Below are 54,163 nucleotides of genomic sequence, written 5' to 3' on the forward strand. Positions count from 1 at the left end.
GGAGTGCTTTCAAATTTGGGATTTCGCTTTCGCGCGATAGCGCGATGAGAAATCCCAAATTGAATGGACGGCGGGCCAACGAGCCCGCCGCCAAATAAAACAGCCTGCGGCTGCGCCCCACGCGCAGTGGGAAAAAAGCGTATCACCGCGTGACGATTGGGTGACGGAGTGGCTTTGAACTGGTGTCGGGGAGGCGCGTGCGTAGAGTCCGCCGTCTATGCCGGATACAAGATCCGAGAGAATTCTCGTGGTGGACGACGAGCCCGACGTCACTGAGCTGTTGTGCTACACGTTGAATGCCAAGGGCTTTGTGGTAGAGGCGTTGAACGATCCGAACCGCTGCGTCGATTTTGCGCGGGAGTTTGAGCCCGACCTGATCGTGCTCGATGTGATGATGCCGGAGCTTAGCGGGATCCAGATTTGCCGGATGTTGCGCGCTTCGGCGTCGCTCAAGAAGGTGCCGGTGTTGTTTTTGACGGCCAAGGCGGAGGAGGCAGACCGCGTGCAAGGCTTGGAGGCGGGGGCGGATGATTACGTGAGTAAGCCCTTTAGCACAAAGGAGTTGGTGTTGCGCGTGCAGTCGATTTTGCGGCGTTCGCGCGAGGGGCGGCAGGCCGAGGCTAGGGTGTTGGAAGTGGGCGGGCTCGCGCTCGACCTGGGCCGGCACGAACTGCGCTTGCACGGCGAGTTGGTCGCGCTCACGGCGACGGAGTTTCGCTTGTTGCACCTGCTGATGTCGCGGCGCGGGCGGGTGCAGTCGCGCGAGCACCTCTTGCTCAATGTATGGAACTACGAGACCGAGATCGAGACGCGCACGGTCGATACCCATGTGCGTCGCTTGCGCGAAAAGCTCGGCTCGGAGGCGGACTGGGTCGAGACAGTGCGCGGCGTGGGCTACCGATTTAGCGAAAAGGGGCCGACAGCGGTTTTAAGCGATTCAAGCGTTACTCTCTGATGTCGTGGGTGTTACCAATACTCGCGGTGGCTCTGGGGGCGGCGTTTTACGCGCTTTGGGCGCGCCGCGAGGGCTTACTTGCCCTAGAGAGCTACCGGCGCGGGCAATTGTCCGAACTCTCGGCGACTCTCGGGAATTTGCAGGAAGCGGTGCTCGTGGTCGATGCGGAGAACCGCGTGCGTTTGGCGAACCACGCCTTGCGGCGGATTTTTGCGGATGCGGAGAGCTTAGTCGGTGCGCGGCTCGACGCGGAGCGGCACGGGCAAGCGCTATTGGACTATTTAGACGTAGTGCGACTGCGGCAGCGGACACCGAGGCGGCGGATCGAGTTTGAGGCAAAGCCTCGCTTTACTGGCGAGCCGGAGCGAGGCGCAGGGCCCTTGGTTGGCGGCGCGTCGCCCAACAACAGGGGAGAGCCTGTGGCGCAATCGGTCTGGGCGGAGGTCGCGGGCACGCTAATGCCACCGCTCGGCAACGACGCAATAGGGCAGGGGGCTTGGGTGCTCGTCGTGCTGCATGACATTACCCAGCAGCACAAGCTGGAGACCATGCGTAAGGATTTCGTCGCCAACGTGTCGCACGAGTTGCGGACGCCGCTTAGTGTGATCATGGGCTATGTCGAAACGCTGGTCGACGCGCACCGGACGATTCCCGAGGAGACGCGCGAGCAGTTTTTGCTCAAAATCCAGCGGCATACGCAGCGGCTCAATTCGCTCTTGGACGACCTGCTCTCGCTCTCGCGCTTGGAGTCGGAAGCGCCTAATGCGGGCGGGGCCGGAAGCGTGCGCGAGCGAGTGGACCTAGCGAAGCTGATTTCTGGCGTGGTCGAGGACTACCGGGGCCGGCCTGCGGTGCTTGAGGGGCGTTTTCGCTTGTGTTCCGAACTAATTGACTGTGGGCCGCCAGCAGCGACTGAGGGCACCGCGCCCAGTGCGTCAGTCTTGGCGGAGAGCGGTGCGGATGCCGGGCTCTACGTTTTGGGTGATGCTTTGCAGCTTACGCGGGCCTTGGAAAACCTGATTGATAACGCGCTGAAATACACGCCGAGCGGCTCGGAGATTTGCGTGAGTGCGCGTCGAGTCGCAGCCGCAGTAGGCGCGGATGAAGCCGAGCCGATGGACGCAAGGCGGCTTGCCTCGCGCGAGGTGGTCGAGGTCCGTGTGCGGGACGATGGGCCGGGGATTCCAGCGGAGGATCTGCCGCACATCTTTGAGCGGTTTTATCGAGTCGATAAGGGGCGCTCGCGTGCACAAGGCGGCACAGGGCTGGGGCTTAGCATCGTGAAACACATCGTCCAACTCCACGGCGGGCGGGTTTGGGCACGGGCACGCGATGAAGTGGCCGGGCAGGGCACGGCGATTTATTTTACGCTGCCAATGGCCTAGCGCTTTTCCTGCGCTCACGGTACTTTCCCACTGCGCGTGGGGCGGCAGCGTGTCGCTGCACCCATTTACAGAGCCGCTTGGTTGCCGTGCATTCGCACAGCAGCCAAGCGGCTCTGTGAAAAGGACCCAAACTTGTAGGCGGGAGTTTATTAGTGATTTTCCCCACCTCGCCCAAACGGGTTATCACTCTACTTTCCCTTTTACTCCTCCCCCTGTCGCAACGCGACAGGGGAGAGTGCTTTCAAATTTGGGATTTCGCTTTCGCGCGATAGCGCGATGAGAAATCCCAAATTGAACGGGTGCAGGCACAGCCTGCCGCCCCACGCGCAGTGGCGGTCAGTGACCGCTTCCATTTTGCGAGCCGCCGTCAAGTGTTGGCAGCCCGTCAGACCCTAGCGCATCGTCGTGCATGCTGCGCTTGCTGCGGCTTCGGTGTCCGCCTAGCGAAGGCGGTTTATGTCTATTGCCGAGGCCCAATCCATTATTGAAAACCGTGCTGCGGAGCTGCGTGTGCAATTGGCGGCTTTGCCTAGTGATTGGAAGCACGCGGCGACGCGGGATGGCAGGAGCGGTGTGACCTTGGAGATCGGCTGTGGGCACGGGCATTTTATCGCGGCGTATGCGGCGGCGCATTGCGAGGAGCCGTGTCTAGCGATTGACATCATTGCGGAGCGCCTAGCGCGCGCACAGAAGAAGCTCGACCGTGCGGCCCTTACCAACGTCGTCCTGTTACGCAGCGAGGCGCGGCTCTTGTTGGACAATTTACCGGACTGGCTGCGCTTCCGCCGTGTGTTTGTGCTTTTCCCCGACCCGTGGCCGAAGCGGCGGCATCACAAGAACCGGCTCTTGCAGCCCGATTTCCTCAAATCGCTTGCGCGGCACTGCACAGCGGACGCGCGGCTCTATTTCCGCACTGACCACGCCCCGTATTTTGCGGAAGTTGCGGAGTTGCTGCGCACGCATCCCGATTGGGAAATGGCGGGGGATGGTGAGCCCTGGGGCTTCGAGCAGGAAACGGTTTTCCAAAAACGCGCCGGCGGATACTACCAGTCCTGCATCGCGCGAGTGGGTGCGGGCGAGTGGGCGGCGCGTAAGAGTGATAAGTAAAACTCGCTATACGTATAAGCGGCGCGACTCTCGCGGGTGCGCTGTGCTTATTTTGCGAAATTATCTGCGCATCGGTAGTTGACGCACGGGAGAGCGGACCCCTAGCAATTGGCCCTTTCGCATTTTTCTAAGCCACTCACGCACCATGTCACTTGCCCCTAAACTCGCGCTTCCAGCTCTCTTTTTGAGTTCCGGCATGAGTGCGTTTGCTGCAGTCGATCCGGCGGCCTCACAGTTCCTCGGCGGCTGGGTGACGAATAGCATGCTGACGGGCTGGGCGGTGTCGCTCGTTCTCGCCCTCGTGATTGTGAAGTTGATTGGCAAGCCGTCGCTTCTCCCCACGAAGCGGCAGGCGGTGTTTGAGTCGCTGCTCGAAGCCTTGCGCGGGCTCTTCGAGCCGATTGTCGGCAAAAAGGCGTTTCCGGCGGCCTTCCCGCTTTTGGTCACGTTTTTCATTTTCATCCTCGTGCAAAACTACGCGGGGCTACTCCCCGGAGTCGGCACGGTGGGCTATGGGCATACGGATGCGGAGGGGCACTTTCATATTACGCGTGCTCTGGTCCGCCCGTTTACGGCGGACTTTAATAGCACTATCGCACTGGCGCTGATTTCGTTCGGTGCCTGGCTGATCATTATTTTCAAATACGCGGGCCCAAAGATGATTCTTTGGGATTTGTTTGGAAACAAGGCCGACAAGAAGGACACGCCGGGCTGGCTCTACCCGATCCTTTCGCTCGTGTTTTTGGTCGTGGGCTTAATCGAAGTCTTCTCGATTTGCATCCGGCCTTTCACGCTTTCGGTGCGGCTTTTCGGCAATGTCTTTGGCGGCGAAAACCTACTCCACGGCACGGGCTTTGTCTTTGTGTTCTACTTTATGGAGCTAATGGTCGGGCTCATCCAAGCCATCGTCTTTACGCTCCTCAGTGCCGTTTACATCGGCCTCATTACTAACCACGACGACGGCCACGATGCCGAGCACGGCGACGCGGCGCACCCAGCAGAAGCGGCCCACTGATCCCTTTCGCCGCTGGGAGTGTGCCCAAAACGATGCGCACACAGCGGCTAAACCAACCACTAACGAAACCTCCAATCCTCTATCCTCATATGCTCCCCGCTATCCTCGCTGAAATCACCGGTAACCTCACTAGCGCGCTCGGTCTGCTCGCCGCTGCTGTCGGCGTCGCGCTGATTGGCACGAAGGCCGCCGAGTCCGTCGGTCGCAACCCCGGTGCCTCGGGCAAGATCCTCGTCCAAGCCATCATCGGCATGGCCCTTGTCGAAGGTCTCGGTATTCTCGCGCTCTTCCTCGCGAAGTAAGCGTTTCGCTCCGCTTTAATAAAAAACCGGCCCGCTGCGGAGGGTTTCGCATTTCGACTCGCCAGCCAACCTCGCTGCACACGAGTCCTCTCGCCGAATCCTCCGTAGCGCGCGCCCTGCCTCCGCTCTCCCTCCTTTTCCGCCTCCCGCCTCTCCTCCCCATGCTGCCACTCCTGCTTGCTGTCTCCGATGCCGCTGCCCAAGCGACTGATGCCGCGCCCGGGATGATTGAGACCTTCGGCTTAGAGTCGAAGTTCGTCATCATGCAGGCGATCAGCTTTCTGATTCTCTTCGCCGTCATCTACAAGTTCGGCATCAAGCCCACGCTCTCCACGATGGAGCAGCGCAACGCGAAGATCGAGTCGGGGCTCAAATACGCCGAGGAGATGCGCGAAAAGCTCACCGCCTCTCAACGTGAGAGTGCCGAAATCGTCCAAAACGCGCAGGTCAAGGCGGGCGATATCATCAACGAAGCGCGCACGACCGCCAAAGACTTCCTCGAAAAGCAAACCCAAGAGGCGACCCAAAAGGCCAACGACCTGCTCACCAAGGCGCAGCAAGCCATCGAGCTAGAGCGGCTCAAAACAATCGCCCAAGCGCGCGAAGAGATTTCCCGCCTCGTGATCGCGACGACCGAGCGCGTGCTCGCCAAGCAGCTTAGCGATGCCGACCGCGCTGCCTACAACGAGAGCGCGACCCGCGAGCTCAACATTGTCTAACCCGCGCGCGTTTCCCCGCTCCCGCTCCTGCGCGTATCTCCGCCCTCTCTTTCTCTAACCACATGGCCGCCGCCCCCTCCAAAGCTTCGCAGCAACTCGCGCGCCAACTCTTCGGCCTAAGCCTCGCTAACGGGCTCGTGACGGCCGAGCGCGTCGAAGGCGTCCTCGCTTATCTTGAAAAGCACCCGCCCGCGCAGCCGCTCGCCGTCCTCGAAGCCTATCGCCGCCTCGTCGCTCGCGAGTTGGCCAAGGGCGAGCTCATCGTCGAGCACGCGGGGCCCATCGCCGAAGGCATCCTGCGCAGCCTCGAAGGTGCCTTTACCCAAAAATACAAACGCCAAGTCACCGCGCGCAGCGTGCACAACGCCAGCCTCATCGCCGGACTGCGGCTCCACATCGGCGACGACCTCTACGAAGCCAGCATCGCCCAGCAACTCTCCCAACTCACCGTTGCCGCCTAAGCCCGTAGCCCGGCGCCCGACAAACTAAGCGCTCCGCTTTTTCCCAAAAAACCCGTCCTTTTCCCTCTCTCGCCCACTCGCAACCCATGAGCACCGTCCTCGAACAAATCGAACAACAGATCGCCAAACTCTCCAATAAGGCGGTTAAGAAAAACACGGGCACCATTCGCAGTGTCGCCGACGGCGTCGCCAAAATCGACGGCCTCTCCGACGTGATGTATAACGAGATGGTGCAGTTCCCGGGCGGAGCGACGGGGCTTGCGCTCAACCTTGAGGCCGACGAGGTCGGCTGCGTCATCCTCGGCGACGTCTCTCAGCTCAAGGAAGGCGACGAAGTCTACACCACCGGCAAGCTCCTCTCCGTGCCCGTAGGCAAAGCGCTGCTCGGTCGCGCCGTCGATGCGCTCGGCAACCCCGTTGACGGCAAAGGCCCCATCGAGGCGAAGGAGACCTATCCCGTCGAGCGGATCGCGCCCGGCATTATCGCCCGCAAGTCCGTCGACCAGCCGCTCTTTACCGGCATTATGGCGATCGACTCGATGATTCCGATTGGGCGCGGCCAACGCGAGCTCATCATCGGCGACCGCGGCACCGGCAAGACCACCATCGCGATCGATACCATCATTAATCAGGCCAAGATTAACAAAGTCGGCCTCGCGTCGGGCGACCCGTCCTTCCGCCCTGTTTACTCTATCTACGTCGCGATCGGGCAGAAGAACTCGAACATCGTCCGCACTATCTCCGCCCTCGAAGCCGCCGGCGCGCTCGACTACACCATCGTCGTCACTGCGCCCGCTGCCGATAACCCCGCCAACCAATACCTCGCACCCTACTCGGGCGCGGCCATCGGCGAGTGGTTTATGGAAAACGGGATGGATGCGCTCATCGTCTACGACGACCTCTCCAAGCACGCCGTCGCCTACCGCCAGATCTCACTCATCCTCAAACGTCCCTCGGGTCGCGAAGCGTATCCCGGCGACGTGTTTTACCTACACAGTCGGCTCCTTGAGCGCTCGGCCCGCCTCGACGGCAAGGGCTCGCTCACCGCGCTTCCCATCATCGAAACGCTCGCGGGCGACGTCTCGGCCTACATCCCGACCAACGTTATCTCGATCACCGACGGGCAAATTTTCCTAGAAACCGACCTCTTTAACCAAGGTATCCGCCCGGCCGTCTCGGTCGGCCTCTCGGTTTCCCGTGTGGGCTCCGCCGCGCAAATCAAGGCCACGAAGCAAGTCGGCGGTAAACTCAAGGGCGAGCTTGCCCAGTTCCGCGAGTTGGCGGCCTTTGCGCAGTTTGGCTCCGACCTCGACGCGAAGACCAAGGCGCAGCTCGACCGCGGTGCGCGCATCGTCGAACTCTTCAAGCAGCCGCAATTCAACCCGCTGCCGATCGAGCTCCAAGTCGCGATCCTCTTCGCCATGCAGCAGGAACTCTTCAACGACGTGGCGGTAGGCGACATCGTCGCCGCCAGTGCCTCGCTCAAGGACTACCTCATCGCCCGCAAAGAGGCGCTGCTGACCGAGATTCGCGAAGCCGCCAAACTCGACGACGCCCTCACCGCCAAGCTCAAAACCGCCACCGAAGAGTGGAAGCAGAGCTATGTGACTGCCGCTAAGTAAGGGCTTTCCCACTACGCGCTCTCGCCTCTTCCCGCCGCTCACTCGCCACCGCTTTTTTTCCGCCACGCTCTGACACATGGCCTCCACTCGCGACATCCGCCGCCGCATCAAGTCGGTCAAAAACACCCGCCAAATCACGCGGGCGATGGAGCTTGTCGCGGCCTCAAAGATGAAGCGCGCGCAGCAGGCGACGCTCGCCGGTCGGCCCTACGCGCTGCTCATGGCCGACATGCTCGGTGCGCTCGCCAGCCGCGTCGACGGCACACAGCACCCCTTCCTCGAAAAGCGCGAAATCAAAACGCGCGGCATCCTGCTGCTCACGACCAACATCGGCCTTTGCGGTGCGCTCAACGCCAACCTCTTCAAACTCGTTGGCGAGGTAAAGAGCGCCGCCAAATTTGTCGCCATCGGGCGCAAGGGTGCGCAATACCTCGCCCGCACTAAGCGCGACCTCATCGCCGAATTTGTGGTCGATGACCGCGGCAGCTTTAACGAGGTCAAGGTCGCTATCGAGTTCATGACCGAGCGATTCCTCGCGGGCGAGATCGACACGATCGAAGTCATCTACCCGCGCTTCAAAAACACGCTTGTCCAAACTCCGCTGCTGCGCCCCGTGCTGCCACTGAGCAACGTGCGCGACTTCGCCGCCACGCTCGAAGTCGAGGCGGGCGTCCACAGCGACTCACCCACCGACACGCGCGAAATGCTCTTCGAGCCCTCTGCGCCGGAAGTCCTCGACGCGCTCCTGCCCTTCTACGTCAACCGCTTCATTCACCAACTCGTCCTCTCCGCTCGGGCCTCCGAGTTTAGTGCACGGATGGTCGCCATGAAGACCGCCAAGGACAACGCTTCGAAGCTCCTCGACGACCTCACCCTCGAATACAACAAGGCGCGTCAAGCCGCCATCACGCAGGAGATTCTGGAAATCGCCGCGGCCCAATACGTCGCCGCGTAGGCTGCGCCGCACGACGAAAACTGCTGCGCACTGCTACTCCCTTTTTTTAACCTACACCACACCGCTCCTTCCTCCGTCCCTCGCCCCCTTTTTAAAGCCGCCATGAGCAATACCGGAAAAATCGCCCAAGTCATTGGCCCCGTCGTTGACGTCCAGTTTTCGGAAAACGAAATCCCGCCCATTTACCAAGCCCTCAGCGTCGAGTTTGAGGCCGCGGGTAAACCCGAGCGGCTCACGCTCGAAGTCCAGCAGCACCTCGGTGGCGGCCTCGCGCGCGCCATTGCGATGTCCTCCTCCGAAGGACTCAAACGCGGGATGGAAGTCGAGGACACCGGTGCGCCTATCTCTGTGCCCGTCGGCGAAGGCGTTCTCGGGCGTATCTTCGACGTGACCGGCACGCCGGTAGACGGACGCGGCCCAGTCGCTTACCAAAAGAAGTACCCGATCCACCGCGCCGCGCCCTCGCTCGCTGACCAAGACACCAACGCCGAAATCCTCGAAACCGGCATCAAGGTCATCGACCTGATCGCCCCCTTTACCAAGGGCGGTAAAGTCGGCGCCTTCGGTGGCGCAGGCGTCGGCAAGACCGTCGTCATCATGGAGCTGATCAACAACATCGCCAAGGCGCACGGCGGTTACTCCGTTTTCGCGGGCGTCGGCGAGCGCTCGCGCGAAGGTAACGACCTTTACCACGAAATGTCCGAGGCGGGAGTCATCGACCAAAAGAACCTCGCCAACTCAAAGGTCGCCCTCGTTTACGGCCAAATGAACGAGCCGCCGGGGGCGCGTATGCGCGTCGCCCTCTCCGCGCTGGCGATGACCGAGTATTTCCGCGACGAGAAAAACCAAGACGTGCTCCTCTTCGTCGATAACATCTTCCGCTTCTCCCAAGCCGGCTCGGAAGTGTCCGCGCTGCTCGGTCGCTCGCCTTCGGCGGTGGGCTACCAGCCCACGCTCTCGAACGAGATGGGCCAGCTCCAAGAGCGCATCACCTCCACGAAGAAAGGCTCCATCACCTCCTTCCAAGCCGTCTACGTGCCGGCGGACGACCTCACCGACCCGGCTCCGGCCAACACCTTCGCGCACCTCGACTCCACGATCGTGCTCGAGCGCGCCATTGCCGAAAAAGGCATCTACCCGGCGGTCGATCCGCTCGCTTCGGTGTCCAAAGCCCTCGAGCCGGGAATCGTCGGCGAAGAGCACTACCATGTCGCCCGCGAGTGCCAACGCGTGCTCCAACGCTACAAAGACCTGCAAGACATCATCGCCATCCTCGGGCTCGACGAGCTCTCGCCAGAGGACAAACAAACCGTCTTTCGCGCGCGCAAAATCGAGCGCTTCTTCTCGCAACCCTTCCACGTGGCCGAAGTCTTCACCGGCTCGCCCGGGAAATACGTCTCGGTCAAAGACACCGTGCGCGGGTTTAAGATGATCCTCGACGGCGAGCTCGATGACGTCGCCGAGGGCGATTTCTACATGAAAGGCTCGATCGACGAAGTCCTCGCCGCCTCGAAGAAATAAGGAAAGGCGCTCAGCGCGTGCGCGAGTCTGCTAGCTGACTTTCCCGCCCGCGCTCGCCGCCCCGTCATACCGCTTCACACACACCGACTGCCCTTTTTAGAAAAACGATGTCACTCACGCTCGAAATCGTCACTCCCGAGGCACGGGTCTACTCCGATACGGTGGACTCCGTCGTGATCCCGACGGTCGAAGGCGAGATCGGCATCCTCCCCGGGCACCTCCCGCTCTTGACCCAAGTCGCGCACGGCGAACTCGTCGTCGCGCAGCCGGGTGGCGGGCAAGAACGCCTCGCGATAGGCGGCGGGTTTGCACAAATTTCGGGCGACAAGGTTTCGGTGCTCGCTGAGCACGCGTGCTCGGAGGACTCGATCGACGAACGCGCGGTAGAGGAGGCGATGAAACGCGCCCAGCAACAAATCGAAGAAAGCCAGCACCTAGACCCGCAACAATACGAGCAACTCCAAAAGCTGGTGAACTACGCCGGCGCACAGCTTTCGCTCAAACGCCGCAGTCGCTAAGGTCTGTTCCCCGTTTGAACCGCGCGCCGCGCTAATACTTTTCCACTACGCGTGGGGCGGCAGGCTGTGCCTGCACCCATTCACAGAGTCGCTTAGTTGCCGTACATTCGCACAGCAACAAAGCGGCTCTGTGAAAAGGCCCCCAAACTTGGAGGCGGGAGTTTACTGGCGATTTTCCCCGCCTCGCCCAAAGGGGTTATCACTCCCCTCCCTGTCGCAACGCGACAGGGGAGAGTGCTTTCAAATTTGGGATTTCGCTTTCGCGCGATAGCGCGATGAGAAATCCCAAATTAAATGGAAGCGGTCACTGACCGCCGCCCCACGCGTAGTGGGAAAAAAGCGTTAGCTGGTGGCGGGGGTGAGTTCAAACATCCGGTCGATGCAGCGGGCGGCGCGGCGGCGTAGGTCTTCGTCGAGTGTCACGATTTGCTCGGGACGCGGCGCGCGCAGGAGATCGCGGATTTTTTCCAGCGAGTTGAGCTTCATGTAGGGGCAAAGCCGGCAGCCGCCGATGAAGTTCTTTTCGGGGCTTTCGACTTCGAGGCGGCCCACGAGCCCGCACTCGGTGAGCATGAGGAAGTAGGGCGCCGCGGTGCTGGTGACGTAGCGCATCATTTCGCCGGTGCTGCCGACGAAGTCGGAGGCGCGGGCAACGGCTTCCGTGCACTCGGGGTGCGAGACGACCTTGAGGCCGGGGAATTGGGCGCGCGCTTGCTCGATCTGGGCGACATCGAACTCTTCGTGCACCATGCAGGTGCCGTCCGAGGAGATGATTTCCTTTTTCACGCCGCGGCGCACGAGTTCGTTACGGATGTTGTCGGCCATGAGCCGGTCGGGCACGAAGAGGATCCGTTCTTGAGGGAGCGCGGCGACGATTGAGTAGACGTTGCCACTGGTGACGCAGACGTCGCACTCGGCTTTTACTTCGGCGGTGCTGTTGATGTAGCAGACGGTCGCGGCGTCGGGGTAGAGGGCTTTGAGCCGGCGCACGTCTTCGCCGGTGATTGAGTCGGCGAGCGAGCAGCCGGAGCCGCGGTCGGGGACGAGGACGGTGGCTTGCGGAGAGAGGATTTTGGCGGTCTCGGCCATGAAGACGACTCCGGCGAAGAGGATGACGTCGGCCTGCGCCTCTTTGGCTTTGAGGCTGAGAAAGTAGGAGTCGCCCTTGTAGTCACCTACGCCATACACGATTTCGGGCTCGACGTAGGAGTGAGTGAGGATGATGGCGTTTCGCTCGCGTTTGAGCGCGTTGATTTCGAGCGTGAGGGGCGCGATTTCGAGGCAGGTCTCGTAGTTCCAGCGGCGGCCTTTCGGGTCGCACTCGACGTGCATGAGTGCGCGTAAGAGCCGCTCGGCTTCTGCTTCGATGTCGCTGCTCTTTTGATTTTTGCTGCGCGTCGTCGCCTTGCTGTCAACAAGGGCAGAGGGGGAGAGGTCAGGGAGTGGCGAGGAAATCATGACAGGGCCGCCCAAGAGAGGCGGAATCAGGGCTGGTGCAAGTTGCGGCGCGTAAATTACGCGGCGGCGACAGTTGCGGTGCGTGTGCTCGTGACTGTGTTGCCCGCACCGATTTGGAGGACGGTGACGCGGTGGGCGGCGATTTCCTCAGGAGCGAGCGCGGCGTAGGCGGCGATGATGACGAGGTCGCCCACGTTTACGAGCTGGGCGGCCGCACCGTTTATCTGCACTTGGCCGGGCTCGCCGTAGATGACGTAGGTGGTGAAGCGCACGCCGTTGGTGATGTCGTAGACGCTGATTTCTTCGAACTCCAGGAGCCCGGCGGCGCGGCATAGGGCGCGGTCAATCGAGACCGAGCCTTCGTAATCGGGGTCGGCTGCCGTGATCGTGGCACGGTGGAGTTTGGCGCGTAAAAAAGTTCTAAGCATGTTGTGCGGCGGCGTAGGCTTGCAGGCCGTGTAAGGTGAGCGCGGGTTCGGTAACCGTAAAGCAGCTTTGTGCGGCAAAGTGTGGGGCTTGGCCTCCGGTGCCGATGACAGTGACAGACTGCCGTGTTTGGGCGGGCCCGCGCCGGGGCGCATCGAGGGCGAGGGCCGCAGCGTGCGCGCCAAAGGCGTCGTGCGCGCCGCGTGCGGCCAGTTCGCGTATAGCTCCGGCGTGGCCGTAGAGTGCGCCGGCGCGAATGGCGCTAACAGTGTCTTTTGCGACTAGTGGCGGCAGGCTCCCCTGGGCTCTTGGCAATTTAACGCTCGGCAGCTTGGCGGTCGCGTGTGCGAGTGCGGCGGGCCAGAGCGCGAGGCCGGGAAGAATCGCGCCGCCGAGCAATTCACTCTCGCGCGTGAGGAAGCTGAGCGTGGTGGCGGTGCCGCAGTCGATGATGACGAGGTTTTGGCTTGGGTAGAGTTTGCGTGCGCCGAGTGCTGCGGCGATGCGGTCGGTGCCGAGTTGGGCGGGGCGGCGGTAGCCGATTTTGAGTCCGTGATTCGCGGCGGCGCTGAGGAGGAGCGGGCGAAGTCCCACTGCGGTTTCGAGTGCGGTGAAGAGTGGGGCGGTGCGCTCGGGGACGACGGACGATAGGGCCACTGTGCTAAAGCTTTTGCCTACCCGGCGGATGAGTTGCTGGGCCGAAGCGTCGCTCGGTAGCCGGAGGTGTTTTACCAAGCGGTCGGACTCGAATACGCCGACCGCGAGCGTCGAGTTGCCCAAATCGAGCGTGAGGATGCGTCCAGTCATTTTGCGGGCTGCGTTAAGAAAGCGTGAATCGCTGCGGCGAGCGCGGCGGGGCCGGCCAGGCGCGGTGGGGCTTGGTCGTTGGCGGCGCGCGTGTAGAGTCGGAAGGGGTGGGGCGTGCCGCGCGCGGTGGCGGTCTCGATTTCGCTAAGATCGTTGTGCGCGATGGCGTCGACTCGCGCCGCGCGAAACTGGGCGGTGACGGCGGCGAGCCGCTCGGCGTCACTTGCGCCGACCGTGAGTTTAAACCCAATGACGCGGAGCGGTCGCGGCGACATCGCGTGAAGCTGGGGGAGGAGCTTGGGCACGCGGACGAGCCGGAGTGTGAGTGCGGCGGCCTCCGAATCGATTTTCCCCAAGAGCGGTTCTGCGGGCCGGAAATCGGCGACTGCGGCAGCCATGAGGACGGCGTCGATGTCGCCCGTGCCGAGTCGCTCGCGTAGTGCGGCCTCGAGGCTTGCCGTCGTGGTGAACGCTTGGCTTGCGAGTGAAGGGCTTGGCGCAATCGAGTGTGCGCTGCGGAGCAGCTCGACCGAGTGGCCGAGTGCAGTCAGCGCAGCGGCGAGCGCGGCCCCGGTTGCGCCGGTGCTGGTGTTGGTAATCGCGCGAACGCGGTCGATTGGCTCGCGCGTGCCGCCTGCTGTAACGAGAATCCTCACAGTCGCAGACTGTTTTACTTGGCGGCGCCCTCGTCGGGGCGGCGTCCTCCTTGGGGGTTTAGGGAAGCGATTTCCAATTTAGCCAACACCTCGCTTGCGATTTGCTCGGGCTCCATGAGGCGGCCGATGCCGGTGTCGCCACAGGCGTGGAGGCCGTCGACCGGTTCGAGGATGTGTGCGCCCCAGCTTTTGAGTTTTTCAATCGCGGCAGTGGTGGCGGGGTGCGTCCACATGTGGGGATTCATGGCGGGAGCGATCCACCAAGGTTTTTCGCGCTGCCAAGCCAGGAAGAGCGTGCCGAGGCAATCGTCGGCGAGTCCAGCGGCGAGCCGGTTAAGCGTGTTGGCGGTGGCCGGGCAGAGGAGCGCGAGGTCGGCTTCGCGAGCGAGTGCGATGTGGTCGAGTGCGCGTCCGTTTTCCCAGAGCTCGGAATAGACGGGGCGCGCGCTCAGGCCTTCGAGCGTGGCGCGTCCGATGAAGCGGAGCGCGGCAGGCGTGGCGACGCACTGGACGCTGACGCCCGCTTGCACGAGCCGCGAAATGACGGTGCAGGCTTTGTACGCGGCGATGGAGCCGCTGAGGCCAAAGAGCACGCGACCAGAGGCCGTTTTATTTGGCGCGCCGCTCGCGGGCGGCACGTCATTTTCTGGAGTTGGGGCCTTCATGAGAGCGGCACGTTATCGATTAGGCGGGTGTTGCCGAGCCGGATGGCACTCAGGCGCCTCTGATGTGCTTTGAGGTCTTCGACGTAATCGACCGCAAAGCCGAGCGCGGTGAGCTGCGCGGTGGCGCTTGCCGCGTCGGGCGCGGTGCAGAGGGTTTTATAAAATTGTGGGGCCAGCGCGCGCTCGGCGGGGCTTAGGTGGCGGTTGCGCGAGCTGAGGGCCAGCCCGTCGGGCCCGCGGACGCTGGGGCAGCCGATGATTTCGGTTTCGAGGAAAAAGGCAGTGGCCATGCCTTTAATGAGTTGGAGCTGTTGCCAGTCTTTCTCGCCGAAGTAGGCGCGTGTCGCTCCGGCGATTTGTAGGAGCTTCATCACTACAGTGAGGACGCCGGTGAAGTGGCCGGGGCGGTGTGTGCCGCAGAGCGTGCGGCTAAAGTGGTCTTCCTGAACCGTGTAGTGCGTGCCGGTATCGGGCGGGTAGAGTTCTTCGACCGGCGGGATGAGGGCGGCATCGACGCCTTGCTCGGCCATGAGTGCGAGGTCGGCGTCGAGCGTGCGCGGGTAGCGGGCTAGGTCACTCGGGTCGTCGAATTGAGTCGGGTTTACGAAGAGTGTCGCGAGCACGAGGTCGCAGTCGCGCCGCGCGGCAGCAAAGAGCGAGGCGTGGCCCGCATGGAGTGCGCCCATTGTGGGGACGACGCCGAGTGTCGCGTTTGGAGTTTTGGCTAAAAACTCCGCGCGAGACGCGCGCCACTCGGCGACGGTGTGGAGGATTTTCGGCTCCTTGGGCATCGCGTTAACTGTTCGGTTAAAAAGACTCTTCCGCGTTGGGGAATTGGCCGGAGTGGACGGCTTCGGCGTAGGCGCTGAGCGCGCGGCGGCTCTCTGCGCTCGCGTCGCCGAAATGGCGGACGAAGCGGGGCTTGAAGCTGGGGTTGAGCGCGTGCAAGTCGTGCCAGACGAGGATTTGGCCGTCGCAGTGCGGGCCCGCGCCGATGCCGATCGTGGGGATGGTAAGCTTGGCGGTGATTTTTTTCGCGGCCTCGCTCGGGATACACTCTAGGACGAGTGCGAAGGCACCGGCTTTTTCGAGGGCTTGTGCGTCATCCAAGAGCTCGAGGACTTCGCTCGGGTTTTTGGCTTGGACGTGATAGCCGTCGGTCGCGCGGACGCTTTGGGGCTGGAGACCGAGGTGGCCCATGACGGGGATTCCCGCTTCGACGAGTTCGCGAATGACCGCGACAGTGCTGCCTGCCCCTTCGATTTTTACGGCATGGGCCCCGCTGCGTAGCAGCTCGGCGGCGGTGTCGAGCGCGTAGGCCGTGCCTTTGCGCGCGGAGAGGAAAGGCATGTCGGCCACAATGAGGCAGCCGGGCCCGCCGCGCGCTACGGCGGCAGTGTGCAGAGCCATGATCGCGGGCGTCGCCGCGAGCGTGTCGCTGTGACCGTGGACGGCCATCATGACGCTATCGCCGACGAGGAGGGCATCAATGCCGGTGCCCGAGATCAGGCGCGCGCTGGGCGCATCGTAGGCAGTGACCATCGAGATTTTGTGTCCCGAGTTTTTGGCGGCAGCAAAGTTGCGTAGGGCTTCCATAAGAAGGCGCGAGAGCGAAGCCACTGCCGCGCGCGCCTTCAAACGCATTTATCCATCAAACGCGCGCCGCGCCGCCGCGCTGATACGCTTTTTCCCCACTACGCGTGGGGCGGCAGCGTGTCGCTGCACCCATTTAGATTTTGGTTTCGTTTCTGCGCGTCGCGCAGAGGCGAAACCAAAATCTAAAAAGGACCCCAAGATTGGAGGCGGGAGTTTACTGGTGATTTTCCCCTCCTCGCCCAAACGGGTTATCACTCTACTTTCCTTTTTACTACTCTCCCTGTCGCAACGCGACAGGGGATAGTGCTTTCAAATTTGGGAATTGGTTTCGTCGCGAAGCGACGAGGCCAATTCCCAAATTAAATGGAAGCGGTCACTGACCGCCGCCCCACGCGTAGTGGAAGCTCAGAGAGAGCGGCTAGGCTTTGAGTTGGGGTCGGGCGGGGTCGGGCCAGTCGATGTGGAAGAAGCGTCCGCGTTTCTCGTCGGTGCGTTCGTAGGTATGTGCGCCGAAGTAGTCGCGTTGAGCTTGGAGGAGGTTGGCGGGGAGGCGTGCGGAGCGGTAGCCGTCGTAGTAGGCGAGGGCGGAGGCGAAGGTGGGCACGGGGATTCCGTTTTCGGCGGCGAGGCTCACGACTTTGCGCCAGTTGGTTTGGGCGGCTTGGATGGTTTTGTTAAAATAGGGATCGAGGAGCAGGTTCGCGAGGCGGGGGTTCGCGGCGTAGGCTTCGGTGATTTTTTGGAGGAAGGCGGCACGGATGATGCAGCCGCCGCGCCAGATTTGGGCGATTTTGCCGAAGTTGAGTTTCCAGCCAAACTCATCTTGGGCTTGGCGCATGAGTTGGAAGCCTTGTGCGTAGGAGCAGATTTTCGAGCAGTAGAGGGCGTCGCGAATCGCTTCGATGAGGGCTTTCTTTTTGGCGGGCGAGGGGCTGAGTTTTTCGAGCTTCGGGCCTTTGAGGATCTTGGAGGCGGCGACGCGTTCTTCCTTAATGGCGGAGAGGCAGCGGGAGAAGACGGACTCGGCGATGGTGGGCGCGGCGACGCCCATATCGAGCGCGTTGACGCTGGTCCACTTGCCGGTGCCTTTTTGGCCGGCGGTGTCGAGGACGATGTCGACGAGGGGTTTTTTGGTGACGGGGTCTTTTTGTTTTAAAATGTCGGCGGTGATTTCGATGAGGAAGCTGTCGAGGACGCCTTCGTTCCAATCGGAGAAGATCGCGCCCATCTCGGCAGGTTTTAGGCCGAGGAGGCCCTTCATGAGGTCGTAGGCTTCGCAGATCATCTGCATGTCGCCGTATTCGATGCCGTTGTGCACCATCTTCACGTAGTGGCCTGCGCCGTTCTCGCCGATGTAGGTGGTGCAGGGGACGCCGCCTTTTACAGGTTTGCCGGGGGCCGCGCCGAGGAGGGGTTTGCCGGTGGTTTTGTCGACTTTGGCGGCGATGGCTTTCCAGATGGGCTCTAGGTGTTTGAAGGCGTCGCGGTCGCCGCCGGGCATGAGTGAGGGGCCGAAGCGTGCGCCTTCCTCGCCGCCGGAGACGCCGGAGCCGATGAAGAGAAAGCCTTTTTCTTTAAGGGCTTTTTCGCGGCGGATGGTGTCGGTCCAAAGGGCGTTACCGCCGTCGATGATGATGTCGCCCGGCTCGAAGACTTCGCAGAGGCCGTCGATGACGGCGTCGGTGGGGCGTCCGGCTTGGACGAGGATGATGGCCTTGCGCGGACGGGCGAGTGAGGCCGCGAATGCTTTGAGCGTAGTGGTGGCGACGAGCCCGCCGGGGGTGTCGGGATTTTCCGCGACGAATTTCTCGGTTTTCTCCGTCGTGCGGTTGTAGACCGAGATTTGGAAGCCGTGGTCGGCGATATTGAGGGCGAGGTTTTGACCCATCACGGCGAGCCCGATGAGTCCGATGTCGGAGCGTTCTTTGGCCATAAGCAGAAGTGGTGACTAGAGGGCCCGGGCTACGCAGCAATCGTTTATTGGGCAGAAGGAGATATGCTTATAAAAAAATCTTCGACCGTTGACGAAGTGGCAGTGTCGCTTCGCAAATGAGACGGGTCTGCGACCTAAAATGATTGCGCGTTATCTCCCCGCGGCCTTGCGCCGTCTTTTTAAAATCACAGTGCCTTCGCGTCCCCCTGCTTACACCTTAATCGACCAGCCGGGGCAACTCGCGCCGCTCCTCACTGCGCTCTCGCGGGTCAGCGAGCTCGCGCTCGATACCGAGGCGGACAACATGTATCACTACAAGACGCGTGTGTGCTTACTCCAGTTTTTGGTGGGCAAGGAGGTGTTCATGGTCGATGCGCAGGCCCCGCTGCTAAAGCTCGACGCGCTTTGGGAGGCGCTCGCCGATAAGCACTTGATCATGCACGGGAGCGACTTTGACCTGCGGCTTTTGTACGACCTGTGTCGGTTTAGCCCGAGGAGCATTTTCGACACGATGCTCGCGGCCCAGCTCCTCAATCGCCCGCGCGTGGGGCTGGCCTCACTACTTGAGGCCCATTTTCAGGTAAAACTCTCCAAGGACTCGCAAAAGGCCAACTGGTCGAAGCGTCCGCTTACGCAAAAGATGCTCGACTACGCCGCGCTCGATGTGTGGCACCTGCCCGCGCTGCGCGACATCCTCACGCGCGAGCTCGAGCGGCGCGGGCGGCTCCCATGGCTCAAACAGCAGTGCGAGGCGCAAATTAAGGCGGGCTTGAGCGGCTTTGCGCCGCGCGACGAAAACGCATGGCGCATCGGCAAATCCGAAAAGCTAAAGGCGCGTGGGCTAAGCGTCCTGCATGCCGTGTGGCACTGGCGCGAGGAGACCGCCGAGCGGCTTGATGTGCCCGCCTTTAAAGTCTGCAACGCGGACCGGCTCCTCACGCTCGCCCAAGCTGCCGATGCGGGCGACTCGCTCGCTGCGATCCTTGCGCGCGTGCATTTAGGCCGCCGCCACGAGCGCTTACTGCCTACGCTGACTGCTGCCGTGACGCTCGGGCTGGAGCGTGACCCGCAGACGATCGAAGTGCGCCGCAAACGTCGCCGCGACCCCGATGCGCAGCCGCTCACTCAGGCCGAGGTCGAGTTGCAGCAAAAGATCCGCGAAGACCGCGACCGGCTTGCGCAAAAGCTTTCGCTAGAGCCCACGCTAATCGCCAACCGCACCCAACTCGCGCGCATCGCTCGCGAGCCGCGCGCGCTCGATGAAATCCTGCTGCCTTGGCAGGCCGAGCTCATCCGCAGCATGCCCGCGCTGCAGGGAGTGTGAGAAATGGGGTTCCATGTGGGTGAGCCCTTCCACAACATCGCGTGGCATTTGACGCGGATGGCTGCCGCGCAGCCGGAGCGCGCCGCGCTCAAAATCCCGCGTAGGCGAAGTGCCGCGCGGTCGGGGCCGCAAGGCGCGGCTGCCCGCGAAGGACGGATCGACTACCTAGAGCTGAGCTTTCGCGAACTGGAGGCCGAGGTCGATGCGTGGTGCGCGAAGCTCGCAGCAAAGAGCGCGGGCGAGAGTTGGAAAGGCGTGCGGACACTCGTGATGTTGCGCCAAGGGCTGCCGCTGATTGCGGCGGTCTTTGCGCTCTTCAAACTCGGGGCCGTGCCGATCGTGATCGATCCGGGCATGGGCCTCAAAAACTTCCTTCGCTGCGTCGTGCGCTCGCGCCCGAAAGCACTCGTGGGGATCCCGCTCGCGCAAGTAGTGAGCCGTGTGTTTTGGCAAAAGTTCGCGAGTGTGCGTTGGCGCGTGTGGGCCAGCGGCGCGTTGACGGGGCGGGTAACGCCGGGCCCTGAGCGTGAGGCAGTAGCGGTGGCGGAAACCGCTGCCGACGACCTCGCCGCTATCCTTTTTACGAGCGGCTCGACCGGCGCGCCAAAAGGCGTGTGCTACACGCACGGGATGTTTGAGGCGCAGCTCGGGCTGATTCGCGCACAGTACGCAATCGCGGCAGGCGAGGTCGATCTGCCGATGTTGCCGGTGTTTGCCCTCTTTAATCCGGCACTCGGGATGACAACCATCGTGCCGGAGATCGACCCGCGCCGTCCCGCACAAGTAGATCCGGCGAAAATCGTGCAGGCGATTTTGCAGGAAGGCGTTACCAACTCCTTCGGCTCGCCCACGCTCTGGCTGAAAATCAAGCGGCACTGCGTGGCGCACGGCATCCAGCTTCCGAGTTTGCGGCGCATCTTGTGTGCCGGTGCGCCGGTGCCCGCCGAGCTTTGGGAAGACACGGCGCGTTGGCTGCCTAACGGCCAACTTCACAGCCCCTACGGCGCGACCGAGGCTTTGCCGATTTGCTCGGTGTCGTCGGGCGAGATTGCCGAGCTAAAGCAGTCGGCGCGGCCGTACCGGGGCGCCTGCGTGGGAAAGCCGTTGCCCGGGATCACGGTGAAGATTTTAGAAATCGTGGACGGGCCGATTGCGACTTTGGCCGAGGCACGCGAACTCCCGCGCGGCCAAGTTGGCGAAATCATCGTCGGCGGCCCAAACGTGACGCAGGACTACGATGCGCTGCCCGAAGCGACCGCGCGCGCGAAGGTCGCGGTCGCTGACCGTTCTACTTCGCGCAGCGTCGCGGGCGCAGCGTCAGAGCCTGTGGGCGATGCTGCTGTGGTGGACACGCCGCCAACGAGCGGCGGGCAAAATAGAGCGAGCCCAGGGCTTCTCCATCGGATGGGCGATTGTGGGTATTTGGACGAAGCGGGCCGACTCTGGTTTTGCGGGCGTGTCGCCGAGCGCGTGCAAACCGCGCGTGGCGACGAGTGCGGCAGCCTCGGCGCAGCCACGCTCTACACCGAGCCCTGCGAGCAAGTCTTTCGCGCTCACCCGCAAGTTGCCCGCTGTGCGCTAATCGGACTCGGGCCGGCCGGCTCACAAACGCCTGCCCTCGTCGTGCAACCGCGCGCGGCGAAAGCGACGAAAGCTGAGCACGCGGCGCTTACGCGCGAGCTGCGCGGCCTCGCCCTCGCGCACGAACACACGGCAAAAATCGAGCGATTTTACTTTCACCCCGACTTTCCGGTAGACGTGCGCCACAACGCGAAAATCCACCGGCTGACGCTGGCGCGCTGGGCCGCGACCGCGCACGCTTTTCGCGCCTAAGAAAATGGGCCGCCGCGCTGAGTTTGGGCGGCGGCGTGCAGTGCGCCTGTCTATCGGATGTCGCGGACTGCGCCTTGGCCGCCGTTTAGCGCCGTATAGAAGGGGTCGCCGGGGCGGATGCTGCCGCGCGTGATCGCTTGGCCAGTGAAGGCGGATTTGTAGAGCGCAGTCAGAAAATCGATGCTGCGGCGGGCTTCGTCGCCGCTCGTGTTGGGGCGCGTGCCCTCATCTCTGTTTTTAATCAGAGTGGCGATTTGCGCGGTATGGGTTGAGCCGATGTCTTCGCCGAGCGAGTCCCAGGCCGAGTGGAGTTTGGCCGCGTGGGCGGTGTCGCTTGCGACGAGTGCGCTGGGCGTTAGCCGCCAGTTTTCGCGCGTGTAGCTGTAAAGGTAGTCGGCCTCGAGCGTCGCATGTTCGCAGTCGATGCGGATCTTGGTTTCTTGGCGCGGGCTTACTGCACTGTTCATAATCGAAGCTCGGGCTCCGTTGGCGAAGCGCACATGCGCCATCAACAGGTCATCGACCTCGATAGCGTGAAATTGGGTGGCCGCGATGGCGCGGACTTCCTCCCAGTCCCCGAGCAGGTGGAGCAAGAAGTCCACTGTGTGAATGCCGTGTGCCATCGTCGTGCCGCCGACTTCGGTCTCCCACTTGCCGCGCCAAGGGACGGCATAGTAGGCGCGGTCGCGAAACCAGAGCGTGTTGGCGAGCGCGACGAGGGGGCGGCCTAGCGTGCCGTCTTGGATGAGTTTGCGTGCATGATTTCCGGCGGAGCCGGAGCGCATTTGGAACATACAGGCGGTGTAACAGCCGGTGCGCGCTTCGGTCTCTTGGATTTTGTCGAGCTCGGCGAGCGAGGCGCAGAGCGGTTTTTCGCACATGACCCAAGCGCCCGCCTCCATCGCGGCGATGCTGGCCGGTGCGTGGAACCCGGGAGGCGTGCAGACTAAAACGAAGTCGGGGCGTGCTTCGCGTAGCAGGGTGGCGTGGTCGCCGTAGGCGGCGGGGAGGCCGTAGCGCGCGCGAAAGGCTTCGGCGCGTGAGGTGTCGATATCGCACACCGCGACCAGTTCGAGCCGGTCTTTGAGCGCATTGACTGCATTGACGTGGGCGGTGGCGATCTCGCCTGTGCCGATTAGCGCGACGCGATAGGGTTTCATGGTGGTGGGGCTTTGTTGTGTGGGGTGACTTAGCGCGTGAAGGCTGAGTTTGGGGCGGCGGCGAGCGTGCGCAGCACACACGTGAGTGGCGAGCCGCGAGCCAGATGCCTCGCGTTTCAAACGCGAACAGACCGCAAGCTAGCGGGTGGGGTTTTTTTGAAGCAAGGAGAGAGGAGCCGCATCGGGTCTGATTTCACGTGTAAGGATTGCCAGCCAGCCAGACTTGATGGTGGCGCGCAAAAAAGCCGCGCATGCGCAGGCACGAGCGGCTTTTGGGGGAGGAGCGCTGTGGCTTTAGTTTCCCAGCGTGCGGCACCAACGGGCGCACGCCAATGAAAGGGTCTGCGGCGCTAGAAGCGGAACGAGAAGCTGGCCTCGAGTCCGACGTCGTCGGTGTCGCGAGCGCTGAGGCCGAGGAGTTTGACGTCGTCGACCCATAGGTAACGCGCGCCGAGCGTGACGGACGCGGCGGGCGTGAAGTTATACTTCATCCCGGCGAAGGCCTGGGCGGCAAAAACAGTGTCGTTATCGGAGTAGTGGATGAAGTTGCTCCAGAAGCCGACATCCGCATTTGCGAAGCCGAGACCTGCGCCGAAGTACGGCACCCAGCCGAGGCCAGTCATCTCGCCACGATAGTTGAAGAAGAAGGTCGTTAGGTCGTAGGCCACGCGGTTGTCGCCCAGGTCGACGTAGCCGAACTCGAATTCGAGGTTGTGCGAAAAGCGGTCGGGCAAGTCGCCGAGGCTGCGGCTGGGCAACTCCATGCCCGCACGAATGGTGATTAGCGCTTCTTCGGAATCGATCAAGTAGCCGAGTCCGACGCCGACGTAGGGAGACGCCGAAGCGGCTTGAGCTTGAGCTGTGCCGAGAGCGAAGCCCGCCAGCGCGAGCAGAGTAAGTAGGTATGTCTTCATAGGGATTAGGTCGCTTTGTGCGAACTACGTACAGGGCGAGCCATTCGAATTCTTTCAAAGACAAAAAACACCGTCCGCGAAATCAGTGACCGCGCGCTCTCTCTGAGCTTCCACTGCGCGTGGGGCGGCAGCGTGTCGCTGCACCCGTTCAATTTGGGATTTCGCATCGCGCTATCGCGCGAAAGCGAAATCCCAAATTTGAAAGCACTCTCCCCTGTCGCGTTGCGACAGGGAGTAGCGCCAAGGTAGAAATGGGGAGGGGGCAGTCTATTAAGCGGGGGTAAGCGGAAGGCGGAGGGATTTGGTTTAGGCGATACTGGGCGAAGTGGAGCTTGGGCCGACTATGGCCTCTCTTTTTACAAAAACTCTTGTCAGTGCTGCACTGCTTGGCGCAGTCGCTGCGTCGCAGGCATTAGCAGAACTTACCCCCCCCCCCCCCAGGGCATTAGTAATATTAATGTAGATAGAAAGGTGTCTCTTGATAGAGAGCATAAAGGATCCGTCACTTTCAACTCTACGGAGAACGGAGGCTATCCTTCCTTAGACCTCAATGGTTATACTCTTTTTATTGACGGAAGGCTTTATTCTAATAGTTCGCGTGGGGCGAGCATAGTGGGCAGGGGAAGCATTACTTCGAATAACAGTACGATAGATATAGTCTTGGGGAAGGATAATGGGGACATTTTAGATCTAGAGTCTGCGATTAGAGATAATGGCCACAAGGTAGGACTTAGAATTTTCAGCGAAGGGCCAAGGACGTACGTGAGCATGTCAGGGGATGCATCCAATACGTTTACTGGCGATGTTGAACTATCAAATTCTTACTTGGACCTGTGGAAGAGCGGCGGGCTTGCAATTAAAGGGAATGTTTTTGTAAATAGTAATTCGCGGCTCACTTTTGACAGGAGCCACCAATTAAGTCGAAACTCTTTTGTTATATTAAACGAGGGGACACTTCATTTTGGTAATTGGGGAGGTGATGTTACTCAGAATTTTAAACAATTAACTGTAGATAACTCTGGTGTTGTGTCCTTCGGGCATGAGGATAGGCCTACTACTATAAAAAAACTTTACCTAGATGACTTGTGGGTTCGTTCCAGCGGAACGCTCACAGTTTTAGACTGGAAAGAAGGCCGTGACTTTATTTTAGTAAAGAAAACGAGCAAAAACGTAGAGGATGCCCTGAAGAAAATGAAATTTGAGGGCTATGATCCTAGTAAGATTCACCTCGAGGATTATAACAGTGAATATTGGATGATTAACGGCGCCCCTGAGCCGGCGACTTACGGGGCGGGCTTAATGTTAGGCGTACTCGGACTTGTCCGCTATCGGCGCCGGCAAAAACAGCGCTCGGCGCGCTTGGCTTCCTAGGGCCTGTTCCCGTTTTTTCCCACTACGCGTGGTGCGGCGGTCAGTGACCGCTTCCATTTAATTTGGGAATTGGCCCCGTCGCTTCGCGACAAAACCAATTCCCAAATTTGAAAGGATTCCCCCTCCAAGCTTGGGTTCCTTTTCACAGAGCCGCTTGGTTGCTGTGCGAATGCACGGCAACCAAGCGGCTCTGTAAATGGGTGCAGCGACACGCTGCCGCGCCACGCGCAGTGGAAAAAAACACTCAAAGTCGGGCGAGCAGGCGGCGGAGGCCTTCGAGTGGGGCGTCGGTGATGGGGTGTAGGGGGTGGGTGGGGCCGAGGGTTTCGGCGATTGTTTGTTGGGCGAGTGTGCTGCGCAAAATCGGGCCGCTTAGCCCGACGGGGATTGCGGCTGCTGTGGGGGCGTCTTTGGGTGGCGACTCTTTGCCAAAGAGTCGCTCGCTTACGGCTTTGGCGATTTGGGCGAGAGCGGAGACGGAGTCGCGGAGAATCGTGATTGCGGCGGCGTCGGCTTGGGCGGCGTGTTCGGTGACGAGTGGAGAGAGTTGGGCGAGGGCGGCTGGGGTGTTGTGGCTGCCGTCTTCGGCGTAGATTTCGCGTAGGAGGGAGTCGATGTGATGGGCTCGAATCGCCGCGCACACGGCGCGTCCGAGGGGGGAGGCGGTGGCCCAGCCTTGGGCTTCGCCCAGCGCGCGCTCGGCGGCGCGGCGGCCTAGGTCCTGCGCGCTTCCCGGGTCGCCGATGCGCCAGCCAAGGCCGCCGGCGTAGTGGGCTGTGCCGTCGGGGGCGCGTGCGGCGATGAAGGAGCCGGTGCCGCTGTGCAGGGCGAGGCCTGGGCCGCTGGCGGTCGCGAGTTCGAGGATGGGGATCGAGTCGTCGAAAGCGTGGACTTGGCCAAGCTGCGGTAAGCGTTGCGCGAGGGTTTTGGCAAAGTCCTGCCAGAAAAGCCGACTGCCTGCCATGCACAGGCAGCAGTGACTGATGGCGAGGGTGCTGCCGGTGCTTTGGATTAGCGCGTGGATGTTTTCCGCGATGAGTTGGGTGATCGTGTCGGCGTTGCCGAGGCTGGGGCTGGAGCCGGGAGCGCGGCGTTGGCCGAGGAGCTCTCCCTGCGCGTCGACGAGGATGAAGTCGGTTTTTGTGCCGCCGCCGTCGATGCCTAGGCGCAGGGAGTTTGGGGTAGTGGGGTTTTGGGGCATGGCGTTTGGGGGAGTGGGGTAAAAGGGGTAGTGCCCGGCTGTGTCGCCCGTGAGCGTTTAGGCGATCTGCTTGGAGAGGCGGTGTTTGTAGGGCTCGGCGACGCGGCGGTTGTGCTCGATGGCGCCAGGTAGGTTTTGACTGCGCAGCAGCGGTAGCGGGTGCCCGTGGGCCTGCATCCACGCGCAAGTTTCGAGCATGAGGAGGTTTAAGAGCATCGCACCGACGAGCGTGGAGCTGGGGCCTGACATTTCGCCGTTGCCTAGGGGCACGAGTGTATCGCCGGGGACACCGAGGTTATCGAGCGTCCAATCGGCGATTTCGTGGAGTCGTTTGCCGCTGGGGTGCACGGTGGGCGTGGTGCGCGACATGTGTTGCGAGCAGAGCCCGACGACATGCAGGCCTTTTTCTTTGGCGTAGAGAGCGACCTCGATGGGCGCGGAGTTTTTGCCCGAATTAGAAATGACGAGGAGCGTCTCTGCGGGGCGCAGTTCGTGGCGGCGGTCGTAGCGGGCGACGAGGGCGGTGCCGTAGCCAACTAGGTTTTCAATAAACCCTGCTGTCGGGTCGGGGATGCCGTTGATGCAGGCGAGCCCGCCTGCGCGACCGATGATTTCGCGTGCGAGTACCTCGCTGTGCCCGCTGCCAAACACATGGAGCATGCCCCCTGTGGCGAGTGAGTGTCCGATGACGGGGGCGACCGCGCTGATCGTGGCGCGGTTTTTGTCTCTCGCGGCGGCGATTAACTCGAGCGACTGCGCGTAAAATGCGTCGGCAGGGCTGGGCGAGGGAGCGGTGCCGGGCACTCGGAGGGGGGCTGAATGGGGCATTTTTTGGGAGTACGTAAAAGAGGTGCTTTGCTCCTTCTTGACGAGGAGAAATAAAGCCTCACGATGTCGCCTCTCTCGTTTAAAGAGACAATCGAAATACCCCAAACCCCACATACTGAATATTACGCCTCGTAATGGCCGCTCCTGGTTAAGGAGTAAAACGACACGGAAAGGATTATACTATGCTTTTATCGATGCAGTTATTTTCTGCGCATAAGTTTAAGAACTATGCGGAGTTTATCGCAGTTTTAGCCAAAATGGGTTACGATGCCGTCGAGGGTTATGGTGCAAATTTTGAGGATGTAAAAAGCACCCGCGCGGCGCTTGATAAAGCCGGTATACGGATGCCTACATTGCATATGGGGCTCCCGCTTCTGGAGGAAGACTTTGATAAAGGGGTCGGGATTTGCCGAGAGCTGGGCGTGGAGACGATCTATATCCCCGGCATTGCCGAGACGGATAAAATGACTGACGTGGCGGCGTGGACGGCGTTTGCGCAGCGTCTTGGTGAAGTTGGGAAGCGGGTGCAAGATGCGGGGCTTAACTACGGCTGGCACAACCACTGGGATGAAATGAAGGTCTTGGAAGATGGGCGGCGGATTATCGAAGTCCTGCTCGACTCTGCGCCTAATATCGAGTGGCAGTCGGATATTACTTGGGTGGCTGAGGGCGGGGCGGACCCGCTGGAGTTGACGGGACGTTATAGTAACCGCGTGACTGCGTTGCATTTCCGTGAGCTCGCGCAGAGCCCCACAGGGCCGGGCGCACTGGGCCGCCTACTCGCTTGGGATGCGTATTTCGCACCTGCGCGAAATTCTAAGATAAAAACAATCGTCGTGGAGCACGAAGCTCAGCCGACCGTGGAGAGTCTTTATGCATTCTCCAAAGAAATCGCCGATACGTATAAAACCTTAAAAAAGTAATCAGTCATGACTCAAGAGACTCGTATAGGAATAATGGGATGTGGAAACATCTCTAAGGCTTATCTCGAACTATCTGCGCGTTTTCGCGGTATAAAGATTGTTGCTGTGGCCGATGTCGTGGCGGCAGCCGCTGAGGCGCGTGCCAAAGAGTTTAATGTGCGTGCGTTGACACCTGAGGCGCTTTTGGCCGACCCGGAGCTTGATCTTATAGTAAACCTGACTGTGCCTGCGGCGCATTATGAAGTGACGCGCAAGGCACTGGAGGCGGGCAAACATGTGTTTTCTGAAAAGCCCTATGTATTGAGTGTTGAGGAGGGGAATAAGCTGCGTGCGCTCGCGAAAGAGAAGGGGCTAAGGCTCGGCTCGGCGCCCGACACGATATTGGGCGGGGCGCACCAGTACGCGCGGCACTTGGTCGATAAGGGCGAGGTGGGCCGGATTACTTCCGGTCTTTGCGGAGTGATGAGTCACGGCATGGAGTCGTGGCATCCGAACCCGGGCTTCTTCTTCTTGCCGGGCGGCGGGCCGATGCTCGACCTCGGGCCGTATTATGTGTCGAACTTGGTGCAACTGCTCGGGCCGGTGAAGCGGGTGGCCGCCTTTACCTCGGCGGCTACGCCGACGCGCGTCGTCACGGCTGAGCCGAACGCCGGGAAGATCATCCCCGTGGAGACGCCCACGAATATCCACGCGACGCTCGAATTTGCCCAAGGTGCGGTTATCACGCTCATCACCAGTTGGGATGTGTGGGAGCACGGCATGGAGCCGATGGCGCTCTTTGGCACCGAGGGCACGATTCACTTGCCCGACCCCAATAACTTTGGCGGCGAGATTCAGATGGCGCGGATTGCAGATTTCCCGGGCAAGCCTTCTTGGGAAATCAAGCCGACGCCTGTCGAGCAGTGGGATCACCCGTTCAGCGGCGAGGGGAATTTCCGTTGCGCAGGACTCACCGATATGGCGCACGCCATCGCCGAGGGCCGCCCGCATCGTTGTAATGCGGACTTCGCGCTGCATGTGGTGGATATTATGACCGGGATACTTCGTGCGGGCGACTCGGGGCGCGTCATCGACATGCAGACGACTTGCGAGCGCTTTGCGCCGCTCGGGCCCGACGAGGCGCGTGCGTTGCTGGCGTGATCGCGCTCTAGCGTGCCTGCTTTTGGGTCACTCTTTGGTGCGCGTCCACTGGGCGCGCCCAAAGATGCCGCAGGGCAGGGTCTTGCCGTCGGCTTGGATGGGCAGGCCGAGCTCGCCCGCGCTGATTGTGCAATCGGGCTGAGCTGCGAAGAGTTCGCCGAGGAGGTTCGCAAGGACGGTGGGGGAGAGTTGGGCGGTGTAGGCGTTGATCAGGAAAAAGAGCGGGGTGTCGCTGAGCAGCGCGCGGCACTCTTGGAGCAGCGGCCAGAGGTGGGTTTCGAGTTTCCACATTTGGCCACCGCTGCCGCGCCCGTAGCTGGGCGGGTCCATGATGATGGCGTCGTAGCGGCGGCCTCGGCGGTTTTCGCGGCGGACGAATTTGAGGCAATCGTCGCAGAGGTAGCGGATGGGCGCTTCGGCGAGCCCGCTAAGTGTGGCGTTTTCGCGCGCCCACTTGACCATGCCTTCGGCGGCATCGACGTGGGCGACTTCTGCGCCCGCCTTGGCGGCGGCGCAGGTCGCGGCGCCGGTGTAGGCGAAGAGGTTGAGGACGCGGGGGCGCGGGGCGCTGCCGTTTTTTGAAAGCGCAGCTTTGATCAGCGCGCTAGCCCACTCCCAGTTGACGGCTTGCTCGGGGAAGAGGCCGGTGTGTTTAAAGTTGGTGGGGCGGATTTTGAAGCGAAGCCCGAGCGGCGCGTAGGCGAGCGTCCAGCTTTCGGGGAGTTTTTGGCGGATCTCCCAGTGGCCACCGCCTTTGTCGCTGCGGTGGTAAATGGCGTGAGGGAGAGGCTCGCGGGCGTTTTCCGGCGGCGGCGAAAGCGGGGCACGCCCCCAGATAATTTGCGGGTCGGGGCGCAGGAGGGAGTAGGGGCCCCATTGCTCGCGTTTCATGCCGTCGGCGCAGTCGAGGAGTTGGTAGTCTTGCCAGTGATCGGCGGTTTGGATGGGGAGAGAGGCGGGTGAGGTCATGTGGTGGGCGGCGGGCGGTGGCTTAGGGCGTTTGGCGCGCGAAGGGCTTTGAGCATTTGGCTAACGAGTTCGGCGGGCGGCGGGGCGATGTCGAGCACGAGGGCATTTTCTTCGGGGCCGGGTTCTTCGAGGGCGTCGAGTTGGCTGTCGAGGAGAGCCGCCGGCATGAAGTGGTTCGTGCGGGCAGCGAGGCGGGTGGCGAGTAAATCGCGGCTGCCTCGTAGGTAGACTAGGTGCACGGCGTGCGGCGGGAGCCCGCAGAGGAGTCGCTGTCGGTAGCCTTTTTTGAGCGCGGAGCAGGCGAGGACTGTTGGGCGTGCTTCTGCGAGAGACTGGGCGAGGTGGTGGCGCAGCGCGGCGAGCCAAGGCGCGCGGTCGCTGTCGTCGAGCGGGTGGCCGGCCTGCATTTTGGCAATGTTGGCCGGGGAGTGGAAGTCGTCGGCATCCGCGAAGTGCCAGCCGAGCTCGCGAGCGAGTGCTTGACCGAGCGTGGTCTTGCCGCTGCCGGAGGCACCCATGAGCAGAATGATAGCGGGCCGCGTCATCTACGCTTAAAGTAATAGACTGCGGTGGCGAGGAGCCCGAGCGCGAAGGTCGGTGCGTTAATCCAGAGCTGGTGGAAGGGGATCGGCCAGTGGTGGCAGGCGTAGATGACCGCCGCGTGCTTGAGCGCGATGAGGATCCAGCAGTTTAGGATGAAGCGCCGGGTGCGGGGATTGTGCGGGCGCGCTCGGGTGGAGCGTGTGTTGACTTCGAGGACGAAGGGAGCGTCCGCGCTCGGTGGCGGCGGCGGGCGGGAGATGAGGCGTGCTAGGTTTGTAAACACAGTCGCAGACTGTTTGATTTTGCGGGCCGCCTGACGACGTGCACAGGACGGCTTCAGTCGCCAGGGCGGGCGCACGTGTCGCCGCTGTGAGCCGGCGTCAAATGCTGGGTGGTCCGTCGGGCTTTAGGTTTTGGCGGTGGCGGGCGGCTATCCGTTGTGTTGGCGGTCTGCTCGGGATTGCGTGTTGCGGGTGCAGTTACGGGCGAGCGTGCTGTGTGGCGGCTTCGGCATTAGCGTAGTGAGGTGCGGTATTTTAGTGGTTCGTGAGATTTGCGCTCCTGAGTATCTCGGGTTACCTGGTTAGCAAGATTGCCGATCGGCGGAACTTACTCCGTTGGGATGTATCTTTTGGAGGCCAAATCCCATGAAAACATTTGTTTCTCTACTCTGTCTCTCCCTGTTGGCCCTCGTGGGCTCGGGTTGCGAGAGTCTCGCTGTGAAAAATGCGGCCGCGGCTGAAGCGGCTGCCGCTAAGGTTGAGGTCGAGTTTGTGGATCCGGAAACCTTTACCGATGTGAAGGATGCGCTGGTCGCCACCGAGAAGGGCCGCGCTCACACTATCGAGGAAGTGCGCCAGTACTTGGTGGAGACCGCAGCGCGTTATGTGCCGGAAGGCCAGCACTTGAAAATTACGGTTGCCGATATCGATATGGCCGGAGACTACGAGTTTTGGGGGCGGACCGGGCACTCCGATATTCGGATTATCAAGGCCATTTATCCGCCGAGTATCGATTTGGCCTTTGTCCTGAGCGACGCGTCGGGCACGGTCCTTAAGGCGGGCGAGCGTAGGCTCCACGATCTCGCGTTTCAGATGCGTATCGACCTGCGCGATACCGATCGGCTGCGCTACGAAAAGGCGTTGATCGATGATTGGCTGCGCGACGAGTTCGGCCCGCCAATTAAGAGCTAGGCTCTGCTCCCGTTTTTTTCCACTGCGCGTGGGGCGGTGGCATGCTGCCACTCCCATTTAAATCACGATTTGGCTCGGTCGCTTCGCAACCGAACACAAATCGTGATTTTGAAATAAGCCCTCCGTTTCTGTCGCAACGCGACAGGGAGAGGAAAGTATCAGCGCCAAGGTAGAAATGAGGAGGGGGCTGTCTATTAAGCGGGGGTAAACGGAAGGCGGATGGATTTGGTTTAGGCGATACTGTACGAGTCGGAGCTTGGGCCGACTATGGCCTCTCTTTTTACCAAAACCCTTGTCAGCGCTGCACTGCTTTGCGCAGTCGCTGCGTCGCAGGCATTAGCAGAACTTACCCCCCCCCCCCCACCCAGAACATTAGTAATATTAATGTAGTTGGGAGGGTGTCTCTTTATAGCGACCATCACGGATCCGTTACTCTCGGAAATGGCTGGAGCCCGTATCCTCACTTAGATCTCAATGGTCATACTCTCTTTCTTGACGGAAAGCTTTATGTTAATAGTTGGAATGCGATCATATGGGGCAGGGGAAGCATTACTTCGAATAACAGTAAGATAGATATAGTTCTTAGAGGGGGAGCTAATGGATTCTTATTTTTAGAGCCTACGATTAGAGATAATGGCCACAAGGTAGGACTTAGAATTTCCAGCGAAGGAGAAAGGAAGCGAGTGATGCTTTCAAAGACTGAAGCCAATACCTTTACTGGCGATGTTGAAGTATCAAGATACTATCTTGGTTCTGAGGAAGCCGAACGGGGTTACTGCCATTCAAGGGAATGTTTTTGTAAATAGGGGTGGGCATCTCGATTTCGATACTAGCCACCAATTAGCTCGCAGCTCTGTTGTTACATTAAACGAGGGGGAGCTTTATCTTGGTAACTGGGGAGGTGACATTACTCAGAGTTTTAAACAGTTAATTGTAGATAACTCTGGTGTTTTGTACTTCGAGGGTGATGATGGTAGTTCTTCTATACACAAACTTTACCTAGATGATTTGTTGATTCATGCCAGCGGGGAGCTGATATTTAAACGCTGGAAAGAAGGCCGTGACTTTATTTTAGTAAAGAAAACGAGCGAAAACGTAGAGGATGCCCTGAAGAAAATGAAGTTTGAGGGCTATGACCCTAGTAAGATTCAACTAGCGGATTATAACAACGAATATTGGGAAGTTAAAGGTGCCCCTGAGCCCGCTACTTACGGTGCCGGCTTAATGTTAGGCGTACTCGGGCTTGTCCGCTATCGCCGGCGGCAAAACAGCCTTCGGTAGAAAGGAGTCCAAACTTGGAGGCGGGAGTTTACTGGTGATTTCCCCCACTTCGCCCAAACGGGTTATCACTCTACGCTCCCCTTCCTGTCGCAACGCGACAGGGGGAGTGCTTTCAAATTTGGGAATTGGTTTCGTCGCGAAGCGACGAGGCCAATTCCCAAATTAAATGGAAGCGGTCACTGACCGCCGCCCCACGCGCAGTGGTGGCTTAGATGACTTGCTCAATTTGGGAGACCTTACCGTCCTCGAAGACGACGCGCAGGCGCAGTTCGATGCGGTCGGAGTACACGTCAGCCATGATGGGCACGTAGATGGGGTAGTAGGTTTTGGCCACGGGGTTGTAGCGCAGGTAGCGGTGGTAGCCCACGTGTTGTACGCCGTGGTAGTCGCGGTGGTACGCGTTGTAGATCCAGACCTTTTTGCGTTCGGTGGCGGTGATATGGTCGCTGCGCGAGTCGGGGTTGCCGATAGCGAGGAAGACCATGTCGGCGGTGTAACCGATATCGATGATGCCAGCCCTGATTTTGGCTTGGGTATCGGCATCAAGGGACTCGAAAACACCGGGCCGCTGAGTGAGTCGTTTTTCGAAGGTGTTGCAGCCAACGAGGAGTCCGAGTGCGGCAAAGAGAAGGAGAAAGCGTAGTTTCTTCATGTTGTAAACGTGGGGGATATTGAATCGCTTGGCAAACGAACTCAGCGGCAGACTTTTAGCTAAGTCCAGTTATGAAAACACTGCGTGCGCCCCTCATCCCCGGTTTGGTTTCGGTCACTTTTCGCCAACTGGCTTTCGCGGAGATTATAGGCCTAGTCTGCCAAGCGGGTTTACGCACGATCGAGTGGGGCGGCGATGTGCATGTCCCGCATGGCGATTTGGCCCGAGCGCGTGAGGTGGCGGTACAGACGCGCGATGCGGGGCTTAGCGTGGCGGCTTACGGGAGCTATTACCGGGCGGCTCACAGTGCAGGGCTCCCCGCAGGGTCGCGTTTGGATTTTGCGCGCGTCCTTGAGACGGCGGTCGCACTTGGCGCACCTGTGATTCGTGTGTGGGCGGGTGTGGAGAGCTCAGCGGAGGCGAGCGTGGATACGAGGCGTCGTGTCGCCGCCGACTTGATGCGCATCGCCGAGCTCGCAGCCCAGGCAGGCCTGCGAGTGGCGACGGAGTTTCACGGTGGGACGCTCACGGATACCAATGAGTCGGCCCGAAGCCTGCTTTTCGAAGAGGCGGTGCATCCCAATCTCTACAGTTACTGGCAAGCGCCTACAGGGATGAGTGACGAGGATTGCCTCACAGGACTCGGCTGGCTCGGCCCGAAACTTTCGCATCTGCATGTTTTCAACTGGGTCTTGGGCGCGAGCGGCCAAGCGGAAGCCCTCCCTCTGGAGGAAGGCGAGGGGCCTACGCGTTGGCGGCGTTTCTTGGCCTCTGCTGCGGCGATTTTCGCAAAGTCGCAAGCAGGTGCGGCTGCCCCTGTGCCGAGCGTGCCGGCTGGAATGCTGGAGTTTGTGCCCGGGGGAAGTCCCGAGAGCTTTCTGCGCGAGGCGCGAACGCTGACTGCTTTACTTGGCGAATTATCTTAGTCGGCTTAGCGAAACTCGGGGAGGGCTGAGGCGGCTGCGTACCTGCGTTTAGGGGCTAAGTGTCTGCGCTGCGCAGGGTAGTTTTGCGTGCGAATGAAGTCGAGTACGCCTCCTTGCAGGGGACTGCGCAGAGTGCTTTTTCTCCTATTTTTATTTATGAGGCGTATTGCCGCCGCGCCCGCGCTGGGTATGCTTTCCCCCTCTCCAGTTAGACCTTCCCTTCCCCTAGGATTGTGGATGTAGTGGTTTTTTTATGACAGACTCTCCGCGGCACTTTACCCTCCGTAACAAGTCTACGTATACGATACCATTTATTACTTAGTAATTACTTCTTTTGGGTCAGTTAGTGCGAGCTGTATGCACTTTCCCCCGCAGATTTAGTACGGGTTCTTTTTCTACTAATTATTCATTCCACTGCCTTATGCCATCCAAGACGGTCATCATCGAAGACGAGACGGTTTTTCGCCAAATGCTTAGCCTTGCACTGAAAAAAGTGAGCGGCCTGCAGCTTGTTGGTGAATTTTCAGATGGCCGCTCGGGGCTCGACTTCTGTTTAGCGGAGAAACCGCAACTCCTCGTAGTCGACATGTACCTGCCCGAAGTACATGGTATGGAGATTGTTAAGGAGGTCCGTGCGCAATCGCCCGGGACGCGCATCCTCGTCCTCACGGGGCACCCCGATGGCGATCTGCCTGCTCGGCTCTTGCGTGCCGGTGTGCACGGGATGGTCGATAAGACTGCGCCGCTCAGCTACGTGCTCCAAGCTGTCGAGGCTGTCATGCGCGGCGGGATGTTTTTTGCGGCGAGCGTGCCCCCGATCCCGAATGCTGAGGACAAGCCCGAGCCGAGCTTTTACCGGATGCCGCACACGCAGCCGCCGCCGTCCGCGCCTTCGCTGGCTGCTGCGGCGACCCTCACACCGCGCGAGCTCGAAATCGTGGGGCTTGTGAGCGAGGGCTTCTCCTCCAAGGAAGTCGCTGGGCAGCTCAACTTGAGCGTGCGCACAGTCGAGAAACACCGCGCCAACGCGATGGAGAAGCTCGACGTGCACGACGTCGCCAGCCTGGTCCGCTACTGCATCAAGGCCGGCATCGTGACCCCTTAACGGGACTGGTTCAGCTCCCCGTCCTTTTTTCGGGCCGCTCATCTGGGCGGCCCGTTTTTTTGTGTGGAGCGCACTCTCGCGAAGAGGTTTGCAATGAGCGGTGAGTCTACGAATCTCGGCGGCTTCCTATGTTTAAGAAGCTAATCTCGGCAGTGCGCGGCGTGTTTACGCCAGCCAAGCCTGCTAGTAAGAAGAATCCATCCTCGGCGACCACGAGGCGTAAGTCTGCCAGCACAGAAAACCCGCGTCGCAATCCACGAGGCGAAAAGACACGTAAGACCGGGGGCGCGGCCGGCGAGCGCGGGAGTCGCGGCGCAGCGGGCGAGTCGAGAGAGGGCCGGGGCGGTGAAGGCAGCCGGGGCAAGCCACGCAGCGACTCGAAAGGTCGCTCGCGCAGTGAGCGCGCCAATCGTGCCGCGCCCAAGAAGCGAGTGGCGGACGATTTTGAGCATCCGCGTCGCGAGCCGATTAAGCCGGTGGTGCCGGTCGATGTCCCGAAGATGGACAGTGCGTTTTCCGCGCTCGGGCTTTGCGATGCCCTGGCCTACGCGGTGCAGGAAAAGGGCTACACGGAGCCCACGCCGATTCAGGCGCAGTCGATCCCCGTTATCCTCGAAGGCCGCGATTTAATCGGCTCGGCGCAGACGGGCACGGGCAAGACGGCGGCCTTTGCGCTGCCGATTATCCAAAAGCTCGGCGGCCACGGGCCGCTGCGCTGTCTGGTGCTGGAGCCGACCCGTGAGCTCGCGCTCCAAGTCGAGGAGGCGTTTCAGCACTACGCGAAGTTTACGGATTTGGCGGTGACGATTGTTTACGGCGGGGTGGGTTACGGAAAGCAGCTTGAGGATTTGCAACGCGGGGTGGATATCCTCGCCGCGACGCCGGGCCGCTTGCTCGACCATTTGGAGCAGGGGAACTGCTCGCTGGCGGATGTGGATATCCTCGTCCTCGACGAGGTGGATCGGATGCTCGACATGGGCTTTTTGCCCGACGTGAAGCGCATCGTGCAGCAGACGCCGAAGTCGCGCCAAACGCTGTTTTTCACGGCGACGGTGCCGCCCGAAATCGCGTCACTCGCAGGCTGGGCTCTGCGCGATCCGGTCCGCGTCGAGATTGGCCGCCAACGCTCACCCGCCGAAACGGTGGCGCACGCGTTTTACCCGGTCGTCGCGACGCAGAAATTTGAGCTACTGGAGCTGCTGCTGGAGCAGACGGAGTTTAAGAGTGTGATCGTGTTCACGCGCACGCGGATGGGCGCGGACCGGATCGCATCGCGGCTTCGGGAGAGCGGGCACACGGTGGGCGTGCTGCACTCCGACCGCAGCCAGCGCGAGCGCGTCGAGGCACTACAAGGGTTTAAGAGCGGCAAGTTCGAGGTGTTGGTTGCGACCGATATCGCGGCGCGCGGGCTCGACATCGCGGGCGTGTCACACGTCGTGAATTACGATGTGCCGGAGAACGCTGAGGACTACGTGCACCGGATTGGGCGCACCGGGCGTGCGCAGACCAGCGGCGATGCCTTTACGCTCGTGACGGAGGAGGACGTGCGCGACGCGCGCTCGATCGAGCGTTACATGGGGGTGGCGGTAGAACGCAAAAAAATCGACGGCTTCCCCTACATTTATTCTGCGCTCTTCGACGAAGGTGCGCAGGGCGGCGCGTCGCCGAAACCGGCGAGCCGACTGCATCGCGGTTTGCGGCGATAACTTTATGTCGCCGCAAGGCTCCTTCTTGCGGGAGCCCCTAGATTCTGCTGCGTTCTGCAGCGACCATGCAGCTAACTATCCCTGAAGGCGATTTTGCCGGCTTCATCTTCGATCTCGACGGCACGCTGGTAGACACGATGCCGCAGCACTACTGCGCGTGGCGCGATACGCTGCACGATTTCGGACTAAAAGAGGTGTTGGACGAGGCGCTTTTCTACGCGCAGGGCGGCTCGCCTACCGAGAAAGTCGTCCAAACGTTTAATGCACACTACGGCACGAGCTTCGACCCGATCACCGTGCGCGATGCTAAGGAGTTGCGCTTTGCCGAGATGATCCACGACACGGAGTTGATTGAGCCTGTCATCGCGTTTGCGCGGGCGCGGGCCGCCGAGGGCTGCCCGGTCAGTGTCGCTTCGGGCGGGTTGCGCCACATCGTCCGCGATACCTTGCAAGCGCACGGGCTGGCGGAGCTTTTCCCCGTGGTCGTGACGGTCGACGATGTCGCGCGCGGCAAACCGGCCCCCGATACCTTTCTGCTGGCTGCCGAGAAAATGGGTGTGCCGCCCGAGCGTTGCTTGGTTTTTGAAGACGCGGAGTTGGGCTTTCGTGCGGCGGAGGCTGCTGGCATGCGCTGGGTCGAGGTGCCGTCTGCACCGCGATTTGGCATGGGTTTCTCTGGCAACTCTTAGCGGTCTTCTCTGTCTGTATCCAAATCATGTCTACACTCTCTGCCCTCGCTCGTCCCGAACTCGCCACGCAGCCCGTTTACGAGCCTGGGAAACCGATAGAAGATGTTGCGCGTGAACTCGGGCTGGCCGTCGCGGACATCACGAAACTCGCGTCCAACGAAAATCCCTTTGGTCCTTCGCCGCTTGGGATAGCCGCTGCTCAGCACGCCCTCACACACAGCGAGCTGTACCCAGACGGCGACTGTGTCGCGCTACGTGCGCGGCTCGCCGCGTACTGGCAGCTCTCGCCGCGCGCATTCGTCGTGGGTAACGGCTCTAACGAAATCATTGAGCTGCTCGGTCATGCGTTTCTGCGACCGGGCGACGAGGTGGTGATGGGGAGCTGTGCGTTTGTCGTCTACAAGCTCGTCTCGCTGCTCTTTGGCGCGAAGCCGGTGGAGGTGCCGATGCGTGCGGACTTCGCGCACGACCTAGATGCCATGCTCGCCGCCGTCACGGCCCACACGCGGCTCGTATTCGTCGCCAGTCCGAATAACCCGACAGGTCGTGCACACAGCCAAGCCGAGCTTCTCGCCTTCGCGCGCGCACTGCCCCCGCATGTCGTCCTCTGCATCGACGAAGCCTATGCGGAATACCTCGACCCGGCTGCGGCTCCCGATTTGTGCGAGTTGATTGCTGAGGGTCGGCACGTCATTTGCCTGCGCACCTTTTCCAAGGTTTACGGATTAGCCGGGCTGCGGATTGGCTACGGTTACGCGAGCGAAGAGCTGGTGGGGCTCCTCAACCGCGTGCGCCAGCCGTTTAATGTGAATGCGATTTCTCAAGCGGCGGCGCGGGCCGCACTCGACGACGTGGATTTTGTCGCACGCTGCCGTCGCGAGAATGCGCGCGGGCTGCGCCAACTGGAGGTGGGCTTGGCTGAGCGCGGCGTCGAGTTTGTGGCGAGTGCGGCAAACTTCATCCTGCTGAAAGTCGGCGACGGCGTGCGCTGTTTTCAGTGGATGCAGACGCAGGGGATGATCGTTCGCCCTGTGGCCAGCTACGGGCTGCCTGAGTGGATTCGGCTAACAGTCGGCACCGCTGCGCAGAACGCGCGTTTCCTCTCTCTGCTCGACGAGTTTTTGGCGAAGGCCAGGAGCTAGGTTTCGCGCTTTTGACCGGAGGCGGATTCAGGTGAAAGCAAAGGAAGCAGCTCACTGAGCGCTCGCAGCTGCGCGGCGGAGCCGGTCGTTGATTGCGGTGCTTAGCGGCCCCTCAGGGGCGAGCTCGGCATGGATGGTTTTGAAGCCCTGCGCGTCGAGCGTGCGCAGTGTGGCAAAGAGCGCCCGGGCGGCCTCGGCTTGGTCGTTGTTGTCCGTTAGCCAAGCGCGGTGGGCGTCGGTGCGGGGCCAGTCGGCTGGCGGCTTTTGGAAATAGAGGAGTGCCTCATCGGGCTGCGCTGCGCTCGCCAGCCTAGGCGGGATTTTTTCGTAAAGGACGACGCGTGCGCGCGGGCTGTAGTGGCGGCTGAGTAAGCCGGGGGCGATTTTTGGCGATTCGTCTACCTCATTCGAGTTGGGCGTTTGGGAAAAGTCCTCGACCCGCACAGCGGCGACTTGGCTTAGCTCGGCTGCGCTGATCGCGCCCGGTCGCAGGATTCGCAGCTGTTGCTCGTTGCGGGCGTCGAGGATAGTCGATTCGAGCCCGATTGCGCAGGGGCCACCGTCGAGGATTGCGAAGATTTTTCCGCCGAGTCCCGCCTTTACGTGTGCGGCGCGAGTCGGGCTTACGTAGCCGAAAGGGTTCGCACTCGGCGCGGCGAGCGGGACTGCGCAGGCGCTTAACAGCGCGAGGAAAAGTGGGTGCTGCGGCATCCTGACCGCCACGCTGTCGCGGCCGGCGGTGACGATTGCGGGCACGGCGGGCCTTTTCGGAAGGACGAGTGTGAGTGGCCCGGGCCAAAACGCGGCCGCGAGTTTCTGTGCGAGCGGCCCTGCATGCGCGAGCGTGGTGAGCTGTGCCAGTTCGCAGATGTGGACGATTAAGGGGTCAGTCTTGGGGCGGGCTTTGGCGGCAAAAATCTTTTCGCAAGCGCTGGCGTCGAGCGCGTGAGCGGCGAGCCCGTAAACGGTCTCGCTCGGCACTGCGACGAGCTCGCCCGCCTGCAAGAGCCGCGCGAGCCGTGCGAGGTTGCGCGGTGTTGGGCGGTAAATGCGGGTGCGCGGGGCGTGCGTTGGCGAGCGAGGCATGGGCTGTTGTTGGTGTGGCGACACAAAAAAGCCGGTGCTGCGTTTTGTGCAGTCCCGGCGTGGTGTGCTGGAGCGCGGCTGAGCGGATAAGTGCTTAAAGCGCGAGCAAGGTGTTGCGCGATTGCTTGATGGTGCGGGTGACGGCGCGCTGCTGCTTGGCGGAGAGGTGCGTGTATTTGCGCGGGAGGATCTTGCCGGTGTCGGTCACGTAGCGGCTCATCAGCTCGGGCGCGGTGAAGGGGAACTTCTCGGGTGTCAGGCTCTGCTGTTGCGAGGACTGCGTTTCTTCGGAGGTGCTCATGGATGCGTTTCTGGGAGAGACAAAAATAGTGGGCACGGAGCAGACGCGGGCGCACGCCGAGCTGTCAACTGCGCATTTTCCTAGCGCAGGCGAGCAGGTCAGCCTTGACCGGCGGCGAGCCTCTGCGCGTTTATGACGCTTCTGCTGACTGGGGTCGTAGCTCAATTGGATAGAGCTGCTCCGTCCTAAGGAGAGGGTTGTGGGTTCGACTCCCGCCGACCCCAGCGCGCAGTCGCAGGCGGCTTCACAGTCGCGGACTGCTTCATTTTACGGCGCGCTGCGAGTTGCACTTCCAGTTGCGGGCGGTCAGTCGGAGTTGAGGAAGGCGGGCAACGTGGCCGTTTTTATTTCACGTTCGCGTAGTGGCCGCGAGCGCCTACTACAGGTGCCACCATGCCCCATCCAGACTACCTCAACTCTCTTTTTGGCTTAAGCGGTAAGGTCGCGGTCGTGATTGGGGGGACGGGCGAGCTTTGTGGTGCGATGGCGGAGGGGCTTGCCGGGGCGGGTGCGGAGGTCGTCCTTGTCGGGCGCAATGCGGATAAGGCACAGGCCAGGCTTGAGAAAATCGCGGCGATCGGAGGCAAGGGCTGGTTTCACGCAGCGGAGGCGACGAGCCGCAGCCAGCTCGAGGCCTTGCGCGATGCCGTCCTCGCGCGCAGTGGGCGGATCGACATCGTGATTAACGGTGCGGGGGTGAACTCGGCGACGCCGTTCTTTGAAATCACGGAGGAGGAGTTTGAGCGGATCGTGCAGGTGAATTTGAAGAGCGTTTTCCTGGGCTGCCAAGTGTTCGGGAAGTATCTCGTCGAGCGGGCGGCGGGCGGCGGCGACAAGAGCGGTCGCCTGGGTGGAGCAATTATTAACCTCGGCTCGATGTCGGCGGTGGTGCCGCTCTCGCGGGTTTTTACTTACTCGGCGACGAAGAGTGCGGTGCACAATCTCTCGCTCAATCTCGCGCGCGAATGGGCCCCGCATGGGGTGCGGGTAAACGTAATTGTCCCCGGGTTTTTCCCCGCTGAGCAAAACCGGAAGGTCTTAACCCCAGAGCGTGTGGCGAGCATCCTCGGGCACACGCCTGCGAAACGTTTCGGCGAGCCGCGCGAACTCATCGGCGCGACGCTGCTCCTCGCGAGCGACGCGGCGGGCTCCTTTATCACGGGGGAGGAGTTGATCGTCGATGGCGGCTACCACGCGATGACGATTTGATAGGCGTGAGTGTGTTTTCCTCCCCCGCGCGGCCGCGCCCTTATCGTTAATCTCTCTCCCCATGAAAAAAGCCCCCTTCATTCACGACGATTTTTTGCTCCACACGGATGCGGCGCGCGACCTCTACCATAATTTTGCCAAGAACGAGCCGATCTACGACTACCACTGCCACATCCCGCAGCGACTGATTTTGGAGAATCACCAGTTTGAGGACATCGCGGAGATCTGGCTCGGAGGCGACCACTACAAGTGGCGTGCCATGCGGGCCAACGGCGTGGACGAGCGCTTCATCACGGGGGCCGCCTCGCCGCGCGAGAAGTTTGCCGCGTGGTGTGCGACTGTCCCTCACACGCTGCGCAATCCGCTCTACCATTGGTCGCATCTGGAGCTCGCCCGCTATTTTGGAATCACCGAGCTGATTAACTCCGAATCGGCGGACCGGATTTGGGATGCGGCTAACGAGCGGCTCGCGGGGCTGCGCGTGCACGACATCCTCGCAGCCAACAAAGTCGCTGTCGTTTGCACGACTGACGACCCGGCCTGCTCACTTGAGGCGCACGCTGAAATCAACCGCAGCGCGGCGATTAAGACCCGAGTCTACCCGACCTTCCGGCCCGACAATGCGCTGATTGTCGATCGGCCCGTCGCGTTTAACGCGTGGTGCGAAAAGCTCGGTGGCGCCGCGGGGATACCGGTCAACTCGTTCGACGATTTTCTCACGGCACTCGACCGCCGCCATGCGGCGTTTCACGAAGTCGGCGGTCGGCTCTCCGACCACGGGATGGAAGCGGCCTTTGCTGCGCCGTGCACTCCTGCGGAGGCGGCGGCGATTTTTAAAAACGCGCGCGCGGGCCGCGCGGCCACACTCGAGGAATGCGCGAAGTTTAGCGCTTACCTCATGCTGGAGTTTGGCCGCTGGGATGCGCGGCGCGGCTGGGCGAAACAACTGCATCTCGGTGCGCTGCGAAACAATAACCGCCGCCTACTTGCGGCGCTTGGCCCAGATACCGGCTTCGATTCGATTGGCGACCTGCCGCAAGCGAGTGCACTGAGTCGTTATCTCGACTCGCTTGATGCGACGGGTGAGCTGCCGCGCACGGTCATTTACAACCTCAACCCCGCCGAGAACTACGTCTTCGGAGCGATGATTGGGAATTTCCAAGACGGCAGCATCCCCGGGAAAATCCAGCTCGGCTCGGGCTGGTGGTTCCTCGACCAAAAGGAAGCGATGGAGTGGCAGATTAACGCGCTCTCAAATCTTGGGCTCTTGAGCCGCTTCGTCGGCATGCTCACGGACTCGCGCAGCTTTCTTAGCTATCCGCGCCACGAGTATTTCCGCAGAACGCTTTGTGGGCTGCTCGGTGCCGACATGGCGCGCGGCGAACTGCCCGATGACCGCGAACTTGTGGGCGGGATGGTGCGCAACATCTGCTTTGCGAATGCGCGCGACTACTTCCGCTTAGAGCTCGAGCCGAGTTACGCGGCGTAGCGGCGCGAGCTGGGTCATGCGGCGATCCGCTCGGCGAAAAGCGTGCTGAGTGCTGGCCGCGCGATTTGGGCCTGCGGCTGCGGCGCTTGCCAGAGTTGGGCACGGAGCCGCTCCAAAAAGCGACGCGGCAAATCGGGCGAATCAAGCTCTCCCAGCGCGTGCAGGGGCTGCGTCGTTGCGGGCAGGCCCAGCCACTCGAGGACGCCCCAGATCCCTGCTCGTTCGTACACGGCATCGAGCTGCGCCCAGGCCGCGCTGCCTGTGTCGCGAAGCTCAAATTGCTCTGCTAGAAAAACCGTGAGCACTGGCGTACGCCGCAGCTCGGGAAGCAGCGCGGGGCAGTGTGCGGCAGCGAAGAGCGCACTCACGCGGTTGAACTCGAAGTTTTCGATAAACTCGCGCTCCGGCGGCGGTACGAAACCGAGGTAGCAGGCCCAGTGCGTTTCGTGCCCGGGGCGACTGAGCTCGAGCGAGGCGCTTTCCAAGAGCGCGGCATCCAGGCGGATGGGGATCCACTCGCCGTCGTAGTTTTTTTCGAGCCGCACATCGGGCCATGCCGTGATCCGATGCCGCACGCCGTAATGCGCCCAGTGAAGAGAGAGCGGCAGCGCGACCGCTTTGGGTGAATGGCGTGAAGGGCGCGAATTGCGCGCAGTGCCTAAGATAAAGGAGGCGCGACGAAGCGCGTTGGCGGGGCGGGGATTGATGATCATGCCGAGAGCTTAGCGGGTGGGGTGGGACATTGGTTGTCCTAGGCTACGAAATTTCTCTAAAAAAAACCGCATGCCTCCCGCTCCACGCAGCACTGCCGCTCCCGCCGCTTCGCAACTCTCGCGGCCTCCGCTTGAGCGTATGCTAAAAATCCACGCTCAGTTGCGCCGTGGCGCACGTGTGAACGGCACGCAGCTTGCCGAGCAGATCGAAGTTTCGCGTAAGACCATTGTCCGCGACATCGCCTTCATGCGCGACCGGCTCGACCTGCCGATCGCATTCGACCCGCAGCTCAACACCTATCGTTATACGCACCAAGTCGAAGCCTTCCCGACCGTAAACGTGACCGAGGGGGAGCTCCTCGCTCTCCTCGTCGCGCAGCGCGCACTAGAGCAGTACCGGGGCACGCCCTTTCACCGGCAGCTCTCCATCGCGTTTGAAAAACTCACCAGCAACCTGCGCGACCAGATTTCTTTTTCGCCGAGTGAGGAGTTCCACGCCGTCTCTTTTAAAAACATCGGGACGAGTAAGACCGACCTCACCCTTTTCAACGCGCTCAGCACTGCCGTCCAGCAGCAGGAGGAAGTTCAGTTCGAGTACCGGAAGCCGGGGAGCGCCGCCACCACGCACAGTGCCGAGCCCAGCTCGGGGGAAAAAGGGGCCGAGCCCGCATCACTCGTTCGGCATGTGCGCCCCTACCATTTGGCGAACCGCGAAAACCTCTGGTACTTGATTGGCTACGACCTCGACCGGCAGGCGTTGCGGACCTTTGCACTGCCGCGAATCTCGGCGCTTAAGCGAGCGAGGCGGCACTTTGAGCGACCGGCGGACTTCTCACCAGAGCAGTTTTTCGCCAACGCACTCGGAGTACTCGGCGGTGCGGGAGATTGGCAGGTGCGTATCCGGTTTTCCGCTACCGTAGCTGAGCGTGTCAGCGAGCGCGAGTGGCACGACTCGCAGGAGCTGCGTGCGCTCCCCGATGGTACGCTCGAGCTAAGCCTCCGGCTCGGTGCCCTCGAAGAGGTTGAACAATGGGTTTTGAGCTGGGGCGCGCATGCTGAAGTGCTCGGGCCACCTGAGCTGCGCACAAAGATGCAGGCCACCGCCAAAAAACTCGTCGCTATCTATAAGTAGCCTAGCCAGCTTTGCGGCTCTCTATGGGTAACAGTTTTGGAACGCTTTTTCGGATTACGACTTGGGGCGAAAGCCACGGCGCAGGTGTGGGCGTAGTGATTGATGGTTGCCCGCCAAATCTGCCGCTTACGGCGGCGGAGATTCAGGCGGAGCTCGACAGGCGCCGCCCCGGGCAAAGCGCAATCGTCACTCCGCGCAAGGAAGCGGATGCGCTCGAAATCCTTTCCGGCCTCTATGAAGGCCGCACGACTGGCACGCCCCTCTCGCTGCTTGTGCGCAATACCGACCAACGCCCCTCGTCTTACGACGAGATGGTCGAAAAATTCCGCCCCTCGCATGCCGACTACACCTACCAGACGAAGTACGGGCGGCGGGATCCGCGCGGCGGGGGCCGCAGCTCGGCACGCGAGACGATCGGGCGCGTGGCGGCGGGCGCGATTGCCAAAAAGATTTTGAGCCTAACTGGCGGCGTGGAAATCCGCGCCTACGTCGCGCAAGTCCACGACATCGCGATGGCTGCGCGGGCGGATTTCCCGAGCTTGGCAGAGGTCGAGGCGACTGCGGTGCGCTGCCCAGACGCAGCGACTGCGGAGCGGATGATTGCGCGTATCAAAGAAGTCCGCTCTCAGGGCGACTCGGTCGGCGGCGTTGTCGAGTGCCGGGTGCGCGGGCTACCGGTGGGCTTGGGCGAGCCGGTTTTTGACCGCTTGGAGGCCGACCTTGCGAAGGCGATGCTCTCACTCCCTGCAAGTAAGGGCTTCGAGGTTGGCAGCGGTTTTGGTGGCGTGCAGCTAAAGGGCTCCGAGCACAACGACCCCTTCGTGATGCGCGAGGGCCGCGTGCGCACTACGAGTAATCGCTCGGGTGGCGTGCAGGGCGGCATTAGCAACGGCGAGGAGTTGTTCTTCCGCACGGCCTTTAAGCCGACCGCCACGATTTTGCAGCCGCAGCAGACCGTGACGATCAGAGGAGAAAATACCGAACTCGCCGCGCGTGGGCGGCACGATCCCTGCGTGCTGCCACGTGCCGTGCCCATCGTCGAGGCGATGGCGGCACTCGTACTGCTCGACCACTGGATGCGCCACAGCGCACAGAACCGGACGTTTCCGTTTTAATAAAACCCTATCGCTTCCGCTCCCATGACCGCCGCCCTTCCCGTCGATTCGCTGCCTGATGGATTTTCTGCGAATGCCCAGAAACCGCTCGTGTACTTCATCCTCGGGGCGAGTGGTTCGGGGCGGCACGCCATCGCCAGCGAGTTGGCTGCGGTTGCGCGCGAGGGCGGCGGCGGGAGTACGCACGTCGTTGAAGTGATGGGGGAGACTTGGCCAGACTGGCCGCAGGGCGCTGTGGCGCAGGTCTTTGTGGTCGCTGACGGGCGGCGAAATCCAGTTGACCAAGTCGAAGCGCTAAAACCGTGGATTGAGGCGCACGGGGCTGCGCTCGGGCGCATCCTCTGCGTAGTGAGTTGCCAATTGGCGGCGAGCACTCCGGCTCTGCTCCCGTGGTTCGATGCCTGTGTACACTTCAGTGATGTGGTGCTGCTCAACCATCGTGAGGGAGTGGAAAACCGCTGGGTGTCGGATTTTAAAAAACGCTACGCTGAGCGGTTTTATCCCTGTCTCTTTGAGTTCGTGAAAAAGGGCCAAGTCACCAATCCGCTTGTCGTGATCGAGCCGCAGGCGCGGCGTATCAGCCAGTATTTTGACGAGCGCGAAGACCCGGTAGTCGAGGGGCTCATTATCGAAACCGATACGCCGGACAGCGATGATGACGATGCGGACGAAGCCGGTGCGCCCGCTGAGGATTTTTACTTAGCGCGCCGGGCCGGCGGTCGCCGCCTGCACGAGATACCCGACATCGCCAAGTGCCTGTAGCGGCACTTGGCCGCAGCGGCAGCTAAGGGCGGCTGAGGGCCGCGGCAGCCCGGCACTTGGCCTTAGGCGGGGATTGCGGATACCGCCTCGACGAAGGCGCGCGCCTTAGCGGTGATGGAGGCCCAGTCCTTTTCTTTGAGTGCCTTCGCCTCGACGAGTGAACTGCCCGCCGCCGTGGCAAAGGCGCCGGCCTTTAAAAAGTCAGCTACGTTGGCAGGCGTCACGCCGCCGGTGGGGACGATCTCAATTTGCGGAAGCGGGCCTTTGATCGATTTGATATAGGCGGGGCCGAAGAACTCGGCGGGGAACACTTTAGCGGCGTCGGCTCCGGCCTCCCACGCGTTGACGATTTCAGTCGGAGTAAAGGCGCCGCAGAAAATCGGCACGCTGTAGCGGCGGCATAGCGTGATGACATCGGGCCGGAGCGCGGGCGTAACGATGAATTTCGCTCCGGCGAGGATTCCGGCGCGCGCGGTTTCGGCATCAAGTACGGTGCCGAGGCCAAAGAGGAAGTCCGGCAGCTCGGTCGTGGCCTTTTCAAGCATGCGAATCGCCCCCGGAGTGGTCATCGTAAGCTCGATACTGGTGAGTCCACCAGCGGCGAGGGCTTTGGCGCAGTCGAGGAGCCCGTCAGAGTTTTCGGCGCGGATCAGGGCGACGACTTTTTCGGCACGGAGTTTAGAAAGCACGGCGTCTTTTTTCATGAGAAATCGGGGTGCGCTTACGCAACGGGGCTGTGGGGCGTGAGCGAGGAAAATCAATTATTCTTGCACAGCGAAAGCGCTGCGGCTGTCTTTGGCGCGCTCTCGCGTTTGGCGCGAGGACGCTTTGCCCAGGTGGTGGAATTGGTAGACACGCAGGTCTCAGAAGCCTGTGCCGAAAGGTGTTCGGGTTCGAGTCCCGATCTGGGCAGGCCGTCAGGCAAGCCCGCAAAAGGGAAACGGCCCACGACCGTCCGCGAAGTAAATGCCAGAAGGCCACAGCCCTCCACTGCGCGTGAGGCACTTTTCCACTACGCGTGGGGCGGCGGTCAGTGACCGCTTCCATTCAATTTGGGGATTGGCCCCGTCGCTTCGCGACGAAACCAATCCCCAAATTTGAAAGCATTCCCCCTGTCGCGTTGCGACAGGGAGAGGAAAGTAGAGTGATAACCCGTTTGGGCGAGGTGGGAAAAATCACCAGTAAACTCCCTCCTCCAAGTTTGGGTTCCTTTCTACAGAGCCGCTTGGCCGCTGTGCGAATGCACGGCAACCAAGCGGCTCTGTAAATGGTTGCAGCGATGGACGGCGGGCCAACGAGCCCGCCGCCAAATAAACACAGCCTGCGGCTGCGCCCCACGCGCAGTGGAGCTTTGTGACTTCTGACACTGAGAATGCGCCGTTAATTCATTTGTGACAAAAGACTAAGTGATTTCACCAAAACGATTTTGACTAATAGGCATTTCCCCCCACCTTTCGCCCCGCTTGTTTGCTAGGTGAAGGCCCCCGCCTACGCTTTCTGACCTGCGATGGGTGCCGCCCTCCCGCCCCCTGCGCCTTTCCCAAATCTGAAACCCTCCCCCAGAAGATTGCGCCCCGAAACATTAACCGCTCATTTGGGAGAACCACCAATTACAAAACGTAAAAAATTAATGGGGTTCTTTAGTTTTTTAATCATATTAACAAATTAAAACAAAATGAAAAAACAGCTTCTTGTATCTGCCCTTGTGGGGCTTGCCGGTTTTATAACTGCACAAGGGCAAAACGTAAACATCCCAGATCGGAACTTTAAAGCGTATTTAATTCAAAACCGTGCTATTAACACCAACGGCGATGGTGAAATTTCGGTAGCCGAAGCACAAGCCTTTACTGGAGTCATTGACTGTAGTAGGAGAAACATTTATAACCTTTCCGGAATTGAAGCCTTTGTTAATATAAAATTATTGGCTTGCTATGGTAATCAACTGCGTAGTTTGGATGTAAGCCACAATACGGTTTTAAGAGTATTGGATTGTCATGATAATGAACTAAGTCGTTTGGATGTAAGTAGCAATACGGCTTTAACAGAATTGCTTTGCCATGATAATCAACTAAGTCATTTGGATGTGCGCCGCAATGCGGCTTTAACAGTATTGGATTGTCATGATAATCAGCTAAGTCGTTTGGATGTACACCATAATACGGCCTTAAGAGTATTAGATTGTCATAATAATCAACTAAGTAGTTTGTTTGTAAGCCGCAATACGGTTTTGACAGAATTAATTTGTTATAATAATCAACTAAGTCATTTGGATGTAAGCCGCAATACGGCTTTAACAGTATTGGATTGTCATGAAAATCAACTGCGTAGTTTGGATGTAAGTAGCAATAAAGCTTTAAGAGTATTGGACTGTCATAATAATCACCTAAGTGATTTGTATGTAGACCGTAATACGGCTTTAAGAATATTGATTTGTTATAATAATCAACTAAGTCGTTTGGATGTACAGCGCAGTGCGGCTTTAACAGTATTGGATTGTCATGATAATCAAATAAGTGGTTTAGATTTACACCACAATAAGGCTTTAAGAGTATTGGATTGTTCCTTTAATGAACTAATCAATTTGAACCTTAAAAACGGAAATAATAAAAGTATATCTGCTGATAAAATTGATCTAAGAGGTAATCCCCAGCTTCGTCTTATTGAGGTGGACGATGTGGGGTATAGTAACGCGTATTGGTCGTTTTATAAAGACGTTACGGCTCGTTTTATTCACTAATTGAGTTAAGCCCAGTTTCGATTAAAGCGGGCGTAGCATAGCCTGAAATTTCCTTATCGAAGAAAATGGCCGCATCGCCGGTGATTTTTATTGGGCGGGCCGATGCAAGGTAAATGTCAGAAGGCCACAGAGCTCCACTGCGCGTGAGGCACTTTCCCACTACGCGTGGGGCGGCGGTCAGTGACCGCTTCCATTCAATTTGGGATTTCCCATCGCGCTATCGCGCGAAAGCGAAATCCCCAAATTTGAAAGCATTCCCCCCTGTCGCGTTGCGACAGGGAGAGGAATGGAAAGTAGAGTGATAACCCGTTTGGGCGAGGTGGGAAAAATCACCAGTAAAGCTTCGTCCCAAAATTTGGGCTCCTTTTCACAGGGACGCTTGGCTGCTGTGCGAATGCACGGCAACCAAGCGGCTCTGTAAATGGGTGCAGCGACACGCTGCCGCCCCACGCGTAGTGGCGATGGACGGCGGGGCAACGAGCCCGCCGTCAAATAAAACAGCCTGAGGCTGCGCTCGTGGCGCGCTGAATTGAACGGACCTGATCGGCGAAGGAGACGCGGGCTTAGTCCGCGAAGGACACGGGGGAGCCGGTATCGATTGACTCGTAGAGTTTGTGCCGACCCGTCATTGCCGCGTTGGCTTTGGCACAGTGTCCTCAACGGGTTTGCGCCTGCTCGGGATCCCCTCGTCGCAAATGCCGCGAGCGTGCCAGCGGGCCGGGCAGCAGGTAGTCGCCCTGCATAAGCGGCAAGGTCAGTGGGGTGAAACTGACCTCCAAGTCCAGTCCGGCGTCTAACCAGGCCCGCCAGATGAGCAGGGTGCAGTAGGTGCCTGCCGGGTCGGCCAAGCGAAACGTTAACCCGCGCGCAGCCAGTGCCTGCTCGATGGCTTGCGCGCGTTGTTCCGGTGACGCTTGTACGTGATAGACGGCGTGGGTCTGGCTGCGAGCGGGGTCGAGGAAAAACGCGAGCTCATCGATAACCACGCCATCGTCGCGGCCGGGGACCTCGGACGGTACGGCGTGTATTACCTGCCAGGCGCCGGGCGCGCCGAGCAGCATGCCGACGTGGCTGAATTCGCCGCCGTCTACGCTGAGCACCACGGCGCTATCCAAACTCGTGCCGCGCCGAAATATCAGGTCGCCGGGTTGGGCCTCGGGGGGAAGCGCTTGCGCACATGTGGCGGGCAGCAATACCGCGAGGAGCGACAATGCCAAGCCCGCCAACAGATGGCGGCGCAGCATTACCAGGGAGCGCGGAACAAGGAGTAAAGTACTCACACCGCAGGTGTTGCGGCCTCGGGCGATTCGCCGCGCCTACTTGGCCACTCGGCTTGTTCAGGGCGCATCCTTACCCAAATACGCACCTGCCATTTTTTGTCATTGCGGAGCAACTCAACCGATTCGGTATGCTCTTTGCCGTTGCCGAAGGTCACCTTCACCTTCACCTTGGCCTCGTTTTCTTTTTCGAAGCTGGTTTCCAGCACCTCGATTTTTTTCAGGCCGTCGTTAGCCCTAGCCCGCCCGGCGATTTCGTTGATCATCGTATTCACCTTGCCTTTGGCCTGCGCCATTTGATCGGCGGGAGTTTCTTTAAAATACATGAGCTTGAGGACGGCGTCAACGTTGGCCGCGGCGGCAGCTTTGTAATAGGCTTGTGCGACGTCTTCGGGCTTGTCGGACGCGCCGCAGGCGGTCAGCGCCAATACAGTCAATGACAGCCAGAAGAGGCGGATGAGGCGGGTAGCAGACATAAAAACTCCTGTTAAGTAGAGGGATAAGGTAGCTAAAGAAACAGCGTCGGCGCGAGTAATGCTGTACAGATTGTGCGAAGTCAATTTTCGCGATGAGCGCATTGGGGTTTGGATGCCGTCAGCTTGGCGCGGCTCGGTGCGCACGATGTTACTCTGCGTGGGTTCGAGCATCTTCAGGTCGAGCGCGCCTTTATCTCCGCAGATTTGCCAGACGGTGCTCGGGGGCAGTGAGGAGAACTCGGCGCGTTCGTGGCGCGCTGAATTGAGCGGGCTTACTCCGCGAAGGACACGGGGGAGCCGGTGTCGATTGATTCGTAGAGTTTGTCAGCGATGCGGGCGAAGAGCAGGGCTTCTTTGAGCGTGGTGTTGGGTTTGCGCTTATCTACGATGGCTTCGACAAAGTCGCGAACGACTTCGTCGTGCTCGTGGCCTCGGGTACCGGGCTCGCCTTCCCAAAGGACGCGGGTCTGGATGCCGCCGCCTTGGCGGGGCTCGGTCAGCACGATGTTACTCTGGGTCGGCTCCAGCATTTTCAGGTCGAGCGCGCCTTTATCTCCGCAGATTTGCCAGAGGGTGGTCGGGGGCAGTGAGGAGAACTCGGCGCGTTCGTAAGTGAGGACGCAGCCTTCGGCGAAGGTGACCAGCGCGGTGATGTGTGTCTCGGCGTCGGAGCCTTCGGCGGCGTAGGCCTTGAAGGCGGTGGGTACGGGCCACGCTTTGGCTAGGGCGAACTGCGGGGTAAGCTGGAAGTCGAGCATGCCGAGTAGGTAGTCGAGGTCGTAGCAGCCCCAGTTGACGAAGATGCCGCCGCCGTTGAGGTCACGGCGCAAGCGCCAAGGCGGTGGCGGAGAGGTCGGGGCGTCGTCGGCGGGCTTAAAGACAGCGCGGCAGGTGATAGTGCGAATGGTGCCGAGTCCGCCCCCGCGGATATAATCGGCCGCGGCCTTGGCGGAGGCGAACGAGCGGAAGCGCGATGAGCAGCAGGCCCCGACACGGTCGCCTTGAGCTTCGACGAGCGTGCGAGCTTCGGCGAGGTTCATCGCCACGGGTTTTTCAACGAGGACGTGCTTGCCGTGTTTAAAGGCTTCGAGCGCGAGGGGCGTGCGCAGGTTTGTGGGGAGGGCGAGGATGACGGCGTGAATCTCGGGGTCGGCGAAGAGCTCGCTCGCGTCGGTGCTCCAGCGGGGCACTGCGTGGTCTTGCGCGGTCTTTTGCGCAACTTCGGGGCGCACGTCGCAAACGGCGACTGCGCGGGCGGTTTTGAGTTTGGCAATCCCGCGCAGGTGTTGCTGCGCAATGACGCCACATCCGATGACGGCTATGTTTAACATGGGGAGAGGAAGGGATAGAGCGAGGGCGCTGCTCGGGCAGGGGAAAGAGGAGCCGCGCTGTGTGTGGGGGAGCAGCGACTGATGCAGAGCGTGTAAGCGAATGCAAGTGGGCGTGCTTACGTGGTACTGCTCATAGGGGCCTGCGGCGAGCGTGCGCAGCACACGTGAGTGGCGAGCCGCGAGCCAGATGCTTCGCGTTTTCAAACGCGCGCCGCGCTAATACGCTTTTTTCCCACTACGCGTGGGGCGGCAGGCTGTGCCTGCACCCGTTCAATTTGGGATTTCGCCTCGCGCTATCGCGCGAAAGCGAAATCCCAAATTTGAAAGCATTCCCCCTGTCGCGTTGCGACAGGGAGTGATAACCCGTTTGGGCGAAGTGGGGAAAATCACCAGTAAACTCTCCGCCTCCAAGTTTGGGTTCCTTTCTACCGAGCGCTTGGCTGCCGTGCGCATGCACGGCAGCCAAGCGCTCGGTAAACGGGTGCAGCGACACGCTGCCGCCCCACGCGTAGTGGAAAAGTGCTCCGGCTCGGGTCTGCGCGCGTTTGAAACGGGAGCCGCTCCTAGGGCATTCACGACGCTGGGCTTGGGCGCTCAAAAGTGGTGAGCGGCCGGGGCGTGTTTCAGGTTGCGGGGAGGAGCTCTTTCACGGTCTCGGCGATCTTCGTGAGCGGTGTGGTTTTTTCGAGGTAGCGGTCGATCAAGTCCTTGAGGGTTTTGTCGACGACTTCGCCGTCGAAGAGCACGCCGGTGAGTAGGATGACGGGGGTGGTGGGGCAGAGGGTTTTGATTTCTTTAATCATCTCGAAGCCATCGCCGTCGTCGAGTTGGAGGTCAGAGATGACGAGGTCGGGTGCTTCTTTGCGCACTTCGCGCAGGGCTTCGTGCACGCCGGAGGCGGCGTGCACGCGGTAGCCGTTGGTCTTGAGGAAGTGGCTGAGGAGGTCGCGGATGGGGGCTTCGTCGTCGATGAGAAGGAGGTACTGTGGTTTCATAAGCTCTGCCGTTCCAAGTAGTGGGTGTTGGGTGTGGAAACAGGGTTGGGGGTTGGGCGGTGCGGCGCGGCTGTGCGCTCGCGGCAAGTCGTGGCTGTGTGGGCGCGGGTGCGTTTAGCTGTGTGCGGTGAGGCGCAGGGTGAGGATGCCGCCGATGATTTTGTTTTGATCGCGCAAGGGGTAGAGCGAGACGCGGGCATGGGCTTCGCGGCCCTCGCTGCCTAGGGCGAGGCCGGCTTGGTCGACGAGGTCGCGCCCGTCTTTCATCGCATCGGCGATGCGTTTGTTGAGCGCGTCGGGGCTGGGGGCGCTGGGGGTTTCGCCCGTGCCGGTGAGGCGCACGAGTTTGTCGAAGGGTTCCTTGACCAGTTCGGCGGCGTCCCAGCCGCTGAAGCGCAGCACAGCCGTATTCACGCGGGTGATGTGTCCGGCTTTGGTGAGGACGATAACGAGGTCGCTGATGCACTCGACGATGCGGTGGTTATAGTGGAGCTGGTGCTCGAGGGCTTGGTTGGCCCACTGGCGTTCGAGGTTGTCGA

The 54,163-nt window shown here is 60.8% G+C and carries 55 protein-coding genes and 2 tRNA genes (1 of these 57 cut by a window edge); 32 read left to right on the forward strand and 25 right to left on the reverse strand.

The genetic code is table 11. The annotated features are described in order from the left end of the window. The first annotated feature begins 217 nt into the window (after positions 1–217). From AXK12_RS02130 to atpC, 11 genes are all read left to right on the forward strand, one after another. Positions 218–955 carry a response regulator gene (locus AXK12_RS02130; RefSeq protein WP_068711129.1) on the forward strand — a complete coding sequence of 246 codons (738 nt, stop codon included), beginning with the start codon at positions 218–220 and terminating at the stop codon, positions 953–955. 8 nt (positions 956–963) lie between these two features. Beyond that, positions 964–2,340, forward strand: a complete 1,377-nt coding sequence (locus tag AXK12_RS02135) for a sensor histidine kinase (RefSeq protein ID WP_197456961.1) — start codon at positions 964–966, stop codon at positions 2,338–2,340. A 456-nt stretch (positions 2,341–2,796) separates the two neighbouring features. Further along, positions 2,797–3,447, forward strand: a complete 651-nt coding sequence (gene trmB, locus AXK12_RS02140) for a tRNA (guanine(46)-N(7))-methyltransferase TrmB (protein ID WP_068711131.1) — start codon at positions 2,797–2,799, stop codon at positions 3,445–3,447. A 145-nt stretch (positions 3,448–3,592) separates the two neighbouring features. Next, complete coding sequence (locus AXK12_RS02145) at positions 3,593–4,462, forward strand: F0F1 ATP synthase subunit A (RefSeq protein ID WP_068711132.1); 870 nt, start codon at positions 3,593–3,595, stop codon at positions 4,460–4,462. 89 nt (positions 4,463–4,551) lie between these two features. Further along, on the forward strand, positions 4,552–4,764 hold the full coding sequence (locus tag AXK12_RS02150; protein ID WP_068711133.1) for an ATP synthase F0 subunit C: 213 nt from the start codon (positions 4,552–4,554) through the stop codon (positions 4,762–4,764). A 161-nt stretch (positions 4,765–4,925) separates the two neighbouring features. Continuing rightward, the gene (gene atpF, locus AXK12_RS02155) at positions 4,926–5,483 is read left to right on the forward strand and encodes a F0F1 ATP synthase subunit B (protein ID WP_068711134.1); all 558 of its coding nucleotides are present in this window, start codon (positions 4,926–4,928) and stop codon (positions 5,481–5,483) included. Positions 5,484–5,545: 62 nt separating this feature from the next. Further along, positions 5,546–5,944: a F0F1 ATP synthase subunit delta gene (locus tag AXK12_RS02160; protein WP_068711135.1), complete on the forward strand. Its 399-nt coding sequence runs from the start codon at positions 5,546–5,548 to the stop codon at positions 5,942–5,944. A gap of 86 nt (positions 5,945–6,030) precedes the next feature. Beyond that, a complete protein-coding gene (gene atpA, locus AXK12_RS02165; protein WP_068711136.1) occupies positions 6,031–7,566 on the forward strand; it encodes a F0F1 ATP synthase subunit alpha in 1,536 nt (511 codons plus the stop codon). 76 nt (positions 7,567–7,642) lie between these two features. After that, a complete protein-coding gene (gene atpG / locus AXK12_RS02170; protein ID WP_068711137.1) occupies positions 7,643–8,521 on the forward strand; it encodes an ATP synthase F1 subunit gamma in 879 nt (292 codons plus the stop codon). Positions 8,522–8,623: 102 nt separating this feature from the next. Next, positions 8,624–10,042 (forward strand): F0F1 ATP synthase subunit beta, encoded by a 1,419-nt coding sequence (atpD, locus tag AXK12_RS02175; protein WP_068711138.1) that lies wholly within the window; start codon positions 8,624–8,626, stop codon positions 10,040–10,042. A 107-nt stretch (positions 10,043–10,149) separates the two neighbouring features. Beyond that, the gene (atpC, locus tag AXK12_RS02180; RefSeq protein WP_068711139.1) at positions 10,150–10,560 is read left to right on the forward strand and encodes an ATP synthase F1 subunit epsilon; all 411 of its coding nucleotides are present in this window, start codon (positions 10,150–10,152) and stop codon (positions 10,558–10,560) included. Between the two features lie 342 nt (positions 10,561–10,902). Here the strand turns inward: atpC and nadA are convergent, their stop codons facing one another. The 8 genes from nadA to gndA all read right to left on the reverse strand — a co-directional run bounded on the left by nadA (position 10,903) and on the right by gndA (position 18,101). After that, a complete protein-coding gene (nadA, locus tag AXK12_RS02185; RefSeq protein ID WP_082782581.1) occupies positions 10,903–12,018 on the reverse strand; it encodes a quinolinate synthase NadA in 1,116 nt (371 codons plus the stop codon). 56 nt (positions 12,019–12,074) lie between these two features. Then, positions 12,075–12,446: an aspartate 1-decarboxylase gene (gene panD, locus AXK12_RS02190; protein WP_068711140.1), complete on the reverse strand. Its 372-nt coding sequence runs from the start codon at positions 12,444–12,446 to the stop codon at positions 12,075–12,077. Next, positions 12,439–13,251 (reverse strand): type III pantothenate kinase, encoded by an 813-nt coding sequence (locus tag AXK12_RS02195; RefSeq protein WP_068711141.1) that lies wholly within the window; start codon positions 13,249–13,251, stop codon positions 12,439–12,441. Before AXK12_RS02195 ends, panD begins: the two co-directional genes overlap by 8 nt. Beyond that, positions 13,248–13,907, reverse strand: coding sequence for a phosphopantothenoylcysteine decarboxylase domain-containing protein (locus tag AXK12_RS02200; RefSeq protein ID WP_068711142.1), 660 nt, complete (start codon positions 13,905–13,907; stop codon positions 13,248–13,250). Before AXK12_RS02200 ends, AXK12_RS02195 begins: the two co-directional genes overlap by 4 nt. A 14-nt stretch (positions 13,908–13,921) precedes the next feature. Then, the gene (locus AXK12_RS02205; protein ID WP_082782577.1) at positions 13,922–14,572 is read right to left on the reverse strand and encodes a flavoprotein; all 651 of its coding nucleotides are present in this window, start codon (positions 14,570–14,572) and stop codon (positions 13,922–13,924) included. Next, complete coding sequence (gene panC / locus AXK12_RS02210; protein WP_068711143.1) at positions 14,569–15,363, reverse strand: pantoate--beta-alanine ligase; 795 nt, start codon at positions 15,361–15,363, stop codon at positions 14,569–14,571. The genes AXK12_RS02205 and panC overlap by 4 nt, the downstream gene beginning before the upstream one ends. Positions 15,364–15,379: 16 nt before the next feature. Beyond that, the gene (gene panB, locus AXK12_RS02215; RefSeq protein WP_068711189.1) at positions 15,380–16,168 is read right to left on the reverse strand and encodes a 3-methyl-2-oxobutanoate hydroxymethyltransferase; all 789 of its coding nucleotides are present in this window, start codon (positions 16,166–16,168) and stop codon (positions 15,380–15,382) included. A gap of 418 nt (positions 16,169–16,586) precedes the next feature. Further along, positions 16,587–18,101, reverse strand: a complete 1,515-nt coding sequence (gene gndA / locus AXK12_RS02220; RefSeq protein ID WP_068711144.1) for an NADP-dependent phosphogluconate dehydrogenase — start codon at positions 18,099–18,101, stop codon at positions 16,587–16,589. Positions 18,102–18,240: 139 nt separating this feature from the next. Here gndA and AXK12_RS02225 point away from each other — a divergent pair, with 139 nt between their 5' ends. After that, on the forward strand, positions 18,241–19,425 hold the full coding sequence (locus AXK12_RS02225) for a ribonuclease D (RefSeq protein ID WP_068711145.1): 1,185 nt from the start codon (positions 18,241–18,243) through the stop codon (positions 19,423–19,425). Positions 19,426–19,428: 3 nt separating this feature from the next. Beyond that, a complete protein-coding gene (locus tag AXK12_RS02230; RefSeq protein ID WP_231863491.1) occupies positions 19,429–21,258 on the forward strand; it encodes an AMP-binding protein in 1,830 nt (609 codons plus the stop codon). Positions 21,259–21,308: 50 nt separating this feature from the next. Here the strand turns inward: AXK12_RS02230 and AXK12_RS02235 are convergent, their stop codons facing one another. Both AXK12_RS02235 and AXK12_RS02240 read right to left on the reverse strand, forming a co-directional pair. Further along, positions 21,309–22,418 carry a Gfo/Idh/MocA family protein gene (locus AXK12_RS02235; RefSeq protein ID WP_068711190.1) on the reverse strand — a complete coding sequence of 370 codons (1,110 nt, stop codon included), beginning with the start codon at positions 22,416–22,418 and terminating at the stop codon, positions 21,309–21,311. A gap of 350 nt (positions 22,419–22,768) precedes the next feature. Continuing rightward, complete coding sequence (locus AXK12_RS02240; protein ID WP_068711147.1) at positions 22,769–23,332, reverse strand: outer membrane protein; 564 nt, start codon at positions 23,330–23,332, stop codon at positions 22,769–22,771. A gap of 471 nt (positions 23,333–23,803) precedes the next feature. Here AXK12_RS02240 and AXK12_RS08805 point away from each other — a divergent pair, with 471 nt between their 5' ends. Continuing rightward, the gene (locus tag AXK12_RS08805; protein ID WP_156468796.1) at positions 23,804–24,703 is read left to right on the forward strand and encodes a hypothetical protein; all 900 of its coding nucleotides are present in this window, start codon (positions 23,804–23,806) and stop codon (positions 24,701–24,703) included. Between the two features lie 244 nt (positions 24,704–24,947). Here AXK12_RS08805 and AXK12_RS02250 read toward each other — a convergent pair whose 3' ends face one another. Then, positions 24,948–25,904: an N-acetylglucosamine kinase gene (locus AXK12_RS02250; protein WP_068711149.1), complete on the reverse strand. Its 957-nt coding sequence runs from the start codon at positions 25,902–25,904 to the stop codon at positions 24,948–24,950. A gap of 57 nt (positions 25,905–25,961) precedes the next feature. After that, positions 25,962–26,732, reverse strand: a complete 771-nt coding sequence (locus AXK12_RS02255) for a sugar isomerase domain-containing protein (RefSeq protein ID WP_068711150.1) — start codon at positions 26,730–26,732, stop codon at positions 25,962–25,964. 194 nt (positions 26,733–26,926) lie between these two features. Here AXK12_RS02255 and AXK12_RS02260 point away from each other — a divergent pair, with 194 nt between their 5' ends. After that, positions 26,927–27,655: a sugar phosphate isomerase/epimerase family protein gene (locus AXK12_RS02260; RefSeq protein ID WP_197456963.1), complete on the forward strand. Its 729-nt coding sequence runs from the start codon at positions 26,927–26,929 to the stop codon at positions 27,653–27,655. 6 nt (positions 27,656–27,661) lie between these two features. Next, positions 27,662–28,795, forward strand: coding sequence for a Gfo/Idh/MocA family protein (locus tag AXK12_RS02265; RefSeq protein WP_068711152.1), 1,134 nt, complete (start codon positions 27,662–27,664; stop codon positions 28,793–28,795). 27 nt (positions 28,796–28,822) lie between these two features. Here AXK12_RS02265 and AXK12_RS02270 read toward each other — a convergent pair whose 3' ends face one another. From AXK12_RS02270 to AXK12_RS02280, 3 genes are read right to left on the reverse strand one after another with little or no spacing between them, the layout of a single operon-like run. Continuing rightward, entirely contained in the window at positions 28,823–29,764 is a 942-nt protein-coding gene (locus AXK12_RS02270) for a class I SAM-dependent methyltransferase (RefSeq protein ID WP_068711153.1), read from the reverse strand. Next, complete coding sequence (locus AXK12_RS02275) at positions 29,761–30,309, reverse strand: gluconokinase (RefSeq protein ID WP_068711154.1); 549 nt, start codon at positions 30,307–30,309, stop codon at positions 29,761–29,763. The genes AXK12_RS02270 and AXK12_RS02275 overlap by 4 nt, the downstream gene beginning before the upstream one ends. Then, entirely contained in the window at positions 30,306–30,590 is a 285-nt protein-coding gene (locus AXK12_RS02280; protein ID WP_068711155.1) for a hypothetical protein, read from the reverse strand. Before AXK12_RS02280 ends, AXK12_RS02275 begins: the two co-directional genes overlap by 4 nt. Before the next feature lie 364 nt (positions 30,591–30,954). On the opposite strand from AXK12_RS02280, the gene AXK12_RS02285 reads away from it, so the two are divergent. After that, positions 30,955–31,500 carry a DUF3016 domain-containing protein gene (locus tag AXK12_RS02285; protein ID WP_082782578.1) on the forward strand — a complete coding sequence of 182 codons (546 nt, stop codon included), beginning with the start codon at positions 30,955–30,957 and terminating at the stop codon, positions 31,498–31,500. Positions 31,501–32,223: 723 nt separating this feature from the next. Next, on the forward strand, positions 32,224–32,781 hold the full coding sequence (locus AXK12_RS02290) for a hypothetical protein (RefSeq protein WP_068711156.1): 558 nt from the start codon (positions 32,224–32,226) through the stop codon (positions 32,779–32,781). Positions 32,782–32,989: 208 nt separating this feature from the next. On the opposite strand, the gene AXK12_RS02295 is transcribed toward AXK12_RS02290, so the two are convergent. Further along, positions 32,990–33,433, reverse strand: coding sequence for a hypothetical protein (locus AXK12_RS02295; RefSeq protein ID WP_068711157.1), 444 nt, complete (start codon positions 33,431–33,433; stop codon positions 32,990–32,992). A gap of 71 nt (positions 33,434–33,504) precedes the next feature. On the opposite strand from AXK12_RS02295, the gene AXK12_RS02300 reads away from it, so the two are divergent. The 5 genes from AXK12_RS02300 (at position 33,505) to hisC (ending at position 39,001) form a co-directional block, all read left to right on the forward strand. Further along, on the forward strand, positions 33,505–34,359 hold the full coding sequence (locus AXK12_RS02300) for a sugar phosphate isomerase/epimerase family protein (RefSeq protein WP_068711158.1): 855 nt from the start codon (positions 33,505–33,507) through the stop codon (positions 34,357–34,359). A 421-nt stretch (positions 34,360–34,780) separates the two neighbouring features. Continuing rightward, positions 34,781–35,464 carry a response regulator gene (locus AXK12_RS02305; protein ID WP_068711159.1) on the forward strand — a complete coding sequence of 228 codons (684 nt, stop codon included), beginning with the start codon at positions 34,781–34,783 and terminating at the stop codon, positions 35,462–35,464. Positions 35,465–35,964: 500 nt separating this feature from the next. Next, positions 35,965–37,170, forward strand: coding sequence for a DEAD/DEAH box helicase (locus tag AXK12_RS02310; RefSeq protein ID WP_425479051.1), 1,206 nt, complete (start codon positions 35,965–35,967; stop codon positions 37,168–37,170). A 65-nt stretch (positions 37,171–37,235) separates the two neighbouring features. Then, positions 37,236–37,859, forward strand: a complete 624-nt coding sequence (locus AXK12_RS02315; protein WP_068711161.1) for an HAD family hydrolase — start codon at positions 37,236–37,238, stop codon at positions 37,857–37,859. A gap of 26 nt (positions 37,860–37,885) precedes the next feature. Continuing rightward, on the forward strand, positions 37,886–39,001 hold the full coding sequence (gene hisC / locus AXK12_RS02320; protein WP_068711162.1) for a histidinol-phosphate transaminase: 1,116 nt from the start codon (positions 37,886–37,888) through the stop codon (positions 38,999–39,001). A 51-nt stretch (positions 39,002–39,052) separates the two neighbouring features. On the opposite strand, the gene AXK12_RS02325 is transcribed toward hisC, so the two are convergent. Further along, a complete protein-coding gene (locus tag AXK12_RS02325; RefSeq protein WP_068711192.1) occupies positions 39,053–40,087 on the reverse strand; it encodes an L-threonylcarbamoyladenylate synthase in 1,035 nt (344 codons plus the stop codon). Positions 40,088–40,181: 94 nt separating this feature from the next. Further along, entirely contained in the window at positions 40,182–40,388 is a 207-nt protein-coding gene (gene rpsR / locus AXK12_RS02330) for a bS18 family ribosomal protein (protein WP_068711163.1), read from the reverse strand. Positions 40,389–40,538: 150 nt separating this feature from the next. Between rpsR and AXK12_RS02335 the strand changes: the two genes are divergently transcribed. The 3 genes from AXK12_RS02335 (at position 40,539) to uxaC (ending at position 43,086) form a co-directional block, all read left to right on the forward strand. Beyond that, positions 40,539–40,612, forward strand: a tRNA-Arg gene (locus AXK12_RS02335). A gap of 169 nt (positions 40,613–40,781) precedes the next feature. Then, the gene (locus AXK12_RS02340; RefSeq protein WP_068711164.1) at positions 40,782–41,597 is read left to right on the forward strand and encodes an SDR family oxidoreductase; all 816 of its coding nucleotides are present in this window, start codon (positions 40,782–40,784) and stop codon (positions 41,595–41,597) included. Positions 41,598–41,658: 61 nt separating this feature from the next. After that, a complete protein-coding gene (uxaC, locus tag AXK12_RS02345; protein WP_068711165.1) occupies positions 41,659–43,086 on the forward strand; it encodes a glucuronate isomerase in 1,428 nt (475 codons plus the stop codon). Between the two features lie 14 nt (positions 43,087–43,100). On the opposite strand, the gene AXK12_RS02350 is transcribed toward uxaC, so the two are convergent. After that, positions 43,101–43,799: a hypothetical protein gene (locus AXK12_RS02350; RefSeq protein ID WP_068711166.1), complete on the reverse strand. Its 699-nt coding sequence runs from the start codon at positions 43,797–43,799 to the stop codon at positions 43,101–43,103. A gap of 70 nt (positions 43,800–43,869) precedes the next feature. Between AXK12_RS02350 and AXK12_RS02355 the strand changes: the two genes are divergently transcribed. The 3 genes from AXK12_RS02355 to AXK12_RS02365 are packed head-to-tail and all read left to right on the forward strand — an operon-like array spanning position 43,870 to position 46,808. Then, positions 43,870–44,931, forward strand: coding sequence for a helix-turn-helix transcriptional regulator (locus AXK12_RS02355; RefSeq protein ID WP_082782579.1), 1,062 nt, complete (start codon positions 43,870–43,872; stop codon positions 44,929–44,931). 23 nt (positions 44,932–44,954) lie between these two features. Then, positions 44,955–46,046 carry a chorismate synthase gene (aroC, locus tag AXK12_RS02360; RefSeq protein ID WP_068711168.1) on the forward strand — a complete coding sequence of 364 codons (1,092 nt, stop codon included), beginning with the start codon at positions 44,955–44,957 and terminating at the stop codon, positions 46,044–46,046. Between the two features lie 24 nt (positions 46,047–46,070). After that, on the forward strand, positions 46,071–46,808 hold the full coding sequence (locus AXK12_RS02365; RefSeq protein WP_068711169.1) for a hypothetical protein: 738 nt from the start codon (positions 46,071–46,073) through the stop codon (positions 46,806–46,808). 62 nt (positions 46,809–46,870) lie between these two features. On the opposite strand, the gene AXK12_RS02370 is transcribed toward AXK12_RS02365, so the two are convergent. After that, positions 46,871–47,512 (reverse strand): bifunctional 4-hydroxy-2-oxoglutarate aldolase/2-dehydro-3-deoxy-phosphogluconate aldolase, encoded by a 642-nt coding sequence (locus tag AXK12_RS02370; RefSeq protein WP_068711170.1) that lies wholly within the window; start codon positions 47,510–47,512, stop codon positions 46,871–46,873. Positions 47,513–47,638: 126 nt separating this feature from the next. On the opposite strand from AXK12_RS02370, the gene AXK12_RS02375 reads away from it, so the two are divergent. Continuing rightward, positions 47,639–47,720: transfer RNA gene (locus AXK12_RS02375), tRNA-Leu, on the forward strand. A 763-nt stretch (positions 47,721–48,483) separates the two neighbouring features. After that, positions 48,484–49,545 (forward strand): leucine-rich repeat domain-containing protein, encoded by a 1,062-nt coding sequence (locus AXK12_RS08810; RefSeq protein WP_156468797.1) that lies wholly within the window; start codon positions 48,484–48,486, stop codon positions 49,543–49,545. Positions 49,546–50,201: 656 nt separating this feature from the next. On the opposite strand, the gene AXK12_RS02380 is transcribed toward AXK12_RS08810, so the two are convergent. The 3 genes from AXK12_RS02380 to AXK12_RS02390 all read right to left on the reverse strand — a co-directional run bounded on the left by AXK12_RS02380 (position 50,202) and on the right by AXK12_RS02390 (position 52,629). Next, the gene (locus AXK12_RS02380) at positions 50,202–50,789 is read right to left on the reverse strand and encodes a YiiX/YebB-like N1pC/P60 family cysteine hydrolase (RefSeq protein WP_068711193.1); all 588 of its coding nucleotides are present in this window, start codon (positions 50,787–50,789) and stop codon (positions 50,202–50,204) included. A 32-nt stretch (positions 50,790–50,821) separates the two neighbouring features. After that, positions 50,822–51,469, reverse strand: a complete 648-nt coding sequence (locus tag AXK12_RS02385) for a DUF4878 domain-containing protein (protein WP_068711171.1) — start codon at positions 51,467–51,469, stop codon at positions 50,822–50,824. Between the two features lie 101 nt (positions 51,470–51,570). Further along, complete coding sequence (locus AXK12_RS02390; protein WP_068711172.1) at positions 51,571–52,629, reverse strand: Gfo/Idh/MocA family protein; 1,059 nt, start codon at positions 52,627–52,629, stop codon at positions 51,571–51,573. 355 nt (positions 52,630–52,984) lie between these two features. Here AXK12_RS02390 and AXK12_RS02395 point away from each other — a divergent pair, with 355 nt between their 5' ends. Beyond that, entirely contained in the window at positions 52,985–53,236 is a 252-nt protein-coding gene (locus tag AXK12_RS02395) for a hypothetical protein (protein ID WP_156468798.1), read from the forward strand. A 16-nt stretch (positions 53,237–53,252) separates the two neighbouring features. Here AXK12_RS02395 and AXK12_RS02400 read toward each other — a convergent pair whose 3' ends face one another. Both AXK12_RS02400 and AXK12_RS02405 read right to left on the reverse strand, forming a co-directional pair. Continuing rightward, complete coding sequence (locus AXK12_RS02400) at positions 53,253–53,624, reverse strand: response regulator (RefSeq protein ID WP_068711174.1); 372 nt, start codon at positions 53,622–53,624, stop codon at positions 53,253–53,255. 114 nt (positions 53,625–53,738) lie between these two features. Then, on the reverse strand, positions 53,739–54,163 hold the 3' portion of the coding sequence (locus AXK12_RS02405) for a CHASE3 domain-containing protein (RefSeq protein ID WP_068711175.1). It continues 739 nt past the right edge of the window; only the last 425 of its 1,164 coding nucleotides appear in the window; the start codon falls outside the window, past its right edge — the gene reads right to left on this strand; the stop codon is at positions 53,739–53,741.

The sequence above is a fragment of the Cephaloticoccus capnophilus genome (assembly GCF_001580045.1).
In the GTDB taxonomy this organism is placed as follows: domain Bacteria; phylum Verrucomicrobiota; class Verrucomicrobiia; order Opitutales; family Opitutaceae; genus Cephaloticoccus; species Cephaloticoccus capnophilus.

What these genes read in the sequence shown, in the direction of transcription:
- panC (WP_068711143.1), bottom strand. Translation starts at nt 15,363, where the DNA reads ATGCCCAAGGAGCCGAAAATCCTCCACACCGTCGCCGAGTGGCGCGCG.
- AXK12_RS02255 (WP_068711150.1), bottom strand. Translation starts at nt 26,732, where the DNA reads ATGCCCCATTCAGCCCCCCTCCGAGTGCCCGGCACCGCTCCCTCGCCC.
- AXK12_RS02235 (WP_068711190.1), bottom strand. Translation starts at nt 22,418, where the DNA reads ATGAAACCCTATCGCGTCGCGCTAATCGGCACAGGCGAGATCGCCACC.
- AXK12_RS02380 (WP_068711193.1), bottom strand. Translation starts at nt 50,789, where the DNA reads ATGCTGCGCCGCCATCTGTTGGCGGGCTTGGCATTGTCGCTCCTCGCG.
- AXK12_RS02295 (WP_068711157.1), bottom strand. Translation starts at nt 33,433, where the DNA reads ATGAAGAAACTACGCTTTCTCCTTCTCTTTGCCGCACTCGGACTCCTC.
- AXK12_RS02310 (WP_425479051.1), top strand. Translation starts at nt 35,965, where the DNA reads ATGGACAGTGCGTTTTCCGCGCTCGGGCTTTGCGATGCCCTGGCCTAC.
- AXK12_RS02225 (WP_068711145.1), top strand. Translation starts at nt 18,241, where the DNA reads ATGATTGCGCGTTATCTCCCCGCGGCCTTGCGCCGTCTTTTTAAAATC.
- AXK12_RS02250 (WP_068711149.1), bottom strand. Translation starts at nt 25,904, where the DNA reads ATGCCCCAAAACCCCACTACCCCAAACTCCCTGCGCCTAGGCATCGAC.
- atpG (WP_068711137.1), top strand. Translation starts at nt 7,643, where the DNA reads ATGGCCTCCACTCGCGACATCCGCCGCCGCATCAAGTCGGTCAAAAAC.
- atpD (WP_068711138.1), top strand. Translation starts at nt 8,624, where the DNA reads ATGAGCAATACCGGAAAAATCGCCCAAGTCATTGGCCCCGTCGTTGAC.
- AXK12_RS02240 (WP_068711147.1), bottom strand. Translation starts at nt 23,332, where the DNA reads ATGAAGACATACCTACTTACTCTGCTCGCGCTGGCGGGCTTCGCTCTC.
- uxaC (WP_068711165.1), top strand. Translation starts at nt 41,659, where the DNA reads ATGAAAAAAGCCCCCTTCATTCACGACGATTTTTTGCTCCACACGGAT.
- nadA (WP_082782581.1), bottom strand. Translation starts at nt 12,018, where the DNA reads ATGATTTCCTCGCCACTCCCTGACCTCTCCCCCTCTGCCCTTGTTGAC.
- atpA (WP_068711136.1), top strand. Translation starts at nt 6,031, where the DNA reads ATGAGCACCGTCCTCGAACAAATCGAACAACAGATCGCCAAACTCTCC.
- AXK12_RS02315 (WP_068711161.1), top strand. Translation starts at nt 37,236, where the DNA reads ATGCAGCTAACTATCCCTGAAGGCGATTTTGCCGGCTTCATCTTCGAT.
- panD (WP_068711140.1), bottom strand. Translation starts at nt 12,446, where the DNA reads ATGCTTAGAACTTTTTTACGCGCCAAACTCCACCGTGCCACGATCACG.
- atpF (WP_068711134.1), top strand. Translation starts at nt 4,926, where the DNA reads ATGCTGCCACTCCTGCTTGCTGTCTCCGATGCCGCTGCCCAAGCGACT.
- AXK12_RS02160 (WP_068711135.1), top strand. Translation starts at nt 5,546, where the DNA reads ATGGCCGCCGCCCCCTCCAAAGCTTCGCAGCAACTCGCGCGCCAACTC.
- AXK12_RS02275 (WP_068711154.1), bottom strand. Translation starts at nt 30,309, where the DNA reads ATGACGCGGCCCGCTATCATTCTGCTCATGGGTGCCTCCGGCAGCGGC.
- AXK12_RS02195 (WP_068711141.1), bottom strand. Translation starts at nt 13,251, where the DNA reads ATGACTGGACGCATCCTCACGCTCGATTTGGGCAACTCGACGCTCGCG.
- AXK12_RS02230 (WP_231863491.1), top strand. Translation starts at nt 19,429, where the DNA reads ATGGGGTTCCATGTGGGTGAGCCCTTCCACAACATCGCGTGGCATTTG.
- gndA (WP_068711144.1), bottom strand. Translation starts at nt 18,101, where the DNA reads ATGGCCAAAGAACGCTCCGACATCGGACTCATCGGGCTCGCCGTGATG.
- AXK12_RS02300 (WP_068711158.1), top strand. Translation starts at nt 33,505, where the DNA reads ATGAAAACACTGCGTGCGCCCCTCATCCCCGGTTTGGTTTCGGTCACT.
- AXK12_RS02130 (WP_068711129.1), top strand. Translation starts at nt 218, where the DNA reads ATGCCGGATACAAGATCCGAGAGAATTCTCGTGGTGGACGACGAGCCC.
- AXK12_RS02350 (WP_068711166.1), bottom strand. Translation starts at nt 43,799, where the DNA reads ATGATCATCAATCCCCGCCCCGCCAACGCGCTTCGTCGCGCCTCCTTT.
- AXK12_RS08810 (WP_156468797.1), top strand. Translation starts at nt 48,484, where the DNA reads ATGAAAAAACAGCTTCTTGTATCTGCCCTTGTGGGGCTTGCCGGTTTT.
- aroC (WP_068711168.1), top strand. Translation starts at nt 44,955, where the DNA reads ATGGGTAACAGTTTTGGAACGCTTTTTCGGATTACGACTTGGGGCGAA.
- AXK12_RS02285 (WP_082782578.1), top strand. Translation starts at nt 30,955, where the DNA reads ATGAAAACATTTGTTTCTCTACTCTGTCTCTCCCTGTTGGCCCTCGTG.
- trmB (WP_068711131.1), top strand. Translation starts at nt 2,797, where the DNA reads ATGTCTATTGCCGAGGCCCAATCCATTATTGAAAACCGTGCTGCGGAG.
- AXK12_RS02400 (WP_068711174.1), bottom strand. Translation starts at nt 53,624, where the DNA reads ATGAAACCACAGTACCTCCTTCTCATCGACGACGAAGCCCCCATCCGC.
- AXK12_RS02325 (WP_068711192.1), bottom strand. Translation starts at nt 40,087, where the DNA reads ATGCCTCGCTCGCCAACGCACGCCCCGCGCACCCGCATTTACCGCCCA.
- AXK12_RS02145 (WP_068711132.1), top strand. Translation starts at nt 3,593, where the DNA reads ATGTCACTTGCCCCTAAACTCGCGCTTCCAGCTCTCTTTTTGAGTTCC.
- AXK12_RS02265 (WP_068711152.1), top strand. Translation starts at nt 27,662, where the DNA reads ATGACTCAAGAGACTCGTATAGGAATAATGGGATGTGGAAACATCTCT.
- atpC (WP_068711139.1), top strand. Translation starts at nt 10,150, where the DNA reads ATGTCACTCACGCTCGAAATCGTCACTCCCGAGGCACGGGTCTACTCC.
- AXK12_RS02260 (WP_197456963.1), top strand. Translation starts at nt 26,927, where the DNA reads ATGCAGTTATTTTCTGCGCATAAGTTTAAGAACTATGCGGAGTTTATC.
- AXK12_RS02270 (WP_068711153.1), bottom strand. Translation starts at nt 29,764, where the DNA reads ATGACCTCACCCGCCTCTCTCCCCATCCAAACCGCCGATCACTGGCAA.
- AXK12_RS02365 (WP_068711169.1), top strand. Translation starts at nt 46,071, where the DNA reads ATGACCGCCGCCCTTCCCGTCGATTCGCTGCCTGATGGATTTTCTGCG.
- AXK12_RS02305 (WP_068711159.1), top strand. Translation starts at nt 34,781, where the DNA reads ATGCCATCCAAGACGGTCATCATCGAAGACGAGACGGTTTTTCGCCAA.
- AXK12_RS02390 (WP_068711172.1), bottom strand. Translation starts at nt 52,629, where the DNA reads ATGTTAAACATAGCCGTCATCGGATGTGGCGTCATTGCGCAGCAACAC.
- hisC (WP_068711162.1), top strand. Translation starts at nt 37,886, where the DNA reads ATGTCTACACTCTCTGCCCTCGCTCGTCCCGAACTCGCCACGCAGCCC.
- panB (WP_068711189.1), bottom strand. Translation starts at nt 16,168, where the DNA reads ATGGAAGCCCTACGCAACTTTGCTGCCGCCAAAAACTCGGGACACAAA.
- rpsR (WP_068711163.1), bottom strand. Translation starts at nt 40,388, where the DNA reads ATGAGCACCTCCGAAGAAACGCAGTCCTCGCAACAGCAGAGCCTGACA.
- AXK12_RS02355 (WP_082782579.1), top strand. Translation starts at nt 43,870, where the DNA reads ATGCCTCCCGCTCCACGCAGCACTGCCGCTCCCGCCGCTTCGCAACTC.
- AXK12_RS02340 (WP_068711164.1), top strand. Translation starts at nt 40,782, where the DNA reads ATGCCCCATCCAGACTACCTCAACTCTCTTTTTGGCTTAAGCGGTAAG.
- AXK12_RS02205 (WP_082782577.1), bottom strand. Translation starts at nt 14,572, where the DNA reads ATGAAGGCCCCAACTCCAGAAAATGACGTGCCGCCCGCGAGCGGCGCG.
- AXK12_RS02150 (WP_068711133.1), top strand. Translation starts at nt 4,552, where the DNA reads ATGCTCCCCGCTATCCTCGCTGAAATCACCGGTAACCTCACTAGCGCG.
- AXK12_RS02385 (WP_068711171.1), bottom strand. Translation starts at nt 51,469, where the DNA reads ATGCTCGAACCCACGCAGAGTAACATCGTGCGCACCGAGCCGCGCCAA.
- AXK12_RS02370 (WP_068711170.1), bottom strand. Translation starts at nt 47,512, where the DNA reads ATGAAAAAAGACGCCGTGCTTTCTAAACTCCGTGCCGAAAAAGTCGTC.
- AXK12_RS02290 (WP_068711156.1), top strand. Translation starts at nt 32,224, where the DNA reads ATGTTGAAGTATCAAGATACTATCTTGGTTCTGAGGAAGCCGAACGGG.